Here is a 57,671-nt window from a genome sequence, read left to right as displayed (position 1 = left end):
GGGAGGCTCTGACCACAGCAGTTTTTGATCTGACCGTTGTGTCGGGGGCACACGACCTGCATGAACGACCGACAGCTGCGATGGTCGATCGGGTATCCTCATTTCTGGCGGCACCACATGGTTCAATGGTCGAAAGGGATGTCTGTTCTTGGCACCATCAAGCAACCGCTGAGTAACGAGCTCGCGCGCGGCCATGCCGTGGTTTTCAGGCTTGGTTGATTGCTGTTGAAGATCTCCGGCGTGCCGTGCTTGGCCAAAGCCTCTTTCAGGGCCTCTATACAAAAATCCGCGTCCATACTGTTTGACAGCCGCCAGGTCAGCAGGTTGCGGCTGTGCCAATCCATGATCGCCAAGAGGTAGAGGAACCCACGGCGCATTAGGCCCGTTGCCTCCCTCAACTGCTGCTGGTCCGGGCTCTAGGTAAAGCTAGTTGTGATGGCGGTATAGGGACAAGAGCGGCCATCCCGCACGAAGCCGTTTCTGTGAACTTTCTGTGTCCTTCCTAGCTCAGAAGGCCAAAGTGGCCCGCCGTAAGCTCATTCACGTCCACCCCGATCAACGTAACGCTGTCATCCGCATCAAGCTGGATCAGTGCATCAGCGCCAACATTCGAAGATGCAGCCATGATTGCCTCGAAATCGGCAAAGCCGAAGTCCTGAATGTTCAGGAAATCACCACCTGAGACGTCGAAGTCCACGATCACATCAGCACCCGATCCGTTCACAAATACAAATTGATCCGCGTGATCGCCACCGTTCAAAGTATCGTTCCCGGCCAAACCGTTGAGGATATCCTCTCCGATGGACCCGTTCAGAAAATCGTCAGCGTTGGTGCCCATCACTACATCGTTGCCCGACAAAGCGGCATCCGCACCCGCTTGCTGCAGATCACCGGCGTATCGCAAGGTGTCAATATCCGTGTTCCAGTTGACATCGCCCAGGATGCCCCCCCCAGTCAGGTTTGAAAAATCAAGCCGCATGGTGGTATACAGGTCGCCCTCAGCAGGGCTTCCAACCAGATTTACAATTCCGGAATAGGACGCCGTGATATTGCCCCCAAGATCGCCGAGCGGGTCCTGAAACTCGAAAGTATACCCAAAGCTGCTGCCCTGCGTCGATCCGCCCAGAGGGTCGTCATCCAAATTGACCGTTGTGTCAAAGACTGAGCTGGCCGGCGCAAGGTTGAATTCAAGCGAGGCCAGATGTTTGCTCACCGACAGTTCATGGTGGCTCCAGCCGTAGAACATATTGATGTCATCGCCTGTCGCCCCTCCCGTGGTGTAAGGATCCAAGGCGGCCCAAGTCAGATGTTCAACCGTACCATCGGCATAGGTCGCTGTGATCAAAGCCCCATCCAAATCCACGCCCCGCGAAGAGGTGTCGTCGCGAATACCGTGGATGGTTTCTTTTGCGTTATTGGCGAGCCGAACAACATCAATCACTGGATCAACCGGGTCTACAGGGTCAACTGGGTCTACCGGATCAACGGGATCGACAGGGCCAACCGGACCATTGCCGTCCGCATTTCGCCAAATCAAATCTGTTTCCGTGACAACCAGTTCAATATCCGTACTGCTGACCTGGGTGCCATTGCTGTCCGTGCCAATGACGGTCATTTCATAGATGTGGTCACGATCCCAATCCCAAACATCTGCATAGGACGGGGTGAACCATGACGGATAGCTGACTTCGCCGGTTTCCGCGTCTACGAGGAACAAATCCGCGTCATGCCCGTCCAGAGTGTAGATAATCGCGCCATCCGGATCGACGGGATCAACCGGGTCTATCGGATCGACTGGATCAACAGGGTCTACCGGATCGATGGGGTCAACTGGATCAACCGGATCAGTGCCCTCCGTTCCCCGCCAAATCAAATCTGTTTCCGTGACAACCAGTTCAACATCCCTACGGCTGACTTCTGTGCCATTGCTGTCCGTGCCGATGACAGTCATTTCATAGATGTGATCACGATCCCAGTCCCACACATCTGCATAGGATGGGGTGAACCATGACGGGTAGCTGACTTCGCCGGTTTCCGCGTCTACGAGGAACAAATCCGCGTCATGCCCGTCCAGAGTGTAGATAATCGCGCCAACCGGATCGACGGGATCAACCGGGTCGACTGGCTCAACAGGATCGACGGGATCTACAGGGTCGACTGGTTCTACCGGATCAGTGCCGTCCGCATTTCGCCAGAACGACCCTGTTTCTGTAACAACCAGCTCAAGACCATGACGGACAACGATCGTTCCTGCGCTATCTCTACCGATCACTTCCATCTCATAGATATGGTCCCGGTCCCAATCCCAGACATCTGTATAGGATGGGGTGAACCATGATGGATAGCTGACCTCACCGGTTTCCGCGTCGAATTGGAACAAGCTCACATCTTCGCCGACCAGTGAATAGGTCAATGTATCGAGCAAATTGATAATCGGCATAATGATACCCGTCTAAAGAATGCCGCATTCTTGTGCGCCTGTTGCCTCTCTGGCGCTAGAAAAAAACAACGTTTGAGCTGCGAAGATTCTTATCTGTAAATTTTTCCCATATATAACAATAGAATACCTGATTTACCGAAATTTTGCTATTGTTTGATCGCACGCATTAGACGCGACCTGAGGTTGGGATTGTTTCGCTGCAGGCAAACCAGGCCGAGCGAATCACCACGGCAGGCCTGACCCTAGGCTGGCAAGGTCAAGCTGAGCTTCGTCGTCAGATAACCGCAGCATAAGTATCTGACACAGCCCCTCGGCATAGAAGGTTCCGCATTGACCAAGAGGCAGACGATACATGGTCCGAAATCCAATTGAACAAATGTGACTTATGTTCACTGGGCTCTTCGATCCTAGACGCTCGGTCAATGTTAGATTGAGCTAAAGCCGTCGGCCAAATGAACCAGACCTTCGCCTGGGGCGCAGCACCGGCCAATAAGGGATCGGTGCGGATATTCTGGATACCGTGCCTGCTATTGCTCTGTCGCTCCTGCTGCTATCCCCATTTTCATGTTGAGACCGCGGCGTCTTCCTATTCAGGGCACGCCCTCTTGGTTTTATGTTCGTTGCTTTCTCCATCTCTTAGACACATAGGCAACCATCTAGGTCAATTTTCCAAGAGAAGGTTTGTTGCTCATCGCATGATCAGTGTTTGCGACGTGGTGTGGCCTGGCCGGCCCTTCGCACCATTGCCTGCGAGGGGCCGGCCTTGAGACATCAGGGGTCAGGATAATCGCACTTTGTACAGCTGGCATTCGCGCAATAGCCTGGCAAGCATACCGGAGCCGAAGCGGGTTCCCCTTTAGCCGTGAAAGTACAGAGTACATTTTGTGACTTTGCCGTCACCGAACAAGACGTTGGGTTTGCCCCTTCAAGACATGCGCCAGCGGATTCCGTTCCGAATTGCCAGAAGGTGAATGTCCCGTTCGTGGCAGCATTTTTAGCCCCTTCGCAACTCGCGCTGGTCGTCACCGTTTTACTGGTGCCAAAGGCGTCAGAATGGATATAGGACTGGCCAAATTGTGCGGAAACAGTTGTCTTTTCTTTGTCGGTTTCGACTCCCATATCAATGCCGACTTCAAAGGACTCCGATATCGCAAGCTGCCAGTCTGTCTCTGTCGTTGAGGTACCGGTATAAGTTGCGCCGACGGTGATGGTTTGATCAATCGGACCGCATTTGACATCGTCACCTATCGCGGTACAGCTTTTCTGTTTATGCCAACGCCCGGTGGTAACTACCGCCCCAGGGGTGGTCGAGACCGCATAGCAAAAGGCTTGCCCCGATTTAACGTTGGGTATCGTGGGTTTGTTATTTCCGGCTCCCCACCGCCAGTTGTCAAACTCGGGTGCTTGGCATCGCATTTTTCCATCCGTGGACGAGGTAAAGTGATAGGTGTTTTTGCGCCCGGATCCGTTGCCGTATTTGACAAGCGCGGGGCCCTGTCCGATTGGACAGTCATTGTTCAATGCGCATTTATTGGCCTCGTCCAGAGGTGAAGACACCATTTTGGCCGGCCCAAGAAGCTGGCAAACCTTTTCGCTTTGATCGACACTCGGCGCGGGGTCGAAGGGAACGATGTTATCCTGACAGGGGTAAAGCGAGTCTTTCTGGGTGACAAAGTAAACCCATTTCGCCGGGTTTCCCTCATCGGCTGGCTTACCATACCGAACCCAAGTCAACTCCGGACTTGCACCACTTCCAAAGCCAAGCCATCCCATGCTGGTGTCCGCACTAATCGTATCCGTCGGCGTCGCCTTCAGTGGCGCATCGAACAAATTTAACATTGTTTTATGGCATACCCCGAAGACATTCGGCTGCGGGTTGCCGAAGCTGACGACATCGCAAGGGACATCCGTACCCTCGGTGATCAAGTAGAGCGAACGCCCGCCTTGGGTGAGGGCCGATGTCATGAGCTTGTTGGCCTGGCCGTAGCATTTTGACCCGTTGCCAGAGGCTCCGTTGTCTTCACAAAGAATCCAAGCGTCAACAGCACCGGCTTCCTGCGCAGTTGCGAGTTTGGGTTGCGCCAGCGTTCCGATAGAAAGTAGCCCAGCGCATAACACATTAAATGTGGATCGAATATTTTGTTTTATCATTTCATTTTGCTCAATACATTTTTCCAATTTAAAGCCCTCAAGGGCGAAGCCTCGAACACTTCATGGTTGAACTTGACGGCTCTTGAATGCGATATCAACGAAGATTTCACGGTATGCGGGAAAATCTTAAGCCCTTTGGCGGTATTGAGGTGCTTGGGTATTTCGACGGGAACCGGTTAAAGCCCAACTTTGGCGAGGACGTCCAGAACGCGGTCCGGGTATTGGTGCAGTACCAGCTGACCTGCGTCTTCGAAAATCTCCAGCGATGCCCGATTGCCTAGGCGCGCGGCAAATTCCCTTACGGAGCGCGCACTGACAACAGGGTCATGTGCGCCATGTACAAGGCTGACAGGAACGTCAGACCCCGCCACCAGATCGGACCAGTCGCGCACAACCTGATAGCTGTCGATCTCGAAGGCGGAATGCCCCTGACGGGTGGCGAACTTGTATCCCTCCAGCACCACACGGGATACTTCGGGGTCAGTCAGGGTTTCCATGTCGATTGGTGAATTGGCGTAGAGGGATTGCATAAAACGGTCTGTACCACCGCTATTGATCTGGTTGATGCCGGCCCGCACAACAAACGGCAGCAGGCTTGGGGTGTAACGGGCAGTATAGGCCACGATGCGCTGTCGGTGTGACATATCCGCAAACTGTGATCTGGAAATAATCGGCACCCCCCCTGATACACTTACAATGGCATTGATATGTTCGGGGGCTTCGGCGGCGCTGGCAAAAGCGTATACAGCCCCCGCCATATGACCCAGAACAACCGCATTCCTTATGCCCATTTTTTCGCACATCTCCCGCACGTCTTTTCCGATGCGGACGGGCGCAGTATCCATCGGGCCGTAATCAGGCTCTGCATCACCGAACCAAGGCCGTGTCGGGCAGATAAACCGGAACCCCCGACAAGCAAGAGCTTCTCGCGTTTGCAAGGTCAGGCTGGCACCGTCCAACATGCCGTGCAGAAAGATCACAGGTTTCCCGTTGGCAGGTCCGTGGACTTCAACAGGCATCAGGATGCCACTGTCCAAAAGAACGGTTGTCATTTTGCCTTGGGAAATTGGCGCGGCGGGACGTGTAGGGCCATAGTTTTCTGCGACGCGCATCAGCAAGTGCAACAGACGCACCAGTTCTGTTTGCGATCCGCAACCGGTTTTCACCAACAGGGATTTGATCTGCGTCCGCACCGTCGCAATTGAACTCTTCCGATACGAGGCTACATCCTTGGGGCGATGCGCACGGCTGAGCAATTCGCAAATCTCGCACTCAGACTGGCTTAGGCCGTAAGTCGTCGCCAGAAGTTTCGGCATCGAAGGCGGCCAATGCGCGACCAATGGCCCGACCAGCAACAGATCACTCCCCAGTTTTTCGTGAAGCCGCTGCGCCTGAAGGTGAACCATATCCCCGACAGCCAGCCCATCAGTGGCAACCACGGCAGACATCTGAAAAATGAGCGGCGGATCGCCATGTTCGGATTCTGTGCCAAGGGTTGCAATGCGTTGTTCTAGAGCCTTGAGGTAGCGGTCAGGCAAATCCAGATCATCAAAACGGCTTGTCCGCTTTAGCCGAAACGCCCTGGCGGCGGCAGCATTGGACCACACGATCCCCCCCGAACTGTCGATCAGGAATTGCGGGTCAGGACCAGCCGCAGCCCTTGTTTCAGGTGCCAGCAATTGCGCCTCGCCCACATTGCGGGTCTGTTCCAACAGCCGCTCGGCGATTTCAAAATGCGCGGCAATCTCGGAGGTTTCCATGATGCCCACCTCGCTTCGCAGCAGGTCAAGGGCGCTCAGGCGATCTTGGACAAAGGTATCCCACCGCCCCATGAAAGCATCATAGGCGTGCGGTTCAAGGGCAATTCTGTAAATACTTTCAACAAGTTCTAACGTCTGCCCGTCTGTCTCCTCGCCATCTTCCATGGGTTATTCCGTTTCTCCGTCGGGCAGTTAGGCATGAGCTTGGTCACCATAGGAAGCACCACTCACAAGGCTGCATACCCAATTTGGGGTATAGCGCAGCCTCGCCCATGGAAAAAGTTGAATTTGGGCTTCTTTGCAAAACCTTGGTTACGCAATGGGTTTGACCTGAGAATGCGCCCAAGCAAAGCTAAACACAGAGTTTTACGGTTTTGATTGCTGACAAAGGAATTTTTCAAGCAAAGATTTTTCAAAACACTGTCGCGCGCTCATTGGATTTATTTCGGTCTGAAGTGAGCCGCCCCGGGCTTGAGCTGGCGGTGTCTATTTTTCCAACCAACTGTCAGCACACCAGCCCGGCCAAAAGCTCAGCCGGCGATCGACGTCGCCGGTTCACCCGTTCATTCCAACGTCAAGGCTGCGGATAACCAGCAAATTTAAGGGAGACATGCGATGGCTGCATGGAAAGAAGAAAAAAAGAACTTTATCCTGATGAAAATGGGGGTCAGTTTGCAAAAACTTGAACTCAAGGGAATGAGGCACAAAAACAAGGTTCTGACCGGCAAGAATTACGACGGCATGGTTGGCATGTCGCAGACGCCAAAGATCAAAATCAAGCGACCGGAAGGCCTATACGAGGTAACATTTGTCGTCAGCTGGTATGCAAAGAAATACGATAAACAATCAAGAAAACACCCGCTTCCGCCGGAAACACCGTTTGAAGTTGCATACGAGTTTGCCCCGCTAAAGATGTGGGTGAAATCTTCTAAAATGCCGAAACTGCATGTCATGGACATTCACGCACGGCTGAACCGGATCAAGAACGACGGTGGTAAGGTCGTGATGAAACCGGTGGCAATGCTGGACGTGGATATTTGGACCGGCCATTCAGTTATGGGGGATTGGACAAAACACCCAAAATGCTGCGACGTCCTGTGCGCTGACAATAAAATTCGCAACTTCAAGTAACGTGAAAGCAACGGCCCGTTTTCACATCGTTCCTTCCGACCTTTGGCCACGCCTTTCGGTACGGAAACGGCAGAGGAACACGGGCCGCCCTGCGGATGCACGGGCCACCGCCGCTTCAAAGAGCAGAGCCGGAGCCCCCTCCCCTCTGCCGAAAACACATGCTGCACCTCCGAAGATGCCGGGCGCGGGTGGCACCGCCGCCTTCCCTTGGCGTTCACCAGCCCCGTACCGGTGAACACCTGCCTGTCAAAAATGCCGGGTGCGTCTTACCTGATGGTAAGCGGGCGTTCAGCGATTGCGACCCGGTCCGCGCCTACGAAATACTGCATCACATACACCCCCGGTTCTTCCGGCAGGGCGATCGACAGCAAGGGGCCGCCTGCGGTCTCGCCATAGGCCCGCCATTGGCCCGAACCACTGGCCCCCGCTTTCCCGATACCGATATAGTCCCCGGCGTAATTGGGGCCGGTCCACGCGACTTCGATGGTCGAACCGGCATCAGCAACGGCTGGTGCATTGAGTGTTGCGGGCGGCGTGCTGACCGAGACCGGAACAGTCAGCGCCGGCGTGTTGCGTTGGTTCAGGAAATACTTCACCGCATAATCACCGCCAGCCGTCGGAATCCGCAAACGGGCCGGTGATCCATTGCTTGTCTCGACATAAGACCGCCATTGACCGGAGCCGCTGGCATCGCTCAGACCGATCCCGATGAAATCGCCGGGATGATCCGGGCCGGTCCAAGGGATATCAACGATTGTTCCACCTGTTACCACGCTGGGAACGTCCAGAGTGACGGTTGCCGGTGTGACCTTGATCGGCACCTCAATTAACGGGGTGTTGCGCTGTTCAAGGAGATATTTGATCACATAGTCCCCCGGTACAGACGGGATCAAAAGCTGGATAGGGTTCCCTGTCGCCGTCTCGGTGTAGTTCCTCCATTGGCCAGACCCGCTGGCCCCAACAAGGCCGATACCAATGAAATCGCCGGCTGTATTTGGGCCGGTCCAGTTCACCTCGATCATGGTCCCGACCTCGGCACTGGCGGGTCCGCTCAGAGAAACCTGCGGTGCGCGCAGGGTGATCAGGGTTTCAAACAGCGGTGTATTGTCCTGTTCTAGGAAATACTTAATCACATAATCACCCGGCTCAGACGGTGTCATCAGCTGCAAGGGGTTGCCCTCGGAGGTATTGGTATAATTGCGCCACTGCCCCGATCCACTTGCGCCAACGCGGCCGATACCCACGAAATCACCGGGCGTGTCCGGACCGGTCCATGCCACCTCGATCAACTGGCTGACATCTGCTTCACGCGGGGCGGTCAGGCTGACCTGCGGTTCTGTGACGTCGATACGCACCTCGGCGGCGGGCCAGTTTTCCTGATCAAGAAAGTACTTGATCAAGTACGCGCCCGGTTTTGCAGGGGCCAACAGGCGCAGCGGACTGCCTTCGGCGGTGTGGGTATAGTTTTTCCATTGGCCGGAACCGCTCGCGCCGACCAGCCCGATGCCGATAAAGTCATCGTTATAATCAGGGCCGGTCCAAGCAACCTCAAAGGTCTCTCCAACGCCGACTGTCGCGGGTGCGCTAAGGCTAACTTCGGCGGGAACAACCTCGATCGCGGCGGTTCCCAGCACGTCTTTTGTCGCATCGTCAAAATAGCTGATCGTATACGCACCGGGTTCAGGCGGCACCAAGAGTTGCAGCGGCGTGCCCTCGGACACCGGCGCGAAGTTCCGCCAGCGCGCGGATCCACTGGCATCTGCCGTACCGATCCCGACAAAATCATCGGCATTTGCAGGGCCGTTCCACGTGACTTCGATTGTTGATCCGACGACAGCCCTCGCAGGTGCGCCGATAGAGGCCGTGATCGCCGGCGGCTCAAAGACAACGACAATCTCGCGCGGGTCGGCTGTTACAATGAACTGGCGCGGCGGCGATGATGTCTCCTGCTCGGCCCAATAGGCCGTAACGCTGTGGGAACCCTGCTCAAGCATGGCGGCCAGTGGATTGGCCATCTCTTCCTTCAGGATCACGCCACCGGCCTCGGATGTGATGCCCCAGAAGACAGGCGTTTCGATCGCTTCGCCGTTTTCTGTACCGATAACTGCGCGAAAAGTCATCTCGGTCGGGTCGGGCTTGGGTTCAGGAAAGACAACCTCGACCCGCTGGCCCTGATCGGCTTCCAGTGTTGCGACCTCAAAGGAAAGCCCCGCCTCGGCCCCGTCGCTAGCGCGGATGCCAACGATGTCATAGCCCCCACCGGACAGATCAAGTGTAAAGCCTGGGCCGTGACCGTCGATATTTGCACCGGCCTCGGGCAGAATGTTCCACCGGATCGGCGCGCTGATTTCCGCCCCGCCGGGGTGTAAAACCCCAACGAACCGGACGGTTTGCGGGACATAGACCGGCTCGGCCACAACGGTCGTGAGCGCCGTAGACAGCTCGCTTGCGTTTGCAGCCGTGAAAAACTGCCCACCGGTTTCGCCGGCCAGACACTGCATCTGCGCCAGCGCCTTGGGGTCAGTCACATCAAAACCCACCACATGCGCGGTAAAGTCGATGCCTGCCTCTTCCAGCGCCCGCGCGGCGGCACAGGGGTCGGGATTGCAGGTCTCAATCCCATCCGACACCAGAATGACCGTTGCGCGCTCTTCAGTATAGCGCAGTGCTTGGGCCGCTGCGATGATCGCATCGGTCATCGGCGTCTTGCCGCGCGGGTTGATCCTGTCAACGGCAGTCCTGATCTGGCCCATGGTCTCTTGGCCGGGGGCCACAATGGTTTCGATATCAGCACAATTGCCGCGTTCGCGGTGACCATAGACAGTCAGGCCAAGGTTCTGATCCTGCGGAAAGCTGTCCAGCAGATCCGCAACAACGTCGCGCGCGATGACGATCTTGTTGACCCCGTCAATCTGGCCCCACATGGACCCGGATCCGTCAAGTACAAGAATTGTATTGGCCCTCTCCTGCGCTGAGGCAACGGACGCATAGGCAACAAAAAGAATGGAAAACAGCAGGCGGAGCATGGGGCCTCCAGAAAATGAAAGGATATGAAATACCCGATCATAAACAGCTTCACGCGATACCGGCCAGAGCAAATTTCACGGTTTTCACCGATAGGCTCAAACTGCTGTAACGTGCCTGAGGTTAGCGCAGCCCGACTGCGTGGCTTTCCAGCACAATTTCGAAAACCCGCCGGTTCACGGCATAGGCTTCGAATGCGGTTTGCGGAGATGGAGACAGCATCGCGATTGACACCGGCATGTCCTCGTACCCACCCCGTAAGGTTAACAGATACACGCCGCGATCCGCCCCCACCTGCCCTGTCCGCCGCCAGGCCGAAAAGCGGTAATCACCCTTTTTGGCGTCAAGCGTCATGGTTGCCTTGCCGATCTGATGGCCCTGATTGTTCAATTTCGCGACAAGGGTCTCTTCCATCGCTTCGGCTGTGGTGTCATCCCCGCCCATGGCAACGATCAAGGTGCCCGCGGCCTCCTCCTGAACCCGCGTGACATAGCTGCGCAAGGCACCATCTTCGGGGGCGTCCTCTGCGGGATTTTTGTCCCAGCTTTGCGGAAGGAAGAACGCGATTTGCCCGATCCGGCTGGACAAGGTTTCTTCGGACACCGGCTCGGCGTAGCGGGTTCTTGAGGGGGCCAATAATTTGAACCGCATGGCTGCCATCAAAGCGATTTCTTGCAGGTTTGCGTCTTGTGGCGCGCCTTTGGGATCAATCGAACCATCCACCAAAAATATCAGATCACCATCCTTTATGGTGACCATCCGGTGCAATCTGCCGGTCTTGGCCGAGGTCACAACCACATCGCCCATGATGCCGTTTTTGGTGGGCAATTCGCGGATCGCATGGATTTCATAGCCCTGAGTCTGGGTCCACCTTCTAAGCCAGTCCACTCCGTTGATCACCCGCGGAAGCAAAACGCACCAAATCTGCACGGCCGCATCATGCGATGCACCAAAGGCCTCTGGCAATCCGGGCACGGCGCGGGCCAATTCGATAATCGGAGTATCAACAGTTGGCGGATTTTTCGCGCCGGCGGTGTCCACTGTCCAGTTCTTTGGCAAGGCCATCTGAAACGCGCCCGCCATAAAGACACCTTCACGCACCACCGCATCAAGGTAGGTCGCTTCGATCACCTGCGCATCGCGTGTGGGCTGCGCTAGAAGGGGAATATCGGTCATGGTTTCTCCACTTCTATGGGCCATTTGGCCGCTGGCGGTCTGTGTAGGCGGGACCAAGGCTTAAATCAACATCAATGCCAATCCCGGCAAGCAGCGCCGCCGCACCGGATACCCCGGCATGGTACCTGCCGGTCTCAAGGTCTTGTAAGGCCTGCACATTGCCCGCCAGCCCTGCCGAACCAAGGCTACCGCCCAGTTTTCCACGGCCTTCGAACGTCCAGTCGGTGAAGGGGATCGGAATGCTGAAACCGCCATCAAGATCCCCTTTGACTGCCGCTGCCTGTGCGCCGGCACCAAAGGCAATGCCGCGCCGCGTCCCGTCGTTGCCCAAGAGCCCGTTTGCCTTCGCTTCGGCAGACCCAAGGGTGTAAGCAGCGCCGCCTTCCAGAAGGGGATTGTTTTCATCGCTGCCCAAGAACAACGAGCCGCGCTGGCTGACACCTGTGGCATCGGCCTGCGCCTGTAGGCCGGCACCATTGACAATACCGCCCTCAAATTTTGCACCGGCGGTCATCAGGTCCATCTGCTGTGAACCGCCGACCGGATTATCCCCAAAGGTACCGGCATGATCCATGCGCGCCGCGCCAATACGCGCCTCGGCATCGACCGTACCCAAGGCCCCCATCGATTCAGCGTTTGCATCACCTTCGGCATAGAGGACATCGACATTTTCGTCCCCGCCGGCCCGAACAATCGGCGGCTTGCCATCGTCGGCTGGTGGATCACCTTCCGTCTCTTCGGCGTCCTCCTCTTCGTCCTCCGGGCAGTTGCACACCACCTCTTCGGGCTCTTCGTCCGACTTTGCGTCCGCGGCTTCTTCGCCCTCTTCGACACCGTCTATTGCCTCGGGTGGGGTATCGGCATCGGGGGCCTGCGGTTGTACCGGCGGTGTGCTGTCAGCTTGCGGCGGCATATCAGGGGCTGGCGCAGCTGGGGCGTGCGGTGACGGCGTTGGGGCCGTGGGCTGTTGTGGGGCCGTCGTCATCGCAGAAGGGCCTTGTGGGCGGCTTGGCACAACAAGCGGATCGCCCGCGTAAATTCTATCAGGGTTTGATATGCCGTTGGTCGTTGCCAAATGCAACACAGACGTATTGCGGTCGCGCGCAATGTGAGTGAGCGTGTCGCCTTTTTGAATTTCGATCACGTCGGCCATGTCAGGATGCTCCTGCTTTAATAACAGCCTTGATGCGGCTCAGACGCACGCCGGGCGTCGCCTTCGCCCGGATCAGCGCATCGAGCCAGCCAAAGCGCTCGGACTGCGCATAGTCACGCGGGAATGTAACCAGAATATAAGACAAGGTGGTAATCTGTTTTTCCGTGCGAAAGCCATGATCGGCGCAGGTCTGGAAGGCCTGCCTGATGCGGGCATCACCATCTTCCAGCGCGACATCGGGCAGTTTACGTGCCATAAACCCGCGCAAATCCAGATGCAGCTTTTCATAAAAACCGTTTCGCTTAAGCTGACGGAAGGTCTTGAATTGCTGATCCGAAAACTTGGGCATGACTTACCAGCGCTGCCGCCAAAGGTGCAGCGCCAGAACCGCCGTTGCAATCAGAAACAAGCAGCACAGTCCTAAAGCAACAGATTGGACGCCGGACTTGAACCCCGGTTGCGCCAGCGTTTCCGCCATTGAAGAATTCGATCCCCCACGCAGGATGACACGCTGCAAGGCCCCGGCAAAGAAGCCCCAGATGGCCGGTTGGGCAAAAGCAAAGGCGATTCCGCCCAAAACAACAAAACTGACTTTTGACGCCCGCGCTGCCAGCTCTCTGTCGCCACCATAAAGCGGCAGAATGCTCTCTCCCACGAGGGCAAGCACAATAAGCAAAACAAAGGAAATTGCGGAAACAATCAACATATTAGGCTGTATATCCAGCGCAATTACTGATGGCAAGACGCCCAGCACAGCCCGCCTGGGGTGTTATGAAATCCACGGCTCAGGTGCATCTCTGCGCGGTAACGCCCCCCTTGCTCTGAAGTCAATTCGCGACCGTGTCACTGCCCGCTGCGGTTTTTTGCGCCAAGCCCGTCACAAACCCACAAACCGGATCGTCTTGTCTGTGAAACCTCAAAACAGGAGACAAGATGCGACATTCAATTTTGATCGGGGTCGGCGGACTTGCGGTTGTGACCGCGACCTATATGTGGGCTGCCACGCAGCACTGGTATGAGTTTATTCCCGGGGTCGCGCAGACTGGGCCAATGAACTTTCATTTTGCCAAAGATGTCGCCCTTGCCTACCTGACAAGCGGCGCGGCGTTGATCTGGGCCGGTATCAACAATGATAAATCAGCTGGACTTTGTGGTGCATCCTGGTTGGTCTTGCATGCGCTGTTTCATATCTGGATTTGGGTGCATCGCGGCACGCCGGCAGACCTCATTGCGCTCGTCAACCTGATCGGCATTCAGATTCCCGCTTTTGCAGGGCTAATCGCTGCGGCCAATATGAAACCGGAAAGGGCGAAAACATGATCCGTGCGCTCATCAAATCAGGTTTTCGCCGGTTCGGCGCGCGGTACAATTATGATACCAGCTATATGGGCCATGTTGCGGATACCTCGACATCAGCGGGGCTTCGGCTGGCAATATTACCGCTCTATAGCCAGTTTCGTGGCCCCAAGGATGCCCAGAGCGTTTGGGCCGGTGCCTTGCTTGCCTCGACATTGGACGGGGATTGCGGATCGTGCGGACAGTTAATCGTTGACATTGCCATAGAGGCCGAGGTGCCGCAAAAGCAGCTGGCGCTTTGTCTAGAAGGCAATGCAACGGCTGCGGGGGATGTCGGCCTTGGATTCCGGTTTTCCCAAGCGGTTCTGGCGAATACTCCCGAACTCGAAATACTTCGGGATGAAATCAAAACGCGGTTTGGCCCCGCTGCGGTCACAGCCGCCTCTTTTGCAGCATCGGGCGGGCGGGTATATCCGGTGTTGAAACGGGGCTTAGGCTTTGATCAGACTTGTATCCGTGTAAAGGTCGGGGAGAAAACGATGACGGTGGTGCCCTCCTCATGAACATCGCCATCGACATATTCGAAGGCCAACGCCCGATCCTGATCTCTCTTTGCTATCGCATGTTGGGCGAACGGGCGGCAGCAGAAGACGCGGTACAAGACACCTGGTTGAAATGGGCCCGCGTCGATGCAGGCCAGATCGACAACCCCACAGCCTGGCTGCGCCGGGTCGCCACCAACATTGCAATCGACACCCTGCGATCCGCACGCCGGCAACGCGAGGTCTATGTCGGCCCCTGGTTGCCCGAGCCCCTGATGCAATCGGAATTGCAAGAACCGGTCCACCCGTTCGAGCTTGCCCAAGAATGCGAACTGGCGCTGCTTTGGGCCATGGAACGGCTGACGGAACGCGAACGCGCGGCATTCATCCTGCGCGAAGCCTTTGACGCCAGCTATTGCGACATTGCGGCCACGCTGGGCACCAGCGAGGCGGCCTGCCGCCAGCTGGTCAGTCGGTCCCAAAAGAAACTGCAAGATACCGGTCCTCGGTTTGACGCCACGCCCGAGGAAGTCGCCGATCTAAGCCAGCGGTTCTTTATGGCCATCATGGCCGAAGATTTTGATGCGGCGCTGTCGTTGCTGACACCCAACTCTGTTGCAATTTCTGACGGCGGGGCGAAACGACGTGCGGCGCGGCGCCCGTTGATCGGCGACAGCGAAATTTTACAGGTGTTTCGGGCTCTGCACGAAAAGGCGCGCGCCGAAGCCGGCTGGACAAACGGGATCGCAGTGGTGAATACCAAGCCAGCGCTCTTGCGTTACCATCGGGGGGCGCTGGATTCGATCACCACGCTTGCGCCCGATCAAAACGGCAAGATTGCGTGGTTCTACATCATGAGAAACCCGGACAAACTGGGGCTGGTCGAACACTAAAGTGTCCGGCCTTTAACCTGAAGCATTTCGTATCACCGATGTCCCGAGAACGCGCAGCGTGGCAGGGTATTGGGGATTCATGTTTAAGGTCGGGCGCTATCGGCACCTACGAAACAGCGCCGCGCCGCAGACGCAAGCGGTGGCCCGCACGTTTTGCCGGCTGGCCCATGCTCCGCGAAAATGTTAACGAAATCCCATGCGTTGGAAATTCTTGCTTACCCTGATTTTTGTGGCTGTTGTGTCCTTCATCATTGGGCAGAAGTACCAGCGGTTCATTTATGATGATATCTGTCTGGACATGGGTGGCGGGCAGCATCCGGGCGACCTGCCGATTTGCGTTCTAGAGAGACCGGACGACGTCTGATCCCTCACCGAAACCGTGCCGGAAAGAGGGGCATCCCATTGGTGGCCGCCCCCTGCTTGCCCCCAATACAAGAACCATTCTGAGGTTCCGGCCCCGAATTTCCCTCTAGTTTGGGGTGGTTTTTGCTTCCATCAAAAACTGCATCCAACAAGGAGATGGGAAATGAACAAACAAATCGCAGAATTCATTGGCACTTTCACACTGGTACTGTTCGGTTGCGGGTCAGCCGTGATTGCCGGCGCGGACATCGGCCTTACAGGGATCAGTTTTGCATTTGGGCTGGCGTTGATCGGGATGGCTTATGCCATCGGTCCGGTGTCGGGCTGTCACATCAACCCGGCAGTGTCGTTGGGCGCGGTCGCCGCGGGTCGGATGACCATGGCAGAGGCGATCAAATACATCATCGCGCAGGTCGCAGGGGCAGTCACCGCCGCCTTGGTTCTGCTGCTTATCATGTCGGGTAAGGCAGATTATTCTGTCGCGCAGAACGGATTGGGGCAAAACGGTTGGGGCGCGGGCTATCTCGGTGAATACAGCGTGGTTTCCGCCTTTGTTTTCGAGGTTGTGGCGACATTCCTGTTCATGGTTGTCATTCTGGGCTCCACCGGCAAAGGCGCGCCTGCAGCAATGGCCGGTCTGGCGATTGGTCTGGCGCTGGTCGTGATCCACCTTGTCGGCATCAACGTGACCGGTGTCTCGGTGAATCCTGCGCGCTCAATTGGCCCTGCCCTTTTTGCAGGCACAACGGCCATCGCGCAGCTTTGGCTGTTTATCGTCGCCCCCGTCATTGGTGCGGTTGCGGCAGGTCTGTTGTTTAAATCAGGCCGCCTCGACGCTTTCGCACCAGAGCAGGAGTAACCCAACCATGGCATTGCGCACAGGCGTATGCGGTAAGGCGCGGCACAGCTGCAAATGACACAAACCCGGCCTTGCCCCCGCAGATTTACATCACGCACTGCGGGGGCGGGACGCTTTAGGTGCAGACAAGTGCCTGAGTGATTGCACTTTCGGGGTCTCTTAACCCCTCAATGACGGTGAAGTGATCATGTTGCCCGTCCACGGTGCATTCAATCATCGCATCCAGACCGCCCCAAATTTGCGCCAACAATCTGGACTGGCGGATAAACTCCGGTCGTTCGCCGCCGCCAACCCAACAGGTGATCGGAGATTGCGTGGTCGGACGCAAAAGTGCGGCGCTTTCAGCACGGGCTTCGGCTTCGTCCAGATGCAAGACATCGTTCATCGCCGTATGCATCAGCGGGCGCAGGTCATGCAGGCCACTGATCGACATTGTATGACACACCCTGTCCTGAATCAGCTTTGGCAAAGGACTGGTGTCACTGATCATGCGGCTTGCCAGATGCCCGCCGGCGGAATGGCCCGACAGACGGATCGGCCCGGCCACGCGCTGCGCGGCCTCAGTAATGGCCGCCCCGATTTGCGTGGTCATATATTGAATGCGGGCCTCTGGGGCGAGCGTATAACTGGGCAGGCAAACCGCCCAGCCTTTTGCCCGCGCCCCTTCGGCAAAATCGGTCCAAAAGGATTTATCCAGCCGCATCCAGAACCCGCCGTGAATGAACACAACAAGCCCTTTGGGTGTGCCCTCGGGCCAGACCAGATCGAACTTTTCACGCGGATGATCACCATAGGGAATATCCGTTTCGACATTTACCCCGCTGGCGCGGTAGGCTGCCGCACTGTCCGACCAAAGGCCGGGCAATGCTTCGGATCCGGCGATATGCGCCATATTGGCAAAAGCATCGTCCCAGTCTTTGATCGGTTTCAACATTGCGCCTATCCTGCCTGATACTGTTCGGTAGAGGCCAGATAAGACCCAAACGCCGCCGCATTTGGATAGGAGAATTGTTCGGCCAAGGGGTTGTCGCGCTTTTTCTTGGTTGCGCCCATATCCGCCAGCAATTCATCAAAGTGCTTGAAATGGAAGGGTGCCGAACACAGACCGCCGTAGATCTTGGCCGCCGGGCGTTCGTTACGTTTCCAGTTCAGCATCATTTCAATGTTCTGGTTCATCTCGCCGGCAGAAGGTTGATTTGAAAGCTTTCCATCGGCAAAACGCACCAGCCAGTTTGCAATCATCTCGGCAGACAGCACCGTACAAAAGCTAGAATTGAAACCAACAAACCCCATGTCGGGCAGATCGGGGTTCACGGACAAACGGTAAACCCGGTACTGGCCATCATCCTCGATCAATTTCTCCTGAAACTCCTGCGGCAGATAGGGCACGCCAAGTTTCCAGCCCACCGCAAGGATTGCGACATCACAAGGAACGGTGTCACCGGTCGAAAGCTTGAGCCCCGCCTTTGAATAGCTGTCGAATGTGCCAAGCACGGGCGTGATCTGTCCCTTATCCAGACATTCGATCAGACCCGGCGTCACGATCGGAATGGAACAGGACACATCTTTTTCGATTGGCACTTTCGGCACCATATTGTGTTTCTTGAGTTTCAACTGCGTCTTTAGCAGGGTCTCAAGCCCGCGGAAGTTCACCCAAACCAAGGGTTTCAGCACTGCTGCAATCACCCGTTGCAACGGGCTTTTGCCCCATTGATTGAACTGTTGTTCCTGAGCCCGCATGAACAACAATCGCTTAAAGTTGATGCCCCCAACGAAATACGGCACCCGCCAAACGTTCTCCAGATAGACCAGCCGCACCGATCTTGCGCCATTTTTGGCGGCATTCACGGCGATATCCGTGGCCGATTTCGAACCGCCCAGCACAACGACATCCTTGCCCGCACAGACCGAAGGATCGGTATATTCGGACGAGTGCATCACCTCTCCGCCACGGGCGACAAAATCATCCTGTCCGGGGTGGCTGATGATGTTCTTCTCCGAAAACTGCCCCGTGCAGACAGAGACAAAATCAAAATCCTCAGACCAGGTTTGCGCGCCAGCCTCAAGTGTCAGCGTCCAGCCGGGGCGACCGTCCGCGCGCCGTTCCATCGTTTTGACCGTGGTGTTCAGGCGAAACAGGCGGGCCGTGTTATGCTTTTGCGCATAGGAATGCAGATAGGCGTGTACCTGCGGCCCTTTTGGCCATTCAGGATAGTCCTGCGGCATCGGATGATCCGTGTAACAATACAGGTCTTTGGGGGATTGGGTTTGCACGTCGGGATAGGACCGCGACAGTTCCCATACCCCGCCAAAATCATGGCTGCGTTCAAAACCACAGACCCGATGCCCTCTTTCGTCAAACGCCTTGGCCGCAGCCAGCCCGCTGACGCCGCCGCCGATAACGGCAACTTTCTTGCGATCTACCATTCTGTGCCCCCCTTACACATCTTCGGGAGGTGGCAGGAAGTCGACCTCGTAGAGAGCCGACACGCGAACCAGCTCCTCGGGGTCGGTTACGCCGTCTAGTTGCTGGAACAGATCAAACAGTTTGCGCGCAGGTGCGACGCCAAACACACAGGTTGCCTCTGCACCGGAGCGGTTGAAAATTCCGTGCGCCTCGCCCATCGGCATCCGCACCACATCGCCCGGACCGGCCTTGTGGACATCCCCCAGAAACTCGATCTCCAGATTGCCCGACAGCACGTTGATCCATTCGTCCTGTGTCGGATGAATATGGTGTGGTACAAACGTGTCTGCCGGAATTGTGGCGTGCCAGATAAAGGCATTCGGGCTGACAAGCTTGGGCACATAGGTTTGCCCTACGACATTCCATGACATGTTTTCGATACCGTCAGATGCAAGTGTTATACCTTTGTCCATGACGTTTCCTCCTCCTCTTTGTTGGGTAGGAAGCATCCTGCGGCAGAAGCTCAGGACCCACTATCCAAAAAACGAATCTAAATGTTTTAGGCTTGAAATAGGTGATGCCATCCGCCAGAGTTTTGCGGAGGGGGAACAATATGAACGGGCAGTTTGCCGAATATCTAACCGCATATCCGCTCTTGCGGACCGATGATCTGGACGAGGCACGCCATCGGGTGACGGAAAAATTCTGCGATCACAAGCTGGATAAATCTTCGCGGTTCGACGCTCTGGCTGTGCGGCACAACCACGTGGCCGGTCAACATGTGTCGATCAATTACCTGCACTATGGCGCGGATGTGAAAATCGACCCCGGCTTGTTGGAGGACTTCTATCTGTTGCAAGCCCCGCTCAGCGGGACCGCCCTTGTGCGTCACCGGGGCCGTGACATCGTCGCAAATGCGCAAACCGCAACCTTACTGAACCCCGACCGTGAAACACAAATGCAATGGCATGGCGATTGCCGGAAACTAATGTTGCAGATCGACAAGAAATTTCTCGGCAAGGTCGCGGCTGACCTTTTGGGGCGCCCTGCCCCTGGCCCGATCCGGTTTGACCCGGTCGTCGACATGCAGACCGAACCGGGTCAGCATATCCGCCGCATTCTGAAGCGCGCGGCTTTGATGGCTGGCGAAGGGTCGCTTTTGGGCGGCCTTTGCGGGGCGCAGGACATGTGGGCGGAAACCGAACTGGTCGCGACCCTGTTAAACCATCAGAGCAGCAATATTTCTCATATGCTTGAGGCGGCAGACCATCACGCCCTGCCCGCTGACATTAAACGCGCGGTGGCCTATATCCACGACAATCTATCAGAGCCGATCAGACTGACCGATATTGCCGCGCACACCGGCGTTAACGTGCGAACCTTGCAAAAAGGCTTTCAGCGAACATTCGGAAAATCGCCCATGCAGCTGCTGCGCGAGGCGCGGCTTGACGCAGCGCATTATTATCTTTCGGTAAAACAGGACGCACCCAGCGTGACCGACGCGGCCTATCAGGCCGGGTTTTCACATCTGGGCCGTTTTTCCAGCGCCTATAAATCCCGTTTCGGCCATTTGCCTCACAAAGAGACCATCACCTAGACTCAGACCCATTCATTCTGCACCGTCAGCGACAATTTCGTAAACAGGTTGCCCGAAGCGGTTAAAAGTGGGAACAGTCTGGCCGTATTCCCGGCGCTTGGCCGTTTGATGGTCAGGGCAAACGGGCGGGCGTCCGGTCTTGTCCAACGGCGCTTTGACATCGGCAGAACAGGGTTTCTTGGTCAGGTTAACCTATGAACATCACGCAGCCATCCGGGAGGCCCCGAGGTTTCCCCCGCTTTGCCGCCGCAATCAATCCGGCGGCCATGGATCACTTGTTGGCAGCGCGCCCCAAAGGCCCATTGCAATGATCGCCCCCGCAACCTTTCACCTACATCCCAACGCAGGGGTTCTGGACCCACAGGCAGCGGGCATGCAGGCACTGCTAAGCTGTCTTAACAAGGGGCTGCCGATCGAGTCCGGCTATTGTAACGACACGCCGATCCGCCAAGGGACGGGGCAGCAACAGTGGCTGGATTGCCAGACCTCCGGCAGTACGGGCGCGCCGAAAACGATCCGTCGCAGCCCTGCAAGCTGGCAGGCAAGCTTTGAACGTGCGGGGGATTTGTTTGGTCTGGGGCCTGCGGATCACTACGCCGTGCTTGGGGCGCTTGGTCATTCCTTAAGTCTTTTTGCAGTTCTTGAAGCGCTGCACATCGGGGCCAGTCTGAGCGTTCTGAGCGAGATGTTTCCAAAAGCGCAGGTGCAGGCCCTGCAAAGGCGTGCGGTTACGGCCCTTTACGCCACGCCGACCCAGCTAAAGCAGCTGATTGCGGCAGCCCCCCCTGCCGGTGTTATATCACTGCCGGCAGTTCAACATATTCTGGTTGGGGGCGGTAAACTTCTGACCACAGATCGCACCCGCTTACGCAGCTTTTTCCCGTCTGCGCAGATCGCCGAGTTTTACGGGACAAGCGAGACAAGCTTCATCACGCTGGCCCGTCACGACATCCCCGCAGGATCGGTCGGGCGGCCCTATCCGGGTGTGGAGATTGACATCGCTGTGACAGACCAGACGCAGGGCTATGGTGAGGTCCGTGTGCGTAGCCCCTATCTGGCCCAGGGCTATGTCGGGGCAAACACGCCCTCGATCCTCCAACCGGACGGCTTTGTCACGACAGGCGAAATCGGATATTTGGATTGTGATGGTTTCTTGTTTCTCAAGGGGCGCTCTGACCGCATGTTCACGGTCTCTGATGTAAACGTCTATCCGGAAGCTATTGAAAACGCCGTGGCCTCACTTGAGACTGTCACCGCCTGCGCCGTGGTGCCAATACCGGATGGCAACCGGGGCAACCGCGCAGTCTGCTTTGTGAAACCGGCCACGCAGGGCTGTACCCCTGCCGCAATCAGGCTGCAGTGCCGCGCGACCTTAGGTGAGGCCCATGTGCCCAGGGAGGTGCGGATCATCACCGATTTTCCCATGCTGCCCTCTGGCAAACCCGACCTCGTTGCGCTCAAGATCATGTTGGAGGCTAAGGCATGACAGGTTCCGTCCTTATTGCGGCACGGCGCAGTGCAGTTGTGCCCAGAAACGGTGCGTTTGCGCCTCTGTCCATCGAGGAAATCGCAAGCCCCGTGCTTCATGCGGTGATGCAGGATGCCGGGCTGCAACCGGACGATATAGACGAGGTGATCCTTGCAAACGCCTTGGGCGGCGGCGGAAATCCGGCACGTATTGTTGCCCTGCACGCAGGTCTGCCCGAACGGGTGGCCGGGCTGTCCATCGACCGCCAATGCGTCGGGGGGCTGGATGCACTGTTGCTGGCTGACGCTCTGGTGCGCTCTGGCCAGCACAAGCTTGTCATCGCAGGCGGGGCCGAAAGCTATTCAAGGATGCCGTTGCGTTTCCAGACCTTTGCCGACCGCCGCCCACCAGAGCAATACCAACAAGCCCGGTTCACCCCGTGGCCTGATCGTGACCCCGATATGGCCGAGGCAGCAGACCAATTGGCGCGCCATTACGAGATATCAAAGGCCGAACAAGATGCCTGGGCCATTGCCAGCCACGCGGCGGCGCGCGCAGCACCAACTGACCATATCGTAGAGGTTAGCGGGGTCAGCCATGACGCTTTCACACGCGACCTTGGCCCGCGGCACTGCGCAAAAGCGCGCAGTGTTTCGGGGTCAATTTCGGCGGCGAATATGTCTGTTGCGGCTGATGGTGCCGCGTTTGTCGCTGTTGCATCATCGGAATGGGCCGCCACCCGCGGCCTGCACGGCGTCACGCTGCGGGGTGGGTGTACCGTTGCGGGCACCCCTGACCTGCCCGGCCTGGCACCGGTGGCCGCAATCAAGCAAACGCTTGCAGATCTCGCGATGACTTCCAAAGACATTGATACGGTTGAAATCATGGAAGCATTCGCCGTTCAGGCAATTGCCTGTCTCCGCGGTGCGGGGGTGGATCCCACCGTCGTCAATCCATGGGGCGGCAGCCTTGCCCGGGGGCATCCGATCGGCGCGTCCGGCGCGATACTTGCAGTTCATCTGTTTCATCAACTGCAACGGCGCACGGGCAGCGGCCTTGCCGCGATTGCAGCCGCCGGGGGGCTGGGCACAGCGCTGGTGCTGCAAAGAGATGGTTGAAGCCCCGCGTTCCGGCACCGCGCCGCGCCCTCTAAGGCACAGCATCCTTGCAAAGCCTGTCGCCCGTCCTAACCAGACCATCCTGAACAACACGGCACAGAACCCCGCGCAACCGCAGCGGGCGGTTCTTTTCGAGGTTAATCCAGCGAAAGCTGTCATCCCCGTATCGACGTCGCCATTTAACGCAGGCCGTGTTGAATTTATCGCTGACTTCGATCTTGGCCTGCCCTGCCTGCAACACCGTACCCACAGGAAGATTGGCCTCGCTGAGTTCCATATCCACAACCAACAGGTCACCGGGATGAGGCATTTCGACCCGGTTGCGCCAGCACAGGTCCATCACACGTTTTGACAGGACCGAAACCTGAATTCTCGGATCGGGATCACCATTCGCAAGCCTGAGCCACGGATGCTTCGGCCAGCGGTCACCCGCGATGCCCTGTTCCCGGGAAAGTTCAATTTCCGACGGGAAGGCGCGGGCCCCAAAATCGGGCCGCACACAGAGCTGTCGGATGGCCGCCCCGTCTTTTGGCGCCGCTGCGATATGATCAAGCGCGGCCTCGCACTCGGCCATAGTGACATCTGGCTGGCGGTTCATTGCCCTACCCCTTCAATTTCGTCCATCACCCCGAGGGGCAGGACCCTACGGCTCGCTTACTCCCTCCAAGCTTGAAGCGACGGTTCATGTCTCTTCAAACCCGTGAAAGCGCGTGAAATCCGGCAAATCACAGCGTTCTGTTCTGAACTGGTTCACTTTTGCCTGCCTGTCCGGGAAACCCACCGCAATACCGCAAACAACCATTTCGTTTTCTGGCAATTCAAGATGCTGATGCACCTGCGGTCCATAGTTCGCCAAAGCCCCGATGCCGGATGCACCCAGCCCCTCGTCTTCAGCGGCAAGGAGAAAGGCCATGATCGCCATGCCAAGGTCCATAAAAGAGCCCTTTCCCATGGTCGGATCAATCGTCACCACCACGCCGACAGGTGCCCCGAAGAACGCGTAGTTTCTGGCGAATTGCGCCCGCCGCCCTGCGATATCACGCCGCGTGATCCCCAACGCCTGATAGAGCGCATAGCCCGCGCGCCGCTGCCGGTCTTTCAGTTCTGCCGTCATCCGGTCGGGGAAATAGGAATATTCCTCACTGATCGGTTCGGCGTTCTCCTGTGCAGCTTGCAACCGGTCGATCAAGCCTTGCAAGGCTGCGCCCGTCAATACATGGAATATACCCGGTTGCAGGTTGGCCCCACTGGGCGCGCGCCGTGCAGCACGGCAAATCCGTTGCAGTGCCGCCTGTTCGACCCGTTGGTTGGTAAAGGCGCGCACAGAACGTCGGCGCGCCAGGACATCGGCGAAACCGGACACCATCAGCGCCCTTCCGGGCATACCGCCCCCGCGCCTAAGCACTCAGGGCCGATGGTAGCCTTGTTTGGATCAGCGACGGCGATGACAGCGATATGTCTTCGCATTTCAAACTCCCTAAGCCCCTGTGCCCCCTACCGCCGGCGCGTGGGGGTGATCAGGGCATACCGCGCTTTATCAAGCTTTTGTAGGGTGAAATCGACCGACAAAACGGCACAGCCCGCCTGCGCTATTGGTCTTTCTCACGCCCGTCTTGCCTATCGTCTGGCGGCGCATGAAATTTCCGCTATTGCGAAAACATCAGCTGTTGCCCGCCTTATACAAACTATTCTAATCTGGACCGAATTTGCCGATCCACAGACCATTTACCCAGATGCGCATAAGGTGGAAACGGCGGACAAGTCCGGCTGGAGGTAAGTTTCTCGTGAATATATTGGTAAGTAAAGCACGCTGGGACTTCGAAAACGACAAGGCGATTGCCGAGGCAGTACGGCAGGCCCGTATCCCACTTTGTGTGTCCGACCCCAATATCCCTGACAACCCGATTGTCTTTGCCAATGATGCGTTCTTGTCGCTGACCGGATATGCCAGAGACGAGGTTATCGGAACAAATTGCCGAATATTACAGGGGGAAGCGACCACTCCGGAAAGCGTAAATGCGGTGCGCCGTGCGATTGAGGCACAGCAGGTCGAAACAGTTGAAATCATGAACTATCGCAAGGACGGCAGCAGCTTTCTTAACGCGCTACAGCTTGGCCCGATCCTTGGAGATGACGGACAAGTTGTCTATTTCTTCGGATCGCAGCTTGATATCAGCGAAAAACGCGAAGCCGAGGAAAAAGCCAAAGCACTCGCCGAGGCCGAGCTGATCCACCGGCTGCGCAATATTGTGAATGTAATGGCTGTGGTGATCGAGATGACGGTCGCCGAAGAGGCGGGCCGCGCCGACCTCAGCACTGTTCTGGTCGAGCGGCTGCGCGCCCTAAGCGATGCGCATTTGCAAACCATCGGTCAGGCAGACAAACAGGCCATTGTCGAAGTGGCCGAATTGGTCACAACAATTGTTGGCGCTTATGCGCCCAAAGGCCCGTCACAGTTCAACCTTCAGGGGGATGCGATTATTATTCCGCCCCATCTGCTTTCCTGTGTCGCGCTTGTTTTACATGAGCTGGCGACGAACTCTGTCAAACACGGGGCGCTGGGTGCCTGTGCGGGGCTGGTCGACATCACGTGGCAGACCGCCAGCGACGACGGCGAAGACTGCCTGCTGATGAACTGGCACGAAAAGAACGGCCCCAGCGTTGTGAAACCGGCACAACAAAGCGGTTCACAGATCATCAATGATCTGATCGAAGCCGTGGGCGGAACACTTGACCTTGAATGGAATAAGGACGGTCTGATTGCCCGGGCGGTGTTACCGATTTAGGGACAGCCTGTCGCCCCGGTGCCAGACCACATGCACGCCCCTCATGCGGCAGGCACCGGTGCCTCCGCAGACTTGCGTCGGTGACGTTCGCCCAGCATCAACATGGCCGGTGTCACAATCAAGGTCAGCACCGTGGCGATTACCAATCCACCGGCAATCGCCGAGGACAGTTCCGTCCACCATTGTGTCGACGGGGCCCCATAGACCACCTCACGGGTGAAAAAATTCAGGTTCACACCGATAACCATGGGCATCAGGCCGAGCGCCGTGGTTACTGAGGTCAGGATCACCGGCCGCAGACGTTGTGCGCCCGTGCGCAATGCGGCCTCAAGCGGGGCCTGACCAGATTTTTTCAGATCGTTATAGGTGTCAATCAGAACGATGTTGTTGTTCACCACGATCCCCGCAAGTGCGATCACCCCGATCCCCCCCATGACCACGCCAAAGGGACGCCCGGTGATAATCAGCCCCAACAGGACACCGGCAATCGAAAAGACAATGGCACTCATTACGATGAAAGCCTGAAAGAAATTGTTGAACTGGATCACCAAGATCACAAACATCATGAAAATCGCCGCAAAAAAGGCGCTTGCCAGAAAGATCATGCTTTCCTGCTGATCCTCCGCCTCACCCGCGAAACTGAAATTGACACCCTCGGGCAGCTCTGCTGCCTCCAGCGCCGCTGTCAACGCAATGACCTGATCATTCACCAACAGCCCCGGTGCCACGTTCGCCTCGATGGTGGTGACGCGTTTCTCGTCAATGCGGCGGATGATGCCGGTGCGCTCGGAAGGGGCGAAGGTGACGAAATTGGAGATCGGCACCAGCCCGGACGACGTTGGCACCCGCAGCCCGGCAAGCTCTGCCAGTGACCGTTCTTCGCGCGGGAAACGTACGCGGATGTCCAGCGACCCATCGACATCGTCGGGGCGGTAATCGGCAACTGTGATGCCCTGCGTCAACAGCTGCACCGCCTGCCCCAACAGACTGACATCGGCCCCGAAACGCGCAGCTTCCGCGCGGTTGACAAGGATCGACACCTCGACGCCCGGCACCGGACGGGTATCCGTGACATCGGTGAAGCCACCCAGACCGTCCATAATGTCGCGGATTTGCTGGACCGCCAGCCCTTGCACTGCCGGGTTGCGGGAGGTGATTTCAAGATTGACAGGTTTGCCGGCGGTCGGCCCGCCACTTTCGGTCTGCACCTGAACGTCAATGCCGGCAATATCCGCGACAGTTTCACGAATATCTTCGCCAATCTCGGCTGCCGGACGACGGGTGTCCCACGGGGTCAGCTCAAGCTGTAGCACACCGATGGTTTCCTCATCGCCCTGCCCCGCGCTCATCATCGAACGGACATAGAGGCTGGCGATTTCGTCATATCCCAGAATGCGGTCTTCGACAGCACGCACCAGCGCATCGCGTTCAAAGATAGAAAAGTTATCGCGGGCACGGACCTGCACCTGCATGAATTCCGGCTCAACCGACGGGAAAAAAGTGACGCCCTTACCGAATGTCCCGTAAAGCCCGAAGCCTCCCAGCAAAAGCGCAACGGCCAGCAGCACCGTCGCCCCCGGCCTAAGAATGGCCCATTGTAGCAGCCGGACATAGCCGCCTGTGAACCCGGTCATGTCGCGTGGATCGCCCAATTCGGCGGCATATAATTGTGCCTTGGCCTTTGCGGTCTGAGGTTGCCGTTTGCCGATCAACCCACCAACCACCGGGATAAAGACCAACGCCATGAACAGGGATGCAAACAGGGTCAGAATAACGGTGATGGGCAGGAACTTCATGAACTCCCCGACCATGCCATCCCAGAACAACAGCGGAAAAAAAACACTTAGGGTGGTCGCCGTGGAGGCGATGATCGGCCAGGCCATCCGCTTTGCCGCCTCGGCATAGGCCTGCTTGGCAGGGGCACCCTCTTGCAGTTTTCGGTCGGCCAGTTCGGTTGTGACAATGGCCCCGTCAACCAGCATCCCGACAACAAGGATCAGCGAGAACAAAACAACAATGTTCATCGTATAGCCCATAGTCCAAAGCGCGATGACACCAGCGAGGAAGGCCCCCGGAATGGACAGGCCCACAAGGATCGCAGAACGCCCGCCAAGCGCCAGAACAATCACGATCATCACAAGGATCACCGCCGCAATCACATTGGCCTCCAGATCGCTTAACATGTCTTTGACCTGTTTACTCTGGTCTTGCAGATAGGTGATCTTGACGCTTTCGGGCCAATCGACGCTCATCTCCTTCACCAGCGCTTTTACATCTGCAACCGTATCAATGATGTTTGCGCCCGACCGTTTGGTGACCTCAAGGGCCAGCGCCGGTTGGCCGTTGATACGCGCAAAAGAACTCGGGTCTTCGAATGTACGGCGGATTGTGGCCACATCCCCGAAGGTGACAACCGCGTTGCCGCGTACCTTGACGGGCATCGCCATCACATCCTCAAGGTCTTCGATCAGGCCGGGCACCTTCAGGACAATCCGTCCCGATCCGGTTTCAATCGCCCCCGCTGCGATCAAGCGGTTGTTGCGCTGGATCTGGCCAATCAGCTCTTCAAAGGACAGGTTGTAGGTCTGGAAGACTGTCGGGTCGATCAGCACTTCGAGGAATTCGAAGCGCTGGCCACCGATTTCTGCCTCCAGCACCCCTTCAAGGCCTTCGATCTCCTCCTGAAGCCGTTCGGCCAGTGTATTCAGAGTGCGTTCTGGCACTGGGCCGGACAGGATGGCGGTGATGATCGGGAATAGTGCGGTGTTGATTTCGGTGATTGTGATGTCACGCGCATCTTCGGGCAGTTCGGATTCCACGCGGTCCGCCGCCTCGCGCACTTTATCAAGGGCTTCGTCATTGTCGCCGCCGGGCAGGAACTCCAGTTGGATGCTGGCAAAGCCTTCGGCGGCGTCAGATTTCATACTGTCCAGCCCCGCAATCGAGGCAAACTCGGTCTCCATCGGCTCCAGCAGCAGGCGTTCCGCATCAGACGGGCTGATCCCGTCCAGCCCGGTGGAAACGTAAAACAGCGGCAGCGGAACTTCGGGGTTGGCTTCTTTCGGGATCGAGACATAGGCATATGCCCCGACGGTCAGCACCATCACAAGCGCCATGACCACAACACGCGAGCGAGAAAACGCCGCGTTGATGATGCCTTCCATCAGTTCTGCTCCTGCACAGAGGGGGCCACAACTTCGGCCTCGTTGACATAGCCCTGCCCGACAGTGATCACATCCACCGTATCAGGCAGGCCGGTCACCCAGATGCCATCTATCTGCGCCCGCACCACCTCGATCGGGAAGAACACTACCTTGTTTTCGGCATCTGCCGTCTTGACGCCTAACGTGCCCTCGGTGTCCAGCGAGACAATCGACGGCGACAGGAAATGTGCCTTCGCTTTCCCCGTTGGGATCACAACCTCGGCTGAAATGCCGGCGGGAATGGCACCGTCGTCATTGGCCACTTCGACCTCGGCCAGAAAAGTACGTGTTTCGGATGCTGCCGAGGTGCCGACAAAGGTCACTTCGCCTTGACGTTCCTCGCCGGTGATGAATTTCACTGTCGCGGTTTGGCCAACCGAAATGCGGCTGAGAGATTGTTGCGGCACCTGAATGGCGACCGTCAGCGGGGTGATGTCCACCAGCCGCCCCACGACCGTGCCTGCGGACACGAATTCGCCCGCGTCCAGATCAAGGGTTTCGATCCGGCCCGCAAAGGGCGCGGTGATGGTCAATGCCTTGGCGTCCTGTTGCACTTCTGTGACCTGCGCCTGCGCTGCCGCCAATGCGGCCCGCGCCTGTGTCACGCGGTCAACCGTGGCCACCCCGCGCTCAAGCAGTTTCTCAGCATTGTCGAACTCCCGTTTGGCCCGGGTCAACTCTTCGGCGGCGCGCCGGCTTTCGGCTTGGTTATTCGCTGGATCAAACCGTGCAATGACCGCATCCGCCGCGACATCCTGCCCTTTAGAAACAAGAACTTGCGCCACATCCCCAGAGGTCTCTGCGCGCAGCTGTGTGTCGCGGTCCGGCAATGCCTGCCCTTCTGCCTGATAATACTGGGTCACCGTTTCGGCCACCGATGGGGTCACTGCCACCGCAACAGGTTTCACGTCTTCGCGGGCACTCACGGGGGCCGCCTCTTTGGCAGGGAAAATAAATCCGCTGCCCATCCAGCCGATAATCGCCAGCACCAGAAGACCGGCGATCCAGGTCGAGCGCGACGCGCCTTTGTCATCGTTGAATGTCAATGCACGCGGTGAGGACGGCGATTGCTTCACCTGCCGCGACGCACCGTCCGATGACATCGGCGTTTCGGCGGGTCCGGATGCACCGCCCGTTTTGCTCACATCTGCGCTCTCTTTTGTCATCGCTCGGTTCCTCTGGCCTGCGGCCTTGTCGCCCTGTGTACTCGTTTATCTTCGTGTCTACGTTTTTAGACGTGGCACCAACCACCGCAGGTGCACAAGCGCCAGCATAGGCCGACCGGCAGCGTTTTGACATATAGGTATGCCGCAACTGGGAAAAAGCCCTCTGCGGGAAAGGTATTCATATACTGCGCCTGCAAATCTTACCTGCTTTGATCCCTCCTCCTTTGGTGCGGCCCGCTTTAGTGAGATCAATTTGAAACGAAATTTGGCTATTCGGTCGGCTCTTGCCGCAAAAGCCACGGCTTCCGCAATCGTGGATTAACAAAACAAAAACCTATGGGAAATACAGTCTCTGGTTAATCAACCAGCCCTAGGATCAAATTTTATGATACGCAAACTTCTTTCCGCAGGCCTCGCTGCCGCCCTTTTTTCGGGTACCTCGCTTGCAGCCGGCCAAGGCGTCACCGCAACAACCGTGGATTTTGTACAAGTTGCCGCCCTTGAAGGGCCAGCTGCCGCGCTTGGTCTTGGCATGCGACAAGGGCTGACAGCCGCCTTTGAAGAGGCGAACCGCGCCGGTGGCGTCCACGGGCGGACACTCCGGTTGGAGGCGATAGATGACAGTTACGAGCCGAACAAGTCTATCGATCAGGTCCGCGCGGCGATTGCGGCGGATGCTTATCTGGCATTGATCGGCACCGTTGGCACCCCCACAACAAAAGCCACGCAACCGATTGCCACTGACGCTGGCATGCCGATGGTCGCCCCGTTTACCGGTGCCGGTTTCCTGAGAAATCCGCAGCTGCGTAATGTGACCAACCTGCGCGCAACCTATGACGCGGAAACACAGGCATGGATCGACCATCTGGTGGATGTCGAAGGGATTACCGACATTGCAATCCTGTATCAGGACGACGGTTTTGGTCGTGTCGGACTGTCCGGTGTCAAAAAGGCGCTGGATGCCCGTGGCATGTCGTTGGTCGCCGAGGGTACCTATACTCGCAACACAGTTGCGGTGAAGTCGGCTCTGCTTGAAATCCGCAAGGCGAAACCGCAGGCTATCGTCATGGTTGGCGCATATAAACCGCTGGCGGAATTTGTAAAACTTGCAAAAAAGATGAAGATGGACCCGACATTCATGACAATCTCCTTTGTCGGCTCCAAGGCGTTTGCCGCCGAACTGGGGGCGGCTGGCGAAGGTGTGATCGTCAGTCAGGTTGTACCGCAACCCTGGGACAGCTCCTTACCGATTGTGGCTGAATATCAGGCCGCATTGACCGCGCTTGATGCCACCGCCGAACCTGGATTCGTATCCTTGGAGGGGTATGTCGCCGGACGCCTTGCGATTGCGGGATTGAATGCTGCCGGAACCGAGTTGACGCGAACCAGTTTCATGGCAGCAATGAACGGTCTGGGCCAGGTCGATCTGGGCGGCATGTCACTGGAATTTGGGCCAGGCGACAATCAAGGGTCGGACGACGTCTTTCTAACCCGCATTCGTCCTGATGGTGGTTTTGAACCTATGGGCGCTGGCGGCTGATGCATATGGGGCCGTCTGCACTGCGGCGGCCCCGCCTTCATTATCTCGCCTAATCATCTGACATTACGTCACTTTCTAAAAGCAGGCAACCAAATGAAATCTGGAATATCAAACGCCTTGGGATCGGTCATTGTCCGGCTTGGCCTGATTTTTGGGGCCTTGGCCGCCATGACAACAGCCGCTATTGTGGTGGCATGGTTGGTGTTCCAATCCATCGCCAGCAACATGGCCGTGCTGACCGATGAATACTTGCCAGAATTGCGCACCAGTGCCGAGGTTGTCACCACCACCGACACAGTTAGAAACATTCTGTTGGAGGTATTGGTCGCCGAGTCCACAGCTGAACTGGACCGTTTGGCCAAGGCCATGCAGCCCCCCCTTGCTGCGCTGCGCGAAAACACAGGCACAGGCCTACCCGAGGCCCAGGAAGATATGACCAAATTGGTAAACGAGGTCGAAGATAGCCTGGCCGACCTAACAACAGCCCGAAAAAAAGCACTGCTTAGCCAAGCGTCGGTCGCAGATAAGATCAAAGAAGCGCTCCGGCTTGCGACAGGGGCCACAGGGATTCTTGCTGAGGCTTCCGACACGGCCTTTGCGCAGATGGTTACCGGGGGCGATGCCACCATCAACTCTGTTGACGCCAGCCTCACGCAGCTCATCGAAAGCGACTTTGCACTGTACCAGTCCACGCTGACGGTTCATTCGAAAATGAACCTTCTGTCCGGTTTGGCGTTGAGCCAGACGCAGACCACAGACAGTTCTATCCGTACCGTTCTTGCCGATCTGGCGACGGCGGCGAACAAGCACCTGAACGATTTACTCCGGCAACTGTCCTCGGCCGAAACAACACAGGCTTTGGCTGAAAGTTTGAAGAAGTCGCAGACAGAGTTGATGAAGACGTTCAAAAACACCGGCAGGACAGTCCGCCCGACCGCCATTTTGGCCTTGCGCCAAGCCGCAGACGCCGACCTTTCAGCGGCACTGGACGATATCTATTTCGAACTTGTCATAAAAAGCGAAGATACAAAAGCCGCCAACCAAGAAGCGATCAAGGTTCTGCTGGATGAGCAGGTTATGGGCATACGAAAGCAGGCGGCACTGAATGCCGCGACGAAATCCCTAATTTCAGCAATATTACAGGTTGCCCTGTCGCGCGATGCGGCAGAACTCGACCGCAATGACGCGGAGCTGCAGCAGGCAGCCGCGCAGCTGGCAACCGCTATGGAGGCGACAGGCGCGGACATACGGGAATACCTGACAGAAATTCTGCAAATGGCCGATCCAGCCAAGGGAATCGTTTTTACGAGAGGGGCGGCAATTACGGCAAACCAACGGGCCGTTCAGGCTACTCAGACTGCAACAGATGCTGTCGGTCAGATCGCGACGGTTGTGGCCGAGGACGCCTTTGTCGCGCGTTCTCATATCGAATCCAGCGCCGCCATCCTGAACGCTCAGGTCAGGACTGCGCAAAACCGGATCCGGATCATCAGCATAACGAGCGCGGCGATCGTCTTGCTCGCGCCGGGTTTGATCTGGTGGATGATCACCAGACCATTAAATCGCATTACCCAAGTCACTGAACGCCTTGCCCGTGGCGACCTTTCGGAGATTACCGAATTGACCCAGCAACATGGCGAGATCGGAAAATTGGCCCGGGCATTACATATTTTCAGGCAAGGAGCTCTGGAACGCATCCGGCTGCAAGCGGATGAAAAACGCAATCAGGAAGAGCGGCTGGCCGCCGAACGCGGTGCGGAACAGGCAAAGCGAGAGGCGGAACAAGAAACCCGCCAGCTTGCGGAAACCCGCGCAAAAGAGGACCGTGACCGCGAGGCCAAAACACTTGCCCGCGAAGAGGCAATTCGCCTCAAAGAAGAGCGAGAGCGTGACCTGCGGGCGAAGGAACAGGCGCTGGTGGTATCGGAGCTTGCGGACGGGCTTCACCGGCTCTCCAAAGGTGACCTTTCCCTTGCGATCGAAACCGCCTTTCCACAAAGTTATGAAGGGCTGCGCAAAGATTATAACACTGCCGTCGTTAGCCTGTCTGGTATCATCGACAACATCGGTATTTGCGCGGACACGATTGACCAGAGCAGCAGCGAAATCACCGCAGCATCCCTGGATCTTGCCACCCGCACCGAGAAAGCCGCGACCACACTTGAACAGACTGCCACCGCTTTGAATGCAATGACAAAAGGTGTATCTGCCGCGGCAAAAGGGGCGTCAAACGCAGCACGGGATGCCAATGAGGTGAGCCAAAAAACCGAACAAAGCCGCCAGGTAATGACCGATGCCGTCCATGCGATGCGGGAAATCGAAGGTTCCTCAAGCGAGATTGGCAAGATCGTCGGCGTTATTGACGCCATTGCCTTCCAAACCAACCTGCTTGCGTTGAATGCCGGAGTGGAAGCGGCCCGCGCAGGAGAAGCAGGCACCGGATTTGCCGTTGTCGCCTCGGAGGTCCGTCAACTGGCGCACCGCAGTTCTGAAGCCGCAGATCAGATAAAATCACTTGTCTCACTCTCCACATCGCAGGTTGAAACCGGTGTGTCCCTGCTTGCCGAGAACAGCAATTGGCTTGATTGGAACCTGAACGAAATTTCGAAAATGGCACAGACAATGACCGAGATTGCCTCCTCCTCGGATCAGCAGTCGCGCAGCTTAGCGGGCATCAATCAATCTGTTGAAGAACTGGACAGCAATACCCAGAAAAACGCAGCCATGTTCGAAGAGACAACCGCAGCGAACCAATCTTTAACAGAACAATCTCAACAGCTTATAGGTATGGTATCGGGGTTCTCAACGATGACGCCCGCCGGCACTGACAATGCGGAACCGCAAAGCGCCCCGCCCGCTGAGGATCACGATAAAGCCGCCTAAATCAAATGGCCAAAGCCGGCTGTGATACGCCGTGCTATTACAGCCATGGCCTGATGCTGCTCCAATTCCCTAGCAACTGTATTTTCAAGTTGCAGGGTCATTTCAACCTTAAGAACTCCCATAATCCCTGTTCTGTGAACCAACCTGATTTCCGGATAGGAGGCCAATATGTCGGTAGCCACTGCGGGCCTTCGCGCTTTCCTTCCCGATTGAAATGCCTTTTCCAGCATTGCCCAACAGGTCGAGCCGCCGCCATTCCCCAGAGAGGCAAAAAAGGGGACAGCAGAAACTTGACACGACAGAAGATGCGGGGCTTAGTTGACGTAGCGGCAAATTACGGTCGTTGTACACTACATATCAGGAGACTCGGAGTGTCGGATTTTTCCGTTGAGGGTGCCGAATTAAAGAAGTTATTAAAATTTTCACGAGCGGCGCCAATTTCATTCGCCTACTGCCCCGGATCAAAGGTCGAAACAGACCTCTTCGGGCTACATCGCAAAAAACCAGCCGCGGTTATGGCAAAATCCCTGCGGGCCTCCGGCGACGGGCCCAAGGTGGCGTTTGGTACATTGCAGATGGAAGGCAAGGTCATTTCTTTACAGTGCGAAAAGGCTATGCCTGCACTGGCCAAGAAAGTTAAGAAGTTCCTGAAATTAAACAAAGTGTCCAAGAACGTCCGCATTCTGGACATGGACGGCAACGTCACGGAAGAGGACATCGAAGATCTGCCGGACGATCCGGATGATGCCCCGCCGCAGACAGCGCCACAGACGACCCAAAGCCAGCCAGCCGCAGCCGCTCCTCCCCCCGAAACAGCAGCTGAACCTTCTCCGACACCGGAAGCGGTGGAGGAAACACCCGCCCCGGATCAAAGCGGCGGCGATCTGAAAGCACTGGCTGCGCGGGCAAAAGCCCTGCAACCTGAGGTGATGGCGGTGCCCAGCCCGTCGGGAGACAAGCTGCGACAGGCCTTTGGCGCAGCTGTCGCGCAGCTTAAGGCCGGCAAGGCTGACGATGCGGCCAAAACGCTTGATACGATTGAACAGGTTCTAAAAAAGCTATCAGCCTCGCGTGACGCCGAAGCCCCCGTTGCCCCGGATGGCGGCGCAACCACCATTGAAAAACCACGCGGTGACCCGGCAACGTTGAAGAAACTTCAGGAAGCTGCGGCACAGCTTGCCCCCAAAGTGAAAGCCCTGCCGGAAGGTGAGCAAAGCGCCGCCCTGAAAAGTGAATTGCGCGACGTGATCGGGCATATTCGCGATGGCGCAGTTGATCCGGCCCTGAGCGGGCTGCGCGCGATACAACAAGGTTTGAAGACTGTCGCCGCGTCGCCGTCAGACGCCACGCCCGACACGGACCCGCTGACAATCTGGAACACCGCAAAAGAAGCAACCGACAGCGCAATTTCAGCACTGCAAAACAAAATCCGCCAGATTCCCGACCCCGATCTGGAACGCATCGCCGAGATGGGCCTGAACGGCATCACACAGGGCAACCAGACCGCCTTGATGAAACATCTGATGGATTTCCGGAATGTTGACGCGGCTGGCCGCCCGAAAGCCGCCGCGGCCCTGCAAGCACAATGCAAGGAATACCGCACATTTCTGGACGGCAATGAATTGATCACACTTTGTGAACAAAACCCGTTCGGCGTGACCGTCGATCTGCGCAGTCATCTGGGTAAGGCGCTGGATGAAATTGACCGCGCTGCCGCAGCCGTCGCCGCCTGACCGGAGAAAACATCATGAGTAAATCACCCAATCTTGTATTGGATACACCGGTAAGCGAGTGGATTGCTGCCTTTAACCGTGCGCGTGGCTGGAAATCCCTTCGCGGCAGAAACACCTCGCGCCCAGATGCCGAAAACCTACGCGCCTCTCCGAAACGCCAACTGCAAGAAGACCGTGCCTTTGCATTGGACGGGGATCGCAGCGCGCTTTTGCGCGACGTGATTGCCCAGCAGGAAGACCGGTTGGACGCCCTGGACGCAGCAATTGCGAACCCGCCAGCGGATGCCGACATCGACGCCTTGCAGCAGGAACGCGAGGATCTGGCAATTGTGCAAGCCAGCGACAAGGCCGACCTTGCCATTGTCGAGCGGGTTGATGCCCATGTCGCGCAATTGCGGGCCGTTGAAGGGCACCTTAGGCAAGATGTGGCGGATGTGCGCGAGGAAATCCGCCGACTGGAAGCTCAAGGTGGTGCCGTGCCTCTTGAGGACCTGGATCAGGATCTGCTGGCGCAATTCCGCCAACAGCATGTGATGGTCCAAGGCAATATCGAACGGGCCCGCGCTGAGGTGATGAAAATCACCTCCGTGAGCGACGGCAAGACCCTGAGTTATGCAATAATTAACGGGGCCGAATATAAAATTCTGTTCGGGATGCTGGAACAGGCCATTTTGATTGTCGGCACGGGTGATCTGGCGGCCGCGATTGACCGCGTTGCCCAAACACAAACCCAACTGAACACATATCGCACAGCCCGTACCGGTGCCACCGCCCTTGATACCCCGGTGAGCGAACACGGTGATCTGGACGGCCCGATGGGCGAAGTGGCCTCGCAAATTTCCCTGTTGCGCGGCAAGGGGATGCCAACCGTTGCAGAACAATTCGAGTACCGGCATGAAGCCCTGTCCGCAACTATCCAAAATGCCATTGCCACCAACGCCCCCGATCTGCGCGACACCTATCTGAAACAGGTCACAGATCTGGGTCAGGAAGTCACGGCAGCGCATAATCAAGCTCTGCAAGTGGTGCAAATTTGGGCTGATACGCGAACCGACATTGCCACCTTGCGCGCAAACGGCCATCGGGTGCGCCCCGAAAGATGCCAACGCAAACTGGATGAATGTATGCGTCTGGCAGAGGTGCAGGCCCATATGCCTCAGGTCCTAGAGGATGCGCGCGAAGTCGCTGAATATGTGCGGGCGCGGCTGGACAAGGCCAAGGAGCAGGACTTGCGCCGCTCCAACCTCAAACCCGCCGAGATGCAGGTCGAGCTAGCCGTACTTGAAGACAAATTTCATGATTTTTTCAAAACCAACAGCGCCGGTGAAATCATCACCCAAAAAGATACCAAATCCGGCGAACAGAAAGGCAAGAAAAAGAACCGCGATTTGCCGCGTGGTGCGCTGGAAGAAATCGAACTTCAGATGCTTGCCGCAAGACAGCTGATCGAAAGCGATTCAGTGGATGCATTGAAAACGGCGGATGAATACCTTGCCGGAGTCGCGACCTTTATCAGAACGATTGAGGAAAACCCGGACATCTATGTCACCCTTTCAGAAGGGTTCACCCGGGTGGAAAAGAGCATCGCCAAAACGAAGAAACTGTTCCCGCTGTATGAACCCGGTCGCCTTTTGGACTTCACGACCGAGCTGGGGGCGTTGCGCGCAAACCACCTGACGCAGCCACAGGAAACGGTGACCCAGGATACAGACGATTTGCATAATCGCGTGATGACCTTCCGCGCCGAAATGCTTGAGTTGCAGACCTTGAAACGGTCGCTTGCAAAACAGGCAGACGCTGTGGACCAGATCATCGAATCGATCGGCAAACGGCTTAAGAAAGACCAGACCGGCTTTGTCCAATTTGACGGGTATTACGGACCCGAAGTCGCGCGTATGTCGACGATCCGGGACCAGATTGCAGAGCGTTCGCCCGCGTCACTCAAGCAGGCGGCAGCGGCGCTGATCCAGATCAACGGAAACCTGGGCTGGCTGCTTTCTATCCTGAAAAAGCAAAAGGCGGGTGAAACGTTGGAGGCGGTGGAGGCCGAACATGTAGAGGCCTTGCTGAGCGTCGCGCGTTCCGGCCAGCTGGATCATGATGCCAACGAAGCCAAAAAAGAGGAATTCAAAAGCGGCATTTCAGAGCTGACAACGCTTCTGGATGAAACCAAAGACGCCCTCAAGGGAGACCAGAGTGAGATCACCCGATTGGAAGCAGAGCGCGACGGATTAAAAGCTGAAACCAAAAAAACCGGCGGCTATATTGACGGTCTGGCCAAGCTTCAAGGGCTCAACAGCCGCGCGGCTCAACTCGCGGCGGATGTGCGCAAGGCCAACGCAATTATGGACGGTGATCTGACGACCGCCGCCAGAAACTGCGCCCATGAAACCGAGCTATTCTCGATCAAACTGGGTACTTTTGTCGAAGACGTGATCGAACCCGCTGGCGCAACCGACGGGGGCAACCAGCTTGATCAACCGCCGCTTGATGCCAACAGCATCAATGGTTTCTTCACCAACTTGCAAGGGTCGCTGCAACAGGTGAACCTTGCTGAGATGAGCCGGCAGGCTGCCCGTGTGGCGGACCGCAGCGAGACCATTTCGGATCGCAAGATCGCCCGAAAAACCGCCCTGCAAGAGCTGCGCAAGCTGATGGCATTATTCGATAGTTTCGCCCCGATGCAGCACTTTCGCAGCCATCCTTTTGCTACAGCGGAAGCCTCTGATCAGATGGTGAGCGCGCGCAAAGCGCTGCCGCTTCTGGAAATGCGGCTTTTGACTGCAATCAAAGATTAACCCGAGCGGAGATAAACATGGCTTTTTCCAGTCCAGAGATCGAATGGCTCGCCAAGACCCAGCAAAGCGCAATAGATTTTGACGCGCTGATCGCACGACAAGACGAACGCAACCAGCTTCTTGCAGAAGTGACGGATGAAATTTCGGATTTACAGGATGACCTGATGGCCGCGTCGGACGCGCTACAGGTCGAATGGAAACGCAAGAAATTTCTTGGTCTGATCGAACGCTCCAACCGGACCATGGATTGGAAAAACGGCGACCGCGATGACGAGGTTGATACCACGCATGATCTTGTTGACGGCTACGAAGTTGATGACGAGGCCGTGCGCGAGCTGGCACGGCTGCATGAAAAACTGTTTGATTTGCAGGCCGAAATGGAGGCCGCGACAGATGCGGATGGCAATCCGCTGTTCACCCCTGCCGATATTACCCGCGAATTATGGACACCACTGGTACAGGCGGATGTGATCCCTTCCAATGCGGTTGCGGACAAATACAGTCAGGAAGCGCAGGTTTTTAACGGCGCTTGCGAAATCTACCAAACCAAGCTGGAGGATTACTCCAAGTCCGCATCGAAATACACCAATGTAAAACGCGGCATCAAGATCGGCACCGATGTGGTCTCCCTGATGGGCTCGCTTGCGGGTGACGCGATCAAGATCAACAGTTTCGAGGCGCAAACTATGACGCGTCAGGACACGCTGGACCTCGCCAGAGACAATGCCGCAAAAACAGCGGGCACGGCGAGCCCCGAGCAACTGGAAAATATCGACAGGTTAAACGCTCTCAAGCAGCAGGGGCGCGAGGCGGCTTTGCAGGTTGCCGCCGTCACAATGACAACCACCGTTTTGGTAGGTGGGTTAAGCATTCTGGATTCCACTTTGGACAAACCAGAGGACGGGCGGCGCAGGACCTTCGCGGCAGGGGTCGCCAAAGCGGCGTTCAACGCCTTGGGCAATGCGGCCGCCGCGTCGATTTCGGTCTATTCTGCTAATGTGGTGGCCTCGGATGCCTCGACAGCATTTACATCGGCGTTCCAGACCCAGATGAACATCGCCTCGAAATCAGTCACTGCGCTGATTGCGGGCGGAAACACCGGGTTCAGCCTTTTCACCGCAACGATGAAATTCGCTGACGGAGATTACAACGGCGGCGTCGCTGCCATCACCGAAGCACTGACCGGCATTGCGGGCGCCGTTGGGGCCAGTTTTGCCGCGGGCGATGTCAAACGCGGCACCGATGATCAAGGCAATACCGTGCTGGGCGATCAGGCCAAATGGCAACAGATGGGGTTGACCATTCAGGGAGCCATTCTTGTCGCCTCCAACATTCCCGCCATCGCGAAACATCTTGCAGATGTGGTTGCCAGTGACGGCGGCAAGGTTGATTTGAAGGTGATCTTGGCCAATGTCGGCTTCTCCGCAATCAGCGTCGCCTTGGCAGGTGCCATGCCTGCAATTACGGGTGGCACCTACACGGTGAAGGCCGGCGAAGACATCGAAATGGGGTCAGCGGCTGCATTGCTCCAAAAGACGCAGGTTGAAAATGATATTTTCAATAATGACGCGGATGCAGCGCAGGCCCTTGCAGGCACCGCAAAGCCGAGCCTCGGAATGGAAGCACCCAGCGACAGTGCCGAAGCCCTGATGGAGCAGAAAAAGTTTCTGGCCGAGCAGGAGAACGCCCGCAAGGCCCGCGCAATGTCGGATTTCAAGAGAGATCTGCAAGACCCAGCTCGTCGCGACGAGTTTTTCGCCCAGATCGAAGACGCGAGTGCGCGCGAGTTAGAAGTATTGAACGAACTTCTGGAGGATGCCGGCAAACCGCCACAAGATCTCGACTCGGTCGAAAAAGAACAGCAAGCGATGGCAGCAATGGACAAGCTGCTTGCCGAAGCCCGTGCGTGTAACATGAAATGGCAGGCGCTTGAGGTGATCACCGGCGTTGGTGCCAGCGCTTTGGCCGCTGCTCTGCCAGGGGCCGGGCTGGCCGTGGCGATCCAGAAACTGTTGATCGACGCCACCACATTGGTGCGCAAGTCCTACCAGTTGAACAAATGGATGGACAATATGGCCCTGACCGTCGGTAACAGTTCCGTCTATGGGCCTGCGATCAACGGGCGGCTTAATTCGGCGCGGGTTCAGGTCAGCCTGCAAGTGCTGCGGGTACTCTATGACAGCCTTGGCGTTGCGTCTGAATCGATCAAACTGGCCGATGCATCCGGTGTCAGCATGGGCAGTGGCACGGCGGTTGGGGCCGGCATACAGATCGGAACCAGCATGGCCCGCGCTTTAACCGAATTTGCCTATAAGATGCAAAAAGAAGCCGAGATAGAAGCCGGCTGGCATCTGTATCAGACGGCCCTCAAATCCCCCGGAGACCGTAAAAAAGCCCGCACCGCGATGAAATGGAACTCGACCTTGTCGAAATGCGTCATCGCTTATGGCATCGTGATCGACGGTGATCCAATTGCAAAAGAAGTCGGGCGCAGCTGTGGCATCACCCCCGAGGTGCTGGCCGATCAAAAGAACGTCTGCCAGAAGGTCGTCTGCTATTTTGAAACTCTTTATACGGATGACCCACAGATCATGAAACGGGTCCCGATCAAGAAAGACTGGCACCCCGGCACCCCGGTTCCAACACTTGTCAGTTGGTTGCGTTTCAAGGCCGCCGCATCCGAGCGGGCCACGCCCCCACTTGCCCCCACATCCGTGAAAACACCCGAGATTGATCGCCAGCTTTCCCTGTTGGTGGGCCTCTTGGGGCCCGATGCGGATTACGCGGCCAAGCGCGACGCTGATTTTCCGGAATTCGACATCTCGAACCCGGCCCGCGAAACCCCGGCCTATGACACATTCCTAAATGACGTTGGCGGGGCGGCATCCGGTTTAATCGCGGCGCTGCGCTCTTATGCGCCACAGAACGGCGAACCAGAGGACGGCGGCGATTGGACTGGCGGGGCGGCCCATGCCGACTTTGTCGCTGTTGTGGAAAGCCTGACCGCGCAGACCCAGATGATTGCGGGTGAAGTGGCCAATGACAAGAAACGCCGCGAAACTTATCTAGAGCAACGCGAAGCGACATTAGAAGCCGCCGCCCAGCTAGAAGAGGACCCCGCAGAAGAGGAGGAGAACCACTAGCAGGCGCATCCCACAGGCAATTTTTCACATGTTCCCCGCAGGGGCATCTGGCATAAGGTGTTATGGCGGCGGCCAAAAGATCAGACGGATATTCAGTGCCCCTGATTCCCGTTTTCCGTGATCCAGAGTCGTGCAGCTCCCGTGCTGGAACCGCCTAAAATACAACGCAGGGTATAAACTGCGCCCAAAAACACGACCGCACATCATCAAAGAAAGTGATAAATGACAGGCCCGCATTGCTAAAGCGCGCTGGTATCGTCTAACTTTGCGCCATCGGGCCGGTTTTCACCATGTCAGTCATTCGTGCGGAGAATACCCTTTTCATGCCAAGCCCTGGACCGCAGATTTCAGAGTTTCTGGCCAGGATTGGCCTGTCCCATCTGCTTGACCTGTTTGCCGCGGAAGATATCGACATGCCAACCTTGCGGATGCTGGACAAGGCCGATCTGAAGGAACTCGGGCTGACACTGGGGCAACGCAAGAAACTGCTTGCCGCACTGGAAACCCTGCCCGATCCGGCAAGCCCCGCCCCCCCCCAAAAAAAGGCACCCGAGGAAGCCCCGCTTCAACTGCGCCGCATCAGCGTTCTGTTTTGCGATATTGTCGGCTCGACCGAATTAAGCCAGCAGCACAGCATCGAAGACATGCAAGTCATCATGCAGCATTATTATCAGGTGGCCACGGAAATCGCCAAACAGCGCGATGGCTATCTTGTCGGGTCACAGGGCGACGGTGTTGTGATCCTGTTCGGCTATCCGCGTGTGCTTGACGGCTTTGCCGAACGCTGTGTGCAGGCTGCGCAGGATTTGCAACGCGCCCTTGCCGAAAGGCTGGTTACCTTTGACGGGCGGGCATCCTTCCACATCCCCACACGGATCGGCATTGCCACAGGTCAAGCCGCCGTTGGTCAATCAAGCGGGGATACGATGCAACTGGTCGGTCCCGTGGTCAACCGTGCCGCGCGGCTTCAAACTGTGGCAAACCCGCAGTCGATTGTGGTGGACAGCAAGACCCAGCATCTGACCCGTAATGCGGTGCTGTATTCCGAGGTCGAGGCCCATGACCTCAAAGGGCTGCCCTCGGGGACCGAAGTGTTTCATGTGCTGGGGTTGCGCCACGAGGTTGAAGGCCCGGCAGCACCCGCCGCCCTGATTGGCCGCGACACCGAGGCCAGCACCCTGCGCCAGCTATGGACACATGCACAGGCCGGCGCACCCGTCACAATCACCATCACCGGGGATGCAGGCATCGGAAAGTCGACGCTGATCCACAGCTTTTTGTCGATACAGACCAATCCTTCCATGCGGGTTTTGCACCTGCATTGTGCTGCCATGGGCACCCGTTCGCCCTTGCTGCCTGTTGCCAAGGCCCTTGAGACACTGACAACCGGCGGGCCAACAACCCCCTCTTTGGCCAGCCTTTTAGGGGAGCCGAAACCGGAGCTGTTGATCCGGGCTGCGCAATTCCTCGGGCTGGATACACCATCGGGAAATGATGTGGCCGTCTCCTTGCGTGACCGCGAAAGTATCCTGGACCTGCTCAGCCGGTGGATCATTCGCGGTGCCGCCGGCCCGACGCTGGTTTTTGTGGAAAATGCGCAATGGGCCGATGAATCAACCCGCGAGCTTTTGAAGCGCACTGCCCAACGTGCCCGCAAGGATGGTGCCGTCTTGATGATCGTTGCTGCGACACGTCCAGACAGCGCCGACATCTGGGAGGGGCAGGACGGGCACGAGGTCATGACCCTGCAACCGCTTAACCCGCGGCACTGTGAAAAGCTGTTGCAGGGGATTTTCGGGGCCAAACCGATCCCCCATTCGATCCGCGACAACATCCTCAGCCACTCGGGTGGCAATCCCCTGATGCTTGAGACGCTAGGCAATGCGCAGGCCGCGCGACATCAGGCAGACATCGCCAGCATCATCGAAATTCCCCATACGATTTATGAATCCGTGTCCAAGCGGCTGGACGGCATTCGCATGGGTCGTAGTGTGATCGAAGCCCTTGCCGTTCTGGACAGCCCGTCCAGCCCTGAACTTCTGGCGGCGGTTCTTGATCAAGATCCCGACACCATGCAACCGGCCATCGACGCGCTCAGACAGACTGGGCTGATCCAGCTAAAAGGCACCGACGGGCAGACTGAAGCAGTCATTCGTCACCAAGTTTACCGCGATGTCATCTACGAACAAATCGTTGGGAAATCACGCCGCAAACTGCACGCGGCCGCCTTGTCAGCGTTGCAAACATATTACGATGACCCGGCATTACAACGCCCCGATCTTCTGGCGACCCACGCCCATGTCGCGCGCAATTGGGAAAACACAGTGATACTCGCGCTGAAAGCCGGAGAAAGCCTGTTAAAGCGTTCTGCCCTGCTTGAGGCCGGGCATTTCCTTGAAATGGCCAATGCCGCCATTCAGCGCCTGCCAGAAACCAGCGCGCACAAACAGGAACACTTGCGCATCATCACCGGACTTGCCTCGGTGGAACGGTCGCGATTTGGCATTGCAACAGACGCCAGCGCCGACCTTGGCACGCAGGCCGTACAGCTGGCCCGTGAACTGGGCGACAGCAAGACCGAGCTTCTGGCGCTGAACGGGCTTTATGCCCATTCGCTGGTGCGCGCCAACTATCCTCGGGCGCAGGAATACGCCGAAACACTGTTGGAAACCGCCCGCCGAAACCGCGAGAAAACCTTTGTGATGATTGGCACCCGCGCCATTGGTGCTGTGGCATTTCACCGCTCTGATCAGGTGACAGCGCAGCGCAATCTGAACATGGCCCTGTCGCAATACGACAAGGAGGCCCATCTGCATCTGGCCCATGCACATGGCTATGACCATGCGGAAATCTGCGCCGTCTTCCTGTGCATGTCAAACTGGCTTACCGGTGATCTGCGCAAATCGCGCCATTTCGGGACCTTCTCGATCGAACATTCACGTGAAATCGGTCACGCCCATTCGATGGCACAGGCGATGGCATTTCGTGTGATGTTGGGGGCACTTGCACGGCACGGCACAGAGCTTTCGATTATTGCCAGCGAAGCGATTGAACTGGGAGAGAAACACGATATCCGGGTAATGCGGGCGGTTGCTCTTCTGTTTCCTTTTGTAACCCATCTGTGCCTGCGGCCCGAGCCACCAAAACCTGCCGAGATGTCCGATCTTGCCTTGCGGATCAAAGAATTTCGCAAGGTAAATCCGTTTAATTACGGGCCCTTGCTGGCCTCCCTCATTGCGGATGTTTCCTTGCGGGCCAATGATATTGACGGAGCTGAGGCCGCCCTGTCAGAGGGGGCCGCGCTTGAAATGTCCACCGGCGAGACCTGGACAGCACCGGAGTTACTACGCTTACGGGCGCAAGTTGCCGCCGCGCGCGGAGAGGAGCTGATGGCCCGCCAGCTGCGTCAGGAAGCCTTGGCAAGTGCAACCCGCGCCGGTGCCCTGACCTTGGCCCTGCGCGCCCAATGCGACATCGCCATGGCCGATCCGGGTCCCGATACGGTGCAGGCGGTGCAAAAGGCACTGCTGAAAATGGCCTCTGACGATCAGGGCTGGGACACCCAACGCGCCGCCACCCTTGTTCAAACGCTCAGCCCTGCCTGAGCAAAGGCTCCGCCAAGGGTGAGACGCTCCAGAACGCGAAAGACAAGCCGCCTATCATGTTGCCGGCCCAGCCGGTTTGCAACCTCATGCAGAGAAGCCGCAGGGCGACAGGCCGCCGCGACATCCAGCGCGTTCAGCCCCCCTGCCTCTGTCAGAAAGTCATCCACCGCAAGCAGCTTGATTGCCGGTGCCCAGTGGATCCTGTCGTGCCCCAACACCGCAGCGCGGGTTAGCGGTGCGGCCAATGTGACCAGCCCCTGCGTGACCCGTGGCAAGGCGGCGGGTGGTTCCGGCAACGGCCTATCCGCCCAAAACTTGGTCTTGAAACGACATTGATCAGCATAGGCACCTTGGGTTGCAAGCCGCGCCGCAGCAACGGCAGCACGGTGTTTATGGCGCAAGAAGCTATGCGCAGCACGGGTGTCTAAATCCGGGTCAAGAATCGTCTTTGCCGCCACAGCCGCCTGAACCCCGCTGCGCAGCGCATGTACCAGCCCGTGCGAAGCGATCGGATCTCGCGCCAATGCGGCATCCCCAACCAGAAGATGGCGCGCGGACACAAGCGGACCATCCACCGCAGAAAATCCGGCGGCCATCGGTTTCCCTGCGGCGATGCCGTGCAGCTGGTTTAGGTTGGCAGAGCGGGAAAAGCGGGCCGCAAGATAGGTTAAACGCTCCTCTGCCCCCATCCCCGCAAGCACCTCGGGCGGCTGGAACACCGCCCCGTGCAGGGTGCCATCCGGCAGGGCACTGACCCAAATCCACCCTTGCGTCATCGCCTCAAGCCACATTGAGAACGCCGGCAGGTTACCCTGCGCCGCGAAAGGCAAAGCGGTCAGATCGGTCTTGTGCTGTTTGCGCGCCTGCCGTCCCCGAGCATCAATCACCAAATCGGCACAGACCTCGCCAGCACTGGTCCGTACCCTGGCCCCGTGGACGGATGTTATGATCTTTTGTACCCGCGCTTGCAAAAGGGTGGTATGCCGCCCCGCCTCCTCGCGCAGCGCCACATGCAGAGACTCGCGATGCAGCAACAACGGCCCCTTGCCCTCAAACCTGCGGGTCTCCGGGCTGTCACGCCATTGCATGTGCATCGCCTCTGCCGGGCCGTCACTTGCTTCACAAAAAAAACGCAGCAGACCGGTTTCTTCTGCCAAAGGTGCGCCAGAGGCTGGAAAGCTCTCGATCTGGTGGCCGGTGACGGGCACGAAAGGATCAATCAAGACAACATCCAGACCGGCCAGCCCCATCTGGCGCGCCGTAACCGCGCCCGCCGGCCCCGCGCCTAAAACCGCAACCTGCGCCTTATGGCTGAGCATCAAACCAGTCCGGTTGCACCGCGTTCAGCCGCCCATAAGCCCGTAGCCCGTAATCCAGCCAGCCGCGCACAAAATCACAGGCCGGACGCCCCGCATGTAGCACCTCCTGATGACACCCACCGCCGCACAAACGCCGCGCCCAGCAGGTTTGACACGGGGACTGACGTTCAACCGTGCGGGCCTCGAGAAACGCCGCGCGCGCCGCATCGTTCGGCCCATTGTCCAGATCCCCCATGGCACCCAGCGGATCTTTGACAAACCGGTGGCAGGCCGAATATTCGCCCGCCGCATCCACCGCCAGATAATCACGCGCCGCGCCACAGCCATGGCTGCGCGGACTGCCCCGATGCAGTTCCCCCAGAACCGTTGCGAGATTGGCAAAAGGATGGGCGCGCCCTGCAAGTGTCGCACTCATCCACGCATCCCCGCAGGCCATCATCCCCGCCAGCAGCCTCGCAAAATCCTGTCCGGCCAGCGCCCCCTGTCCAGTGGGTGACGAGATCATAGGCGACACCCCAACCGAGGCAAAGCCAAGCGCGGCGATGTCATCAACCACCTGCGACAAATCCAAATTTTGCGGCGTCACCGTGACCCGTGCGCCCAGTGAAATCCGGTCGCGATGATCCAGCAGCGGCGCAAGGCGTTGGGCCACGCGTTTGAAACTGCCCTTGCCCGCGCGATCAGGGCGCAAGCGGTCATTCACTTCCTTGCCACCATCAAGGCTGACCGTGACAGCAAAGCGGTGACGGGCGAAAAATGCGGCATCCTTGGGTGAAATCAACGTGCCGTTGGTGGTCAGAGAATACCCGACCTGAATGGCCCGCGTGGCACCGCGCTTGTTGGCGTAGGTCACGGACCTACGGATCAAATCACGCGCCACCATCGGCTCGCCCCCCATAAAGGCGATCTTGACCCCGCCGCCCGGCACTGTTGCCTCAATCAACTGGTCAATCGCCCGCTTGGCGACGTCCCAGCCCATACGTGTATCCGCCCCGCCAAAGCTGCCGCCCGCCGCGTAACAGTATCCGCAGGCCAGATTGCAGGTTTGCGACACCGTCAGCGCCAGCGCCCGCACCGGATGAATTTGGGGGGCCGGCGGTATGCCAGCGGCAGGGGCCTCCAAACCAAGGCGGGCGAGTACGGGGGCCGCCACCCTGTCCCCCGCCAACAAGGCGCTGCGCAATTCTGCCGCCTGTACGCCGGACAATCCGAAAATTGCCGCCGTTTCAGCCATCAGCAGCAGATCATCAGCCACATGAGCCAGACCACTGGCCGGCCTCTGTTTCAACTCCGGCAGAACCGCCGTCATTGCAGCCTCGCAAAGAACGGCACACCGATGTTCTTGCGGGCAAGGGACAGGGCCACATCGCTTAATTTGTGCATGGCGTCGCGGGCGGTTTTGATTTCCGCATTGGCCACGGACATATCGCCAAGGTTCGCCTCGATCAGATAGCCTTTGCGCAGCGCCTCAAGCGCGATATCAACCAGATCCAAGGCCGGCTGAACCTCTGCGGAATCCGGCTTGGCCTCTTGGACAGGGCGCAGATACAAAGCTTCTTGCGCCGCATAGGGTTGCAGTATCCGCTTCACATCGCGGAACTTTTGATAGTGCTGCATCCCGTCACTGTCGATACGTACGGCCAGTTGGTAAAGACCTTCGGGAAAGTGATCCATGTATTCACGCAGGTAGGCTACCAACTTAACGTATTCAGTATCCAGATCCCCACCGGGGCGTTCGATATCAACAAAATTTTGCAAGACATTCTGTGTCGCAGGACGCAACACGCCGGTGCCGCTGTGCCCTGTCTTGCTATCGGGACCCGCGTCAATCTTGGTCGGGGACAGGACGGGTTCGTATGATCCCATCTCTGGATAGGCCGCATAAATCAGCCACAGCGTTTGATTGACCCAACGCAGATGCGTCATCTCACTCAGCGCAACAGAAAGGATCAATTGCCGCGCCGCGCGCACATCCTCTGTTAGTCCCGGCCAAGCCATCTCTTGCTCCGGTGTCACCCCATCCGGTTCGCGCAAGCTGAAGTAGGCATAAAGGTATTCCAGCGCCAGCGTCAGCTCCATTCCTGCCAATTCGTGCAGGTCCTCTATCAACTCTTCCAGCTGTTCATAGGGCTCCTGCGGTTGCAGCTTTTTCAGGTCCGTTGTCCCCTTACTTTCCTGCCCTTGCAGCACAAAATCCAGCTCCTCCCAATGGAGGTTGATTTCATAAGGGTCGTACCGATCAGGGCGCGCTTTTTCCAAGGTGGTCTGCGCCGATACATCCTTGAGCGGCAGATGCCGTCGGCGCATCCAGTCGATAAAGGTGACCGCCTGCGCCGGGTCATCCTTGTCGGTGCCATCGGGTAATTGTTGTTGCGGATCATCCACTTCGCCCAAAACAACATCGGGGTGGTTGGACGCCCAGTAATGGCAGGCGCAATCGCGAAAATCATGGGTCCAGGGGCTGCACATGGAGGAGGTAAGCTCGCCGGGATGGTAAACCGGATCAATCATCCCCTCGTCATTCAGGAACATGCGCCGCCGCCCCGTCAATACCACGGGCGAACCACTGGGTGATCCGTCCGCCGCGCGTTGTGTCAGGGCAATGGTCAGCGGTTTTTCCGCCTCGATCAGACGAATGATCCACCAGGCAGTTTCGCCCTCGTAAGGGACCAGCCCGACACCGTTCTGATAAAGCGAATAATCATACAGCATGATCCGCTTGCCGTCCTGTTCCACGAAATGCAGATACCATGTGCCGCTGCCCAGCGCCGCCCCGGCAGGGCCGGCATATTGTTTCTTCAGGTCGGTGACCCACGCCTGTCCGTCATCGGTGTATTTATCCGCGATAATCGGATCACCCTTGGGAAAAGCATATGTCAGCCGCGCGCCCTGCGTGCCATCCGGCCCTGCGGGGGTGATGCCAAGGAACTCGAACACCAGCCCCGGAAAGAACCGCACATCCAGCTGGCGCAGGTCAAACTCCAACCCCGGAAAGCAGTTACCGACACCGGATTCCATCAATGTTGACACAGGGTTGCCCAAGACCGGCTGGGGGTACGCAGGGTTGCCGTTCGCGTCGGCCTTGCGGGCCTTGTTTAATTGTCTGGGTCCGCCGGTCATGCTTTTTCCTCCGCAGCGGGTGTATCGACCTGTGGCTGCACAGAGTGCTTCCATTCCCCCTCTAGTTTTTCAATATATTTCATCAACAGGTCATATTGCCGGCGCGTGACCGACAGGGGCACCCCCATCGAATGGCGCATATAGGGCGGCATGCGCATGTCATAGGTCTGGGCAATGGTCACACGCGGGTCGCGAAATTCGATGTCGTCGGGTCCATTAGCGCCGAAATCCACCGATGGCCCTTTTTGCACACCGGGTATTTTCGCCAGCTCTGCAACATGGGCAAATGGCGGGCGCACAATCCGACGCAGGCGGTCAGGATCACGCAACAGAAACGCCCGCAGGATCGGGCTGTCACACATGCGGGCATGGACCTGTTGCACCACTTGGGTATAGGGCAAGCGGTCATTCGCGCCCGATCGGGGCTCTATTGTGTCACCCTGCCCCGGTGTATATTCCGGCACCAGACTGGCATAGGGCGCATCACTTTCGCGCATGGATTTCGGCCCCAGATGCGGCGTGATGCCCGCGTCCCAATCCGGATCATTTTCGTCCGGTTCACCCAGTAGTTGCGCATTGCCATCCAGCGCCCAAGAGCGACGTTGATCCAGATTGATCAGGCTCGCGGTCTCGAAAATCCGGCGGAAGAGGTCTAGTATCTCAAGCGGTGTCTCATCAATATCAAGCGTTGCAGGCGGCAAATCACGGTCTTCCAGCTCGTCCTGAATTGAATACATCGGGCGTTTGTCTGGCGCAAAATCGGGCGGGCCGGCCATGGCACGGGCCTGTGCCACATGCGCCTTGCCCTCCACTGCAATCTGCGCGGTCAGGACCAAATCGCAAGTGTCGTCGATCAAGCCCCAGCCATTGCCCGACCCGACCCGCGCCCCGTCATAGCTGTCCATCGGGGTGGGCCATTTGGGCGTGTTGTCGGTGCGAAAATTATACCCTGACCACGGGGTGTCCGAACTGAGGATACGATTTTCCTTGCGGGTCATTTTGTGGATCGGGCCGTATTCCGTCATTGGCGGCTCGAACCCACCTGCCGGCAGGGGCGATGCTGGTGCCTTGGCGGCCTCGGGCGGACCAAAGCTGTCGCCTTTGCCCGGGATAAAGCGGATACGCACCTGATCCAGACGGGTTTTGCAGCTGATGTTCTCAAGGTTTTCCTTGAAAGTCCTGATCTTGCCCAGCGGCAGCGGCGCGTCCTCACGCACCAGCGGCACCTGCCCTTCGGTATGCGGGCTGATCGCGTCCAGATGATGGGTCTTATAGTGATCCGCAGCGAAAACCTTGCGGGCCACCGCCGCACAGGATGCCAGTTTGGTGCGCGATTCCGCTTTGCGGTTGGCCGCCTCGACGGTAAATTGCAGATGTTTCAGGCTGGTGCCGCGTTTCTCAAGGAAATGACGTGTCACCGGCACCTGCACAACGGTACCGTCCGGATCCTGAAGCCGTGCCCAAAGTTCAAAGAAGGGGGCCACCGGTTTGATCTTGCCATGCCGGTCCTTGAAAGTGACGCGTAGTGGCGTTTGCACCTTCAGAGTAAAGGGGTGGTGGCCGTTGCCCTTCACTGAGGTTTCAATCAGACTGGGCGCGGGTTCGATCATGGTCTGCACCCCGCGTGCCGGATTCTCATCCAGTTTCCAGCGATAGGCGGGCATCGGTTCTTTCGAGCGCCCCACCCGCGCAATTGCCATCGGTGGGTCAAAGAAAATGCCCAGCATCCGGCCCTGCGTCGGGTCACGTCCGCACCATGGTTCGCAAGTGTCAGGGTCCGAATGGGTGCAGGGTTTTAATCTATCGGTCGTCATGGCGCTCGTCCCCTGTTTCCTCATCCTGCACGCCTTCGGACCCCGGTTTTTTGTCCGGCCTTAACCCAAGGCTTTGCTCGAACCAAAACATATTATGCGGATCAAATTTCGCCTTCGCAGCCTGCAAACGCGGCAGGTTCTCCCCGAAATAAGCTTCAAGGAACCCTTGGGTGCCACGGCGCGGATAGTTCTGATAGCGATGTCCGTTGCCCATCGGTCCGGCAATTTCGCCCAGCCCGTCAAGCCAGCCGATCGAAGCCTCCTTATGTGTGTCAAACGTCCAAAACGCCCAGCTGAACAGATCAACCGATGGTTTGCGGTGGAAGAATGCCATCTCATCGGGTTTCGGATTGGCGATTGCACCACCGTAAAATTCCATCGCGATGAAGCAGGTTTTGTCCGGCGCTTCGAGAAAATGATCAACCACATCGCGCCAGCGGTCTGCGCTGTGATGTTCCTCGATCAGCCAACCTTCGACCAGCGGTTTGGTGTTCATCGACACGTTGGGCATGTCGTGCCCCGCCGGATGTGCCGTCTGCAACAGCAGTTCGTTCAAGCGCGTGTAGTGGTGTTTATGGGTCCAGATTTCCACATCCTTGCGCGGGTCTTCCAACGTGGCCAACAGAGGGCCAAGGGCTGCCTCGGCCTCGGCGCGGGTGCCGTCATAAAGGCCCCTGAGAGACAAACAGGGAATTTGCCCCTCGGGATGATCCGCGTCGGGAAGGTACATCATCAGGGCCTGATGCCCCATTTTCGGCGGGCCAGAATTAGAGTATTCAGCCTGCAAGGATTCCAGCACACGGCACACCCGCTGGATGTCGGCCTCGTGTTTGTGGCGCATATTCCAACGCAGCCCGAAACCAAAAAACTTTCGGTCCAAAGGTACCGGATCATAGACAACTTCAAGCAGAATACCAAACTGATTGCCCGTGCCGCCGCGGATCGCCCAGAACAGATCTTGGTTTTCTTCCGCATTAGCGGTCAGTACCGTCCCGTCAGCCAACGCGACCTTTACGCCAATAACACGGTCGCAATTCATCCCGAACAACCGCGAGGTAAACCCGTACCCGCCGCCCATCATATACCCGGCAACATTAACGGTTTCGCAACCGCCACCGGGCAGATGCAATTTGTGATGGTCCAGCATTCGGTTCAGCTTGCGAAACGTAACCCCCGGCCCGCAGCGCACCGTCGGCGTTTGCCTGTCCACCACCAGATGATTCAGACCCGAGGTGTCGATGACCACCTGATCGTTCACCGAATATCCAGCGGTGCAATGCCCGCCGGATCGCGCCGTCACTTGCAGGCGCGACTTATCGGCAAAATCCAGTGCCGCCAGCACATCGGTTTCGCATTCGCAAAACACAATCACCTGCGGATATTGCTGATAAGTATGCATGAAAACCATGCGGTCGTCGTTATATCCGGGTGCCCCGGCCAATTGAATGCGACCGCTCAGGCGTTGTTGTAATTTGTCTAAATGTTTTTGTTTGTAGTTCGGTAAACCAGATTCTTTTGTCTTAAACGTCTTCCACTTTGCCTGGTGGCGCGGGTGGTGGCGACGATGATCACCATGCGTCATAAATATCTCCCCCTTGGGGAGGTTAGCCAAACTTTAATCACCTGTCACCTTTCATGGTCATCAGGCGGGGCGCGGGTAGTTTGAGGTTTTGCTCGCTGGCATACCGCAGAGGCGACATTCTTCGGATGACAGTGGAAGAAAATCGACGGCATGGCCCCTACTCTTGTCACCACGCCAGACAAACTACATTTTCAAAAGATCGCTGGCGCCAGACCAACACGCCTAAACTGCATCAGGAGCCTTGCACAGCTGCCAAAACTCTTGCAGAGTTTTGAGAACATTAGACAGTTCAGAGGCACTGTCCGGCTTGACGATGTAGCCATTCGCGTTGTTCTCATAGGCAAGTGCGACGTCCCTTTTACTTGCCGATGTGGTAAAAACAAAAACACGTGAAAGCCTGATTTTGTCTGTCTGCCTCAGCTTTGCGAGGAACTCGTGCCCGTTCATGCGGGGCATGTTGATGTCAAGCAGGATCACATAAGGATGGGAAAGCTCTTCTTTTGAAGTGTGATCACATAGGATTTCCAGCGCCTCCACCCCATCTTTTGCCCGCAACAGCGATCCTGTCGAGCCGAGCTTTTTTAGCGAGCGCTTCAGAATTTCGACGTCCACATCATTATCTTCGACCAACAAAATATTCATGTCCTGTTTCATCTTATGCAGCCTCCCTTGAAACCGGGTGCTGGGTGCTTGTGTCACTGCCCGGCCAGTCGAATCGAAAGGTCGATCCCTTTCCCTCTTCCGATTGAAGTCCAATTTTTCCAGCATTGCGCTCGACGGCCTTTTTTACGATTGCCAAACCGATACCGGTGCTTTCCGGCATGTCGGCAAGGCGCAGCGTTTGAAAAACTTTAAAAATGCGGTCGTGAAACTTCGGATCAATACCCGGACCATTATCTGCGACTGAGAAACAGCACCGGTCGTCAACCTGCCGGGCCGAGACCACAACCTGCAAGGGCTCGGCTCCTTGGTGGTATTTGACAGCGTTTCCGATCAGGTTTTCCAGCACCCGACGCAGATTGATCGTGTCAAAACCAAGTGATTTGACATCTCCTTCAAGCACCAGCTGCCCGTCGTTCAGCCCTAGATCCAGCACCAGATCGACCAACATCCGTTCCAGATCCAGCACCCCATTTTCCTTGGCGTGGACCTCGACCTTAGCGTATTCCATAATCCCTTGGGTCAGCTGGTTCATCCGCACAACACGGGTCTGGATCAGCTTCAGGTTCTGCTGCACTTCGGGGTTTGCCTCCGGCGAAGCAAAATAACCTTCCAGATCTTCCTCAATCATCTCTGTCAGACCATTGATCCCGCGGATCGGCGTCTTGAGATCATGCGAAGCGATATAGGCAAACTCCTCAAGGGCCTCATTCTTGATGAACAGCTCTTTATTGGTCGCGTCCAGCCTTGCGGTTTTCTGCTGGAGCGACACTGTCGCCTGATCCGCATAAGCAATGGCACGCCTGTTGGCCTTCGCCAACAGGAACAACAGCGCGATGATCAGCGCCTCGATCACCAGCCCGGCAACCAGAATGAAGGTGGGTTGCGAATAGGTATTCTGTCCCCGAAACGAGAGGTTAGTCTGAACATCGACCACCCATGTCCGCCCATAAATATCAATTTCGCTATGGCCGGAATACATCGGATCGGGGTCATAAAACCGATCACCTTCGGCATGTCTGTCGTAAATCACTGTGCCTTGATCCTGGATACTGAACCGCACGTTATGCAATTCAGTCGCCAGCAACCCTTCCATCAGCTTGTGAACCACAAAAGGGGCATAAACCGCCCCGGCCGGCACACCATCCTTGCGAAACGGGGTATAGAACAAAAATCCCGCCGTACTGGTTTCATCCTGGACCAATGTAATTGGTCCGGTGATCTGTGACGTGCCGGTGTCCCGGCTGGCCAAGGCAGCGGAGCGGCGGTTCACTTCATGTGCCACATCCAGTCCGATGGCCGCGGCATTGCTGCTTTCCGGCTCAATATAGGTAATGGGCATGAACATGGGTTGGTCGTGGTCGGGGAAAATTCGGAACTGCGGTCGGGTGCCACGTTGCACACTCAGGTATTCATCCAGTGTCTGTTCGGTATGAAAATGGATCACTCCGATACCGTTAATACCGGGGTATTTTTCGTGGATATCCAGAGACTGGGCAAAGACGTGCCAGTCCTCATAGGAGATATCTCCACCATGGGATTCAATCGCCGCGACACCGGCCCAAAGCGCATCCTCGTATTTTTCCATGCGATCAACGATCAATGCAATGACGCTGTCTCGGGATGCTTCAAACCGTTGAAAGACCCGTGTTTCAATTTGCTGGCGCGAAAACTGCCAGGCGAAGAAGGTCAGGAACAAGGACAGGAACACAACAATGATGTGGAACGCCTTGATTTGTCCTCCAGAATCTACAGGGGTTTCATCAATCTGCGACAATCCCAGGCCCTCCGTTGCGGACCTTGATATGCGAAAAGTGTTTACAAAAAGTTTATTTGGCTGGGCTAACGTTTTAAAATGTACCTGCGCCAATGCAGGGTGCCAAGCAATCCGGAGTGGCGCATTTTGCCTGTCCTGACGCCCGCACACTGGGCGCGGGCATCACATCGTATCGGGGCGAAGCCCGGTCCTTGTTTAGCCCACCACCTGCGTGATTCCAAAGAAAATAACCGCAGACAGGGTCGCCGCAGCCGGAACGGTAATCACCCAAGCCGCCAGAATTGTCATCACATGCGAGCGCCGCACCAGCTTACGCCGCCGACGTTCCTCGGGGCCGTAAGAGATTTGGTCGGGCATGGCCAAACGCGCCAGACGAATGCGCCGTTCGGCGTCCCATTCACGGAAAAACCCAACCCCGAAAACCCCGCCGACGGCAATATGGGTCGAGCTGACCGGCAGGCCCAGCCAACTGGCCAGGATCACCGTGATGGCCGCTGACAAGGCCACACAATAGGCCCGCATCGGGTTCAGCTTGGTGATTTGCCCCCCCACCATCCGGATCAACTTGGGACCAAACAAAAACAGGCCAAATGAAATGCCAAGCGCCCCGATCACCATAACCCAGAACGGGATGCTGACGGTGTTGACGAAATCGCCGGACTGCGATGCCTGCACAATCGCTGCCAGCGGACCAACCGCATTGGCGACGTCATTTGCCCCATGCGCAAAACACAGCAGGGCGGCGGAAACGATCAGGGGGATGCCAAACAGCACCTTGAGAGATTTGTTCCGGTTCTCAAGTCCTTGGGACTGTTTACGGATCACCGGAATCATCATCATCCAGACAACAACCCCCACGGCCACACCTATTAACAGGGCAGACGACATGTCGATCTTAATGATTTTCTTTAGGCCCTTCAGCGCCAGATAAGCCCCAAAGGCACCGGCCATAATTCCCACAAGGACCGGCACCCATGTGCGCGCCGCTGCGATCTTGTCGTCACGATAAATGATCCGGGATTTGATGATCCAAAGAAAGAAAGCCGCAATTGCACCGCCCAGAACAGGCGAGATGACCCAGCTTGCTGCGATCTTGCCCATTGTAGGCCAATTGACAGCTGCAAAGCCAGCCGCCGCGATGCCCGCGCCCATCACACCGCCTAC

At 57.2% G+C, this 57,671-nt stretch carries 41 protein-coding genes and 1 pseudogene (2 of these 42 only partly in view); 18 read left to right on the top strand and 24 right to left on the bottom strand.

Features of this window, described 5'->3' with window-relative positions; genetic code table 11:
- A protein-coding gene (locus HKX44_RS16195; RefSeq protein WP_276152412.1) for an alpha/beta fold hydrolase crosses the window boundary here: on the top strand, positions 1–176 show its 3' portion. The gene continues 502 nt to the left of window position 1, outside the view; the window shows 176 of its 678 coding nt (coding positions 503–678); the start codon falls outside the window, past its left edge; the stop codon is at positions 174–176.
- A gap of 39 nt (positions 177–215) precedes the next feature.
- Here the strand turns inward: HKX44_RS16195 and HKX44_RS16190 are convergent.
- The 4 genes and pseudogenes from HKX44_RS16190 to HKX44_RS16175 all read right to left on the bottom strand — a co-directional run.
- Positions 216–377, bottom strand: a pseudogene (locus HKX44_RS16190) (DDE-type integrase/transposase/recombinase); the annotation flags it as partial.
- 125 nt (positions 378–502) lie between these two features.
- Entirely contained in the window at positions 503–2,440 is a 1,938-nt protein-coding gene (locus HKX44_RS16185) for a hypothetical protein (RefSeq protein WP_276152411.1), read from the bottom strand.
- A gap of 771 nt (positions 2,441–3,211) precedes the next feature.
- Positions 3,212–4,618, bottom strand: a complete 1,407-nt coding sequence (locus HKX44_RS16180) for a hypothetical protein (protein ID WP_276152410.1) — start codon at positions 4,616–4,618, stop codon at positions 3,212–3,214.
- 149 nt (positions 4,619–4,767) lie between these two features.
- Complete coding sequence (locus HKX44_RS16175; protein WP_276152409.1) at positions 4,768–6,516, bottom strand: alpha/beta fold hydrolase; 1,749 nt, start codon at positions 6,514–6,516, stop codon at positions 4,768–4,770.
- A gap of 450 nt (positions 6,517–6,966) precedes the next feature.
- Here HKX44_RS16175 and HKX44_RS16170 point away from each other — a divergent pair, with 450 nt between their 5' ends.
- Entirely contained in the window at positions 6,967–7,482 is a 516-nt protein-coding gene (locus HKX44_RS16170; RefSeq protein ID WP_276152408.1) for a hypothetical protein, read from the top strand.
- A 266-nt stretch (positions 7,483–7,748) separates the two neighbouring features.
- Here the strand turns inward: HKX44_RS16170 and HKX44_RS16165 are convergent, their stop codons facing one another.
- The 5 genes from HKX44_RS16165 to HKX44_RS16145 all read right to left on the bottom strand — a co-directional run bounded on the left by HKX44_RS16165 (position 7,749) and on the right by HKX44_RS16145 (position 13,541).
- Positions 7,749–10,508 (bottom strand): VWA domain-containing protein, encoded by a 2,760-nt coding sequence (locus HKX44_RS16165; RefSeq protein WP_276152407.1) that lies wholly within the window; start codon positions 10,506–10,508, stop codon positions 7,749–7,751.
- 121 nt (positions 10,509–10,629) lie between these two features.
- Positions 10,630–11,682, bottom strand: a complete 1,053-nt coding sequence (locus HKX44_RS16160) for a hypothetical protein (protein ID WP_276152406.1) — start codon at positions 11,680–11,682, stop codon at positions 10,630–10,632.
- Positions 11,683–11,695: 13 nt separating this feature from the next.
- The gene (locus HKX44_RS16155) at positions 11,696–12,835 is read right to left on the bottom strand and encodes a LysM domain-containing protein (RefSeq protein ID WP_276152405.1); all 1,140 of its coding nucleotides are present in this window, start codon (positions 12,833–12,835) and stop codon (positions 11,696–11,698) included.
- Between the two features lies 1 nt (position 12,836).
- The gene (locus tag HKX44_RS16150; RefSeq protein WP_276152404.1) at positions 12,837–13,184 is read right to left on the bottom strand and encodes a hypothetical protein; all 348 of its coding nucleotides are present in this window, start codon (positions 13,182–13,184) and stop codon (positions 12,837–12,839) included.
- A 3-nt stretch (positions 13,185–13,187) separates the two neighbouring features.
- Positions 13,188–13,541, bottom strand: coding sequence for a hypothetical protein (locus HKX44_RS16145; protein WP_276152403.1), 354 nt, complete (start codon positions 13,539–13,541; stop codon positions 13,188–13,190).
- Between the two features lie 227 nt (positions 13,542–13,768).
- Between HKX44_RS16145 and HKX44_RS16140 the strand changes: the two genes are divergently transcribed.
- The 5 genes from HKX44_RS16140 to aqpZ all read left to right on the top strand — a co-directional run bounded on the left by HKX44_RS16140 (position 13,769) and on the right by aqpZ (position 16,788).
- Positions 13,769–14,155 carry a hypothetical protein gene (locus tag HKX44_RS16140; protein WP_276152402.1) on the top strand — a complete coding sequence of 129 codons (387 nt, stop codon included), beginning with the start codon at positions 13,769–13,771 and terminating at the stop codon, positions 14,153–14,155.
- The gene (locus HKX44_RS16135) at positions 14,152–14,694 is read left to right on the top strand and encodes a hypothetical protein (protein WP_276152401.1); all 543 of its coding nucleotides are present in this window, start codon (positions 14,152–14,154) and stop codon (positions 14,692–14,694) included. Before HKX44_RS16140 ends, HKX44_RS16135 begins: the two co-directional genes overlap by 4 nt.
- Entirely contained in the window at positions 14,691–15,566 is an 876-nt protein-coding gene (gene sigJ, locus HKX44_RS16130; protein ID WP_276152400.1) for an RNA polymerase sigma factor SigJ, read from the top strand. Before HKX44_RS16135 ends, sigJ begins: the two co-directional genes overlap by 4 nt.
- A 196-nt stretch (positions 15,567–15,762) precedes the next feature.
- A complete protein-coding gene (locus HKX44_RS16125; protein WP_276152399.1) occupies positions 15,763–15,930 on the top strand; it encodes a hypothetical protein in 168 nt (55 codons plus the stop codon).
- A 162-nt stretch (positions 15,931–16,092) separates the two neighbouring features.
- Entirely contained in the window at positions 16,093–16,788 is a 696-nt protein-coding gene (gene aqpZ, locus HKX44_RS16120; protein ID WP_276152398.1) for an aquaporin Z, read from the top strand.
- Positions 16,789–16,903: 115 nt separating this feature from the next.
- Here aqpZ and HKX44_RS16115 read toward each other — a convergent pair whose 3' ends face one another.
- From HKX44_RS16115 to HKX44_RS16105, 3 genes are read right to left on the bottom strand one after another with little or no spacing between them, the layout of a single operon-like run.
- A complete protein-coding gene (locus HKX44_RS16115; RefSeq protein ID WP_276152397.1) occupies positions 16,904–17,722 on the bottom strand; it encodes an alpha/beta hydrolase in 819 nt (272 codons plus the stop codon).
- 5 nt (positions 17,723–17,727) lie between these two features.
- Entirely contained in the window at positions 17,728–19,215 is a 1,488-nt protein-coding gene (locus HKX44_RS16110) for an NAD(P)/FAD-dependent oxidoreductase (RefSeq protein WP_276152396.1), read from the bottom strand.
- Between the two features lie 12 nt (positions 19,216–19,227).
- Positions 19,228–19,668 (bottom strand): cupin domain-containing protein, encoded by a 441-nt coding sequence (locus HKX44_RS16105; RefSeq protein WP_276152395.1) that lies wholly within the window; start codon positions 19,666–19,668, stop codon positions 19,228–19,230.
- A gap of 140 nt (positions 19,669–19,808) precedes the next feature.
- Between HKX44_RS16105 and HKX44_RS16100 the strand changes: the two genes are divergently transcribed.
- From HKX44_RS16100 to HKX44_RS16090, 3 genes are all read left to right on the top strand, one after another.
- The gene (locus HKX44_RS16100; protein ID WP_276152394.1) at positions 19,809–20,792 is read left to right on the top strand and encodes an AraC family transcriptional regulator; all 984 of its coding nucleotides are present in this window, start codon (positions 19,809–19,811) and stop codon (positions 20,790–20,792) included.
- A gap of 307 nt (positions 20,793–21,099) precedes the next feature.
- Positions 21,100–22,278 (top strand): AMP-binding protein, encoded by a 1,179-nt coding sequence (locus HKX44_RS16095; RefSeq protein ID WP_276152393.1) that lies wholly within the window; start codon positions 21,100–21,102, stop codon positions 22,276–22,278.
- The gene (locus HKX44_RS16090; protein WP_276152392.1) at positions 22,275–23,378 is read left to right on the top strand and encodes a thiolase family protein; all 1,104 of its coding nucleotides are present in this window, start codon (positions 22,275–22,277) and stop codon (positions 23,376–23,378) included. Before HKX44_RS16095 ends, HKX44_RS16090 begins: the two co-directional genes overlap by 4 nt.
- Before the next feature lie 31 nt (positions 23,379–23,409).
- On the opposite strand, the gene HKX44_RS16085 is transcribed toward HKX44_RS16090, so the two are convergent.
- The gene (locus HKX44_RS16085) at positions 23,410–23,976 is read right to left on the bottom strand and encodes a hypothetical protein (protein ID WP_276152391.1); all 567 of its coding nucleotides are present in this window, start codon (positions 23,974–23,976) and stop codon (positions 23,410–23,412) included.
- 84 nt (positions 23,977–24,060) lie between these two features.
- Positions 24,061–24,744, bottom strand: coding sequence for a nitroreductase (locus HKX44_RS16080; RefSeq protein ID WP_276153726.1), 684 nt, complete (start codon positions 24,742–24,744; stop codon positions 24,061–24,063).
- A gap of 186 nt (positions 24,745–24,930) precedes the next feature.
- Between HKX44_RS16080 and HKX44_RS16075 the strand changes: the two genes are divergently transcribed.
- Together HKX44_RS16075 and HKX44_RS16070 are read left to right on the top strand one after the other, a co-directional pair.
- Positions 24,931–25,155, top strand: a complete 225-nt coding sequence (locus tag HKX44_RS16075) for a hypothetical protein (RefSeq protein WP_276152389.1) — start codon at positions 24,931–24,933, stop codon at positions 25,153–25,155.
- A gap of 7 nt (positions 25,156–25,162) precedes the next feature.
- Entirely contained in the window at positions 25,163–26,164 is a 1,002-nt protein-coding gene (locus HKX44_RS16070) for a PAS domain-containing protein (RefSeq protein ID WP_276152388.1), read from the top strand.
- 41 nt (positions 26,165–26,205) lie between these two features.
- Here the strand turns inward: HKX44_RS16070 and HKX44_RS16065 are convergent, their stop codons facing one another.
- A complete protein-coding gene (locus tag HKX44_RS16065) occupies positions 26,206–29,328 on the bottom strand; it encodes an efflux RND transporter permease subunit (RefSeq protein WP_276152387.1) in 3,123 nt (1,040 codons plus the stop codon).
- Positions 29,328–30,533, bottom strand: a complete 1,206-nt coding sequence (locus HKX44_RS16060; RefSeq protein WP_346348188.1) for an efflux RND transporter periplasmic adaptor subunit — start codon at positions 30,531–30,533, stop codon at positions 29,328–29,330. The genes HKX44_RS16065 and HKX44_RS16060 overlap by 1 nt, the downstream gene beginning before the upstream one ends.
- A gap of 385 nt (positions 30,534–30,918) precedes the next feature.
- Between HKX44_RS16060 and HKX44_RS16055 the strand changes: the two genes are divergently transcribed.
- From HKX44_RS16055 to HKX44_RS16030, 6 genes are all read left to right on the top strand, one after another.
- On the top strand, positions 30,919–32,073 hold the full coding sequence (locus tag HKX44_RS16055) for an ABC transporter substrate-binding protein (protein ID WP_276152386.1): 1,155 nt from the start codon (positions 30,919–30,921) through the stop codon (positions 32,071–32,073).
- Between the two features lie 93 nt (positions 32,074–32,166).
- Positions 32,167–34,956, top strand: coding sequence for a methyl-accepting chemotaxis protein (locus HKX44_RS16050; RefSeq protein WP_276152385.1), 2,790 nt, complete (start codon positions 32,167–32,169; stop codon positions 34,954–34,956).
- A 515-nt stretch (positions 34,957–35,471) separates the two neighbouring features.
- Positions 35,472–36,689, top strand: a complete 1,218-nt coding sequence (locus HKX44_RS16045) for a hypothetical protein (RefSeq protein ID WP_276152384.1) — start codon at positions 35,472–35,474, stop codon at positions 36,687–36,689.
- A 14-nt stretch (positions 36,690–36,703) separates the two neighbouring features.
- Positions 36,704–39,487 (top strand): hypothetical protein, encoded by a 2,784-nt coding sequence (locus tag HKX44_RS16040; protein WP_276152383.1) that lies wholly within the window; start codon positions 36,704–36,706, stop codon positions 39,485–39,487.
- 17 nt (positions 39,488–39,504) lie between these two features.
- Positions 39,505–42,630, top strand: a complete 3,126-nt coding sequence (locus HKX44_RS16035) for a hypothetical protein (protein ID WP_276152382.1) — start codon at positions 39,505–39,507, stop codon at positions 42,628–42,630.
- A 323-nt stretch (positions 42,631–42,953) separates the two neighbouring features.
- Positions 42,954–46,235, top strand: coding sequence for an AAA family ATPase (locus HKX44_RS16030; RefSeq protein ID WP_276152381.1), 3,282 nt, complete (start codon positions 42,954–42,956; stop codon positions 46,233–46,235).
- On the opposite strand, the gene HKX44_RS16025 is transcribed toward HKX44_RS16030, so the two are convergent.
- The 8 genes from HKX44_RS16025 to HKX44_RS15990 form a co-directional block, all read right to left on the bottom strand.
- Positions 46,214–47,554, bottom strand: coding sequence for a hypothetical protein (locus tag HKX44_RS16025; protein WP_276152380.1), 1,341 nt, complete (start codon positions 47,552–47,554; stop codon positions 46,214–46,216). The genes HKX44_RS16030 and HKX44_RS16025 overlap by 22 nt on opposite strands.
- Entirely contained in the window at positions 47,541–48,863 is a 1,323-nt protein-coding gene (locus tag HKX44_RS16020; RefSeq protein ID WP_276152379.1) for a radical SAM protein, read from the bottom strand. The genes HKX44_RS16025 and HKX44_RS16020 overlap by 14 nt, the downstream gene beginning before the upstream one ends.
- Positions 48,860–50,674, bottom strand: a complete 1,815-nt coding sequence (locus tag HKX44_RS16015; RefSeq protein ID WP_276152378.1) for a ferritin-like domain-containing protein — start codon at positions 50,672–50,674, stop codon at positions 48,860–48,862. The genes HKX44_RS16020 and HKX44_RS16015 overlap by 4 nt, the downstream gene beginning before the upstream one ends.
- A complete protein-coding gene (locus HKX44_RS16010) occupies positions 50,671–52,488 on the bottom strand; it encodes a hypothetical protein (RefSeq protein ID WP_276152377.1) in 1,818 nt (605 codons plus the stop codon). Before HKX44_RS16010 ends, HKX44_RS16015 begins: the two co-directional genes overlap by 4 nt.
- Positions 52,475–53,896: an FAD-binding oxidoreductase gene (locus tag HKX44_RS16005; RefSeq protein WP_276153145.1), complete on the bottom strand. Its 1,422-nt coding sequence runs from the start codon at positions 53,894–53,896 to the stop codon at positions 52,475–52,477. Before HKX44_RS16005 ends, HKX44_RS16010 begins: the two co-directional genes overlap by 14 nt.
- A gap of 396 nt (positions 53,897–54,292) precedes the next feature.
- Positions 54,293–54,724, bottom strand: coding sequence for a response regulator (locus HKX44_RS16000; RefSeq protein WP_276152375.1), 432 nt, complete (start codon positions 54,722–54,724; stop codon positions 54,293–54,295).
- Position 54,725: 1 nt separating this feature from the next.
- Positions 54,726–56,507 carry a CHASE domain-containing protein gene (locus HKX44_RS15995; protein WP_276152374.1) on the bottom strand — a complete coding sequence of 594 codons (1,782 nt, stop codon included), beginning with the start codon at positions 56,505–56,507 and terminating at the stop codon, positions 54,726–54,728.
- Between the two features lie 195 nt (positions 56,508–56,702).
- On the bottom strand, positions 56,703–57,671 hold the 3' portion of the coding sequence (locus HKX44_RS15990; protein WP_276152373.1) for an inorganic phosphate transporter. Its footprint extends 516 nt past the window's final position; only the last 969 of its 1,485 coding nucleotides appear in the window; the start codon falls outside the window, past its right edge; it ends in the stop codon at positions 56,703–56,705.

Origin of the sequence: Sulfitobacter sp. M05, from assembly GCF_029285175.1 — a bacterium.
Lineage (GTDB): Bacteria > Pseudomonadota > Alphaproteobacteria > Rhodobacterales > Rhodobacteraceae > Sulfitobacter.
The sequence above is the reverse complement of the archived record's forward strand: the minus strand, read 5'-3'. Positions and strand labels throughout refer to the sequence as shown.

What these genes read in the sequence shown, in the direction of transcription:
- HKX44_RS16185 (WP_276152411.1), bottom strand. Translation starts at nt 2,440, where the DNA reads ATGCCGATTATCAATTTGCTCGATACATTGACCTATTCACTGGTCGGC.
- HKX44_RS16175 (WP_276152409.1), bottom strand. Translation starts at nt 6,516, where the DNA reads ATGGAAGATGGCGAGGAGACAGACGGGCAGACGTTAGAACTTGTTGAA.
- HKX44_RS16170 (WP_276152408.1), top strand. Translation starts at nt 6,967, where the DNA reads ATGGCTGCATGGAAAGAAGAAAAAAAGAACTTTATCCTGATGAAAATG.
- HKX44_RS16165 (WP_276152407.1), bottom strand. Translation starts at nt 10,508, where the DNA reads ATGCTCCGCCTGCTGTTTTCCATTCTTTTTGTTGCCTATGCGTCCGTT.
- HKX44_RS16160 (WP_276152406.1), bottom strand. Translation starts at nt 11,682, where the DNA reads ATGACCGATATTCCCCTTCTAGCGCAGCCCACACGCGATGCGCAGGTG.
- HKX44_RS16155 (WP_276152405.1), bottom strand. Translation starts at nt 12,835, where the DNA reads ATGGCCGACGTGATCGAAATTCAAAAAGGCGACACGCTCACTCACATT.
- HKX44_RS16150 (WP_276152404.1), bottom strand. Translation starts at nt 13,184, where the DNA reads ATGCCCAAGTTTTCGGATCAGCAATTCAAGACCTTCCGTCAGCTTAAG.
- HKX44_RS16145 (WP_276152403.1), bottom strand. Translation starts at nt 13,541, where the DNA reads ATGTTGATTGTTTCCGCAATTTCCTTTGTTTTGCTTATTGTGCTTGCC.
- HKX44_RS16140 (WP_276152402.1), top strand. Translation starts at nt 13,769, where the DNA reads ATGCGACATTCAATTTTGATCGGGGTCGGCGGACTTGCGGTTGTGACC.
- HKX44_RS16135 (WP_276152401.1), top strand. Translation starts at nt 14,152, where the DNA reads ATGATCCGTGCGCTCATCAAATCAGGTTTTCGCCGGTTCGGCGCGCGG.
- sigJ (WP_276152400.1), top strand. Translation starts at nt 14,691, where the DNA reads ATGAACATCGCCATCGACATATTCGAAGGCCAACGCCCGATCCTGATC.
- HKX44_RS16125 (WP_276152399.1), top strand. Translation starts at nt 15,763, where the DNA reads ATGCGTTGGAAATTCTTGCTTACCCTGATTTTTGTGGCTGTTGTGTCC.
- aqpZ (WP_276152398.1), top strand. Translation starts at nt 16,093, where the DNA reads ATGAACAAACAAATCGCAGAATTCATTGGCACTTTCACACTGGTACTG.
- HKX44_RS16115 (WP_276152397.1), bottom strand. Translation starts at nt 17,722, where the DNA reads ATGTTGAAACCGATCAAAGACTGGGACGATGCTTTTGCCAATATGGCG.
- HKX44_RS16110 (WP_276152396.1), bottom strand. Translation starts at nt 19,215, where the DNA reads ATGGTAGATCGCAAGAAAGTTGCCGTTATCGGCGGCGGCGTCAGCGGG.
- HKX44_RS16105 (WP_276152395.1), bottom strand. Translation starts at nt 19,668, where the DNA reads ATGGACAAAGGTATAACACTTGCATCTGACGGTATCGAAAACATGTCA.
- HKX44_RS16100 (WP_276152394.1), top strand. Translation starts at nt 19,809, where the DNA reads ATGAACGGGCAGTTTGCCGAATATCTAACCGCATATCCGCTCTTGCGG.
- HKX44_RS16095 (WP_276152393.1), top strand. Translation starts at nt 21,100, where the DNA reads ATGATCGCCCCCGCAACCTTTCACCTACATCCCAACGCAGGGGTTCTG.
- HKX44_RS16090 (WP_276152392.1), top strand. Translation starts at nt 22,275, where the DNA reads ATGACAGGTTCCGTCCTTATTGCGGCACGGCGCAGTGCAGTTGTGCCC.
- HKX44_RS16085 (WP_276152391.1), bottom strand. Translation starts at nt 23,976, where the DNA reads ATGAACCGCCAGCCAGATGTCACTATGGCCGAGTGCGAGGCCGCGCTT.
- HKX44_RS16080 (WP_276153726.1), bottom strand. Translation starts at nt 24,744, where the DNA reads ATGGTGTCCGGTTTCGCCGATGTCCTGGCGCGCCGACGTTCTGTGCGC.
- HKX44_RS16065 (WP_276152387.1), bottom strand. Translation starts at nt 29,328, where the DNA reads ATGGAAGGCATCATCAACGCGGCGTTTTCTCGCTCGCGTGTTGTGGTC.
- HKX44_RS16060 (WP_346348188.1), bottom strand. Translation starts at nt 30,533, where the DNA reads ATGACAAAAGAGAGCGCAGATGTGAGCAAAACGGGCGGTGCATCCGGA.
- HKX44_RS16055 (WP_276152386.1), top strand. Translation starts at nt 30,919, where the DNA reads ATGATACGCAAACTTCTTTCCGCAGGCCTCGCTGCCGCCCTTTTTTCG.
- HKX44_RS16050 (WP_276152385.1), top strand. Translation starts at nt 32,167, where the DNA reads ATGAAATCTGGAATATCAAACGCCTTGGGATCGGTCATTGTCCGGCTT.
- HKX44_RS16045 (WP_276152384.1), top strand. Translation starts at nt 35,472, where the DNA reads ATGGCAAAATCCCTGCGGGCCTCCGGCGACGGGCCCAAGGTGGCGTTT.
- HKX44_RS16040 (WP_276152383.1), top strand. Translation starts at nt 36,704, where the DNA reads ATGAGTAAATCACCCAATCTTGTATTGGATACACCGGTAAGCGAGTGG.
- HKX44_RS16035 (WP_276152382.1), top strand. Translation starts at nt 39,505, where the DNA reads ATGGCTTTTTCCAGTCCAGAGATCGAATGGCTCGCCAAGACCCAGCAA.
- HKX44_RS16030 (WP_276152381.1), top strand. Translation starts at nt 42,954, where the DNA reads ATGCCAAGCCCTGGACCGCAGATTTCAGAGTTTCTGGCCAGGATTGGC.
- HKX44_RS16025 (WP_276152380.1), bottom strand. Translation starts at nt 47,554, where the DNA reads ATGCTCAGCCATAAGGCGCAGGTTGCGGTTTTAGGCGCGGGGCCGGCG.
- HKX44_RS16020 (WP_276152379.1), bottom strand. Translation starts at nt 48,863, where the DNA reads ATGACGGCGGTTCTGCCGGAGTTGAAACAGAGGCCGGCCAGTGGTCTG.
- HKX44_RS16015 (WP_276152378.1), bottom strand. Translation starts at nt 50,674, where the DNA reads ATGACCGGCGGACCCAGACAATTAAACAAGGCCCGCAAGGCCGACGCG.
- HKX44_RS16010 (WP_276152377.1), bottom strand. Translation starts at nt 52,488, where the DNA reads ATGACGACCGATAGATTAAAACCCTGCACCCATTCGGACCCTGACACT.
- HKX44_RS16005 (WP_276153145.1), bottom strand. Translation starts at nt 53,896, where the DNA reads ATGGTTTTCATGCATACTTATCAGCAATATCCGCAGGTGATTGTGTTT.
- HKX44_RS16000 (WP_276152375.1), bottom strand. Translation starts at nt 54,724, where the DNA reads ATGAAACAGGACATGAATATTTTGTTGGTCGAAGATAATGATGTGGAC.